Genomic DNA, 47,408 nt, shown 5'->3' on the forward strand with positions numbered 1-47,408 from the left:
CCGACGAGCGCACCGCGGCCTGGCTGGAAACCGACACGACCACCCCCTGCCTGTGCATGACCCGGCGCACCTGGTCGGACGATCACTTGATCAGCTATGCCCGCCTGATACATCCCGGCGACCGCTACAAGCTACGCTCCTCGCTGCACAAGCATATCCAGTGATATCGGCTCATTGGCGACACCCTCACATGCATGAAAAAAAGGAATGATGTCGATACCAAACGTCGTTTGAGGAACGTCAACTATCCTGGTGATACTGCTTTCTTTCTTCCGATCCCGCTCCAACAACAACGAGAGGAGAAAGAATGGTCGACTCCATCATGCTGCGCATGGGTGTAGCGCCTTCCCTCTACCGCGACGGCAACTACAAAGTCGTCACTCCCATCGATGGCAGCGTGATCGGCAGAGTCACGCTCGAGAATGCCGACGCCGTGGAGGCACGGATAACCAAGGCCCGCCAAGCCTTCGAGCAGTGGCGTCGGGTGCCGGCACCGCGACGTGGCGAACTGGTGCGTCTGTTTGGCGAACAGCTACGCCAGCACAAGGAGGACCTGGGCGCTCTCGTCTCCTGGGAAAGCGGCAAGATCCTCCAGGAAGGCTTGGGCGAAGTGCAGGAGATGATCGACATCTGCGATCTGGCCGTCGGCCAGTCGCGCCAACTCTATGGCCTGACCATCGCCTCGGAACGCCCTGGCCACCACATGCGCGAATCCAGGCATCCGTTGGGGCCGATCGGGCTGATCACCGCCTTCAACTTCCCAGTCGCACCCTGGGCCTGGAACGCCGCGCTGGCACTGGTCTGCGGCAACAGCCTGCTGTGGAAGCCTTCCGAGAAGACTCCCCTCACCGCGCTGGCCTGCCAGGCACTGCTGGACCATGCCAGCGAGGCCTTCGGCGACGAAGCTCCGGCCGACCTGAGTCAGGTGATCATCGGCGCGCGGGAAGCGGGTGAACGCCTGGTCGACGACCCACGCATCCCGCTGATCAGCGCCACCGGCAGCACCCGTATGGGGCGTGAGGTCGCCCCTCGCGTAGCAGCACGTTTCGGACGCAGCATTCTCGAACTGGGCGGTAACAATGGCATGATCCTGACTCCCAGCGCCGACCTGGACATGGCCGTTCGCGCCATTCTGTTCTCGGCGGTGGGTACGGCCGGCCAGCGCTGCACTACCCTGCGTCGCTTGATCGTGCACGAATCCATCAAGGACGAGGTATTGTCGCGCCTTGAAAAAGCTTATCAGGGCATCCGTATTGGCAACCCGCTGGAAGGCTCGCTGGTAGGTCCGTTGATCGACCGAGCTGCCTTTGATGCCATGCAAGGCGCGCTCGAGCAAGCCCGCCAACAAGGGGCCAAGGTTCGCGGTGGCGAACGCCAACTCGCCGATCGCTATCCGGATGCCCACTATGTCTCGCCGGCCATCGTCGAGGTCGATGCGCAGAACGACCTGGTCAGGAGCGAGACCTTCGCGCCGATCCTCTATGTACTACCCTATCGCGATCTCGACGAGGCCATCTCCATTCACAATGACGTCCCGCAGGGGCTCTCGTCGTGCATCTTCACCACCGACGTGCGCGAGGCGGAAACCTTCGTGTCCAGCGTCGGCAGCGACTGCGGCATCGCCAACGTCAACATCGGACCCAGCGGTGCCGAGATTGGCGGCGCTTTCGGTGGCGAAAAGGACACCGGGGGTGGTCGCGAGTCCGGCTCCGATGTCTGGAAAAGCTACATGCGCCGCCAGACCAACACCGTCAACTACTCGAGCGAATTGCCACTGGCTCAGGGCATCAAGTTCGACTGAACGGCGCCCAAGGCCAAGGTGCGGGAGACGGTGTGATGGAGTCACGTTGCTTATGGGAATGCACTTCCGCTGAAGCCCACGCCACCTATCCAGCGTTGGAAACGGCGCTGGATAGCGAGGTGTGTGTCATCGGCGCCGGCATCACCGGGCTTTCCACAGCCCTTCACCTCGCCGAACGGAGCGTTGGCGTGACGGTTCTGGAAGCCGGCGAGATTCCCAGCGGCGGCTCCGGGCGTAACGTCGGCCTGGTCAATGCCGGGATGTGGATTCCGCCCGACGACATTCGGGAAGCCTTGGGGCCGGAAGTAGGCGAACGCGCCAATGCCATGCTCGGCAACGCGCCGAACGAGGTCTTCGCCCTGATCGAGCGGCATGCCATCGCTTGCGATGCCACGCGCACGGGCACCCTGCATCTGGCCCCCAATCATCGGGGTAGCGCAGAATTGGCCCGGCGCCACGAGCAATTCCAGCGTCGTGGTGCCCCCGTCGAATTGCTCGAGGGCGATGCCTGCCAGGCTCTGATCGGCACTCGGCGCATCCACGGTGCATTGTTCGACAAGCGTGCCGGGACCCTGAACCCCACCGCCTATACCCGAGGCCTGGCCCGGATCGCGGCCCAGGCGGGCGCCAGACTACATACCCATAGCCCAGTGCTGCGCGTGGAGCGAGTCGGCGATGCCTGGCGCGTCGTCACCCCAAGTGGCAACATCAAGGCACCGCACGTGGTGATCGCCACCAATGCCTACACCCGGGATGCCTGGAACCAGGTGCGGCGCCACTTCTTCGGCGGTTATTTCTACCAGGTGGCATCCGGTCCTCTGGCGGGTGACGCCGCAGACCGTATTCTCCCCGAGCGACAAGGTGCCTGGGATACCCGTAGCGTACTCAGCAGCATCCGTCGCGATGCCCAGGGGCGGCTGATTCTTGGCAGCCTGGGGCGGGGAGAAACCAAACCCGCCACCTTCTCAAGTGCTGGGCAAACCGCATCCAGCGCCACTACTTCCCCGAACTGGGCAAGCTCGACTGGGAACGAACCTGGACCGGTAGGATAGGCTTCACGCCAGATCATACCCCGCGGCTCTTCGAGCCAGCACCGGGGATGCTGGCCGTATCGGGCTACAATGGGCGCGGCATCACTACCGGCACCGTGATCGGCAAGGGGTTCGCCCATTATCTCGTCAGCGGTGACGACAGCCTGCTGCCCCTTCCCCTCCAAAGGGCTCGCCCGGTACGCGCCAGGTCGCTGTGGAGTGCCGCCTACGAGAGCGGGTTCATGCTCTATCACGCCGGCCAGTGCCTCAGAGTGCTGACATAGCGACCAGATACCCCGCCGGCACCGCCAGTATCAGGCTCAGCGCCAGGCGGATGAACCAGATCACCACGATCCGCCCCACCGAGAGCGGGATACTGGTGGAAAGGATGCAGGGAATCGAGGCGGAGAAGAACAGCACCGAGGATACCGACACCACGCCGGCGGCAAAGCGTGCCACGAAGCCGGCATCACCCATTAGCAGCGCCGGCAGGAACATCTCGGCCAGGCCGGCGGCCGAAGCCTGCGCCAGCACGGCGGCCTCCTCGAGCCCCCAGATCGCCACGAACGGGTAGAACAGCCAACCCAACCACTCGAACAGCGGTGTGTACTTGGCGGCAAGCAACCCCAGCAGCCCCACCGACATGATCGATGGCAGGATGCTGATCGCCATCACCAGCCCCTCGCGCACGTTGATTGCCACGCTCTTCGGCAGGCTCGGTGCCTTGGCGGCGACGTCCAGCCCAGTGTTCCAGGCGGTGGAAAGCCGCTTGCCGGAAGAGGCCTCGGGCTCACCGTCGGTCTTTTCGTCATTCATCCTGGACAGCGGCGGCACGCGCACGGTGATCGCCGTGACCAGGAAGGTGATGGCCAGCGTCAGCCAGAAATAGGCGTTCCAGACACTCATCAAGTCCAGTGTCTTGGCGACGATGATCATGAAGGTCGCCGAAACCGTGGAGAAGCCAGTGGCAATGATCGCCGCCTCGCGGGCCGAGTACTGTCCGGCCTGGTAGACACGGTTGGTGATCAGCAAACCAATCGAATAGCTGCCGACGAAGGAAGCCACGGCGTCGATCGCCGAACGTCCTGGGGTACGCCATACCGGGCGCATCACCGGCTGCAGCAGCACACCGACCAGCTCGAGCAAGCCATAACTGATCAACAGTGCCAGGAATACGGCGCCGATAGGTACGATCAGCCCCACCGGAATCACCAGCTTGTCGAACAGAAAGGGCAGCATGTCCGGTTCGTGCAGGAAGTTCGGCCCCCAGCCCGTCAACGCCATCAGCGCCGCTGCCACTCCGGCCAATTTGAGCACGGTGAAGATGCGTTCGGTGAGACTGCGCCGCCAGTAGCCCTTGACCAGCGGATAGAGCGCACCTGCGACGATCAGCGCCAGAGCGTAGAAGCCACTGAGATCCCCCAGCAGGGTGCGTGCACCGGTGACCATATGATCGAGCGGAATCGTGGTGCGACCGGCGATCGTCAATGGCACGAAGAAGATCAGAATGCCCAGTGCACTGGGTACGAACAGCTTGAGAACGGTGGTCGGTGACGGACGTCGCGCGATACCCGAGATCTGTTCTTGGCTCGCCATGGGAAAGTTCCTCCCTTGTGGTTGTCGTGTGGGGCCTGGATATGTATATACAATACAAGCCTCAGCGGCGCCAGCCAAGGACGGACCCTCACGCCTAGACTTTGGTCTAACGAGCATGCGATGAAGCCCACGGCACCCCTTGAAAAACAGGCTAATCATTTCTTTTATTTCAGCATGTTGTGAGGATATCGAACCACCACTGATCGGTTTTTACCAAAAGGCGAAAGCATGCGGAGAAAGGGTGGGGGTTGACGTCACGATAGGCTTGCTCTAAATGTATATACAAATACATTCAGGTGGGAGGCCACATGTCAGGCAATCAGTCGACCAAGCGACTATGGCGCGACGTCCGCGTCTTCGATGGGCACGACACCCTGCCCGAGCCCATGGCGGTGATCGTCGAAGGCGAGCGGATCGCCCGGCTCGTGCCGATGCGCAAGTTCGACGCCTCCCGTGCCACAGACTGCGAGGAGATGGCTCGTGGCGGGGTGATGACCCCAGGCCTGGTGGACTGCCATACCCACCTGGTATTCGGCGGCTCGCGCGCCGACGAGTTCGAAAGTCGCCTCGAAGGAGTGAGCTACGAGGAGATCGCCCGCCAAGGAGGCGGCATCCTCAGCACCGTACGCGCCACCCGCGAGGCCAGCGAAGAGGCTTTGTTCGACGCCGCTCTCTCGCGCTTGCAAGCCTTGATGAACGACGGCGTGACCACGGTGGAAATCAAATCGGGTTATGGCCTCACCGTCGAAGACGAACTCAAGATGCTGCGCGTGGCGCGGCGACTGGGCGACGCACTGCCGGTGCGGGTGGTCACCACCCTGCTCGGCGCCCATGCTCTGCCCCCCGAATTCAAGAACGACAGCGACGGCTACATCGACCTGGTGTGCCACGAGATGATTCCGGCGGCGGCCGCACAGGGCCTGGCCGATGCGGTGGATGTCTTCTGCGAAAAGATCGCCTTCTCGGTGGCCCAATGCGAGCGGGTCTTCGAGGCCGCCGAAGCCCATGGCCTGCCCATCAAGGCCCATGTCGAGCAGCTTTCCAATCTCGGCGGCACCGCCATGGCGGCACGGCACGGGGCGCTCTCCGCCGATCACATCGAGTACCTGGACGAGGCTGGTGTGGCCGCCCTTCACGAAGCGGGCAGCGTAGCAGTGTTGCTGCCCGGGGCTTTCCATACCCTGGGCGAGACCAAGCAACCCCCCATCGCCACACTTCGCGAAGCCGGGGTGCCCATGGCGCTGGCCACCGACGCAAACCCGGGTAGTTCACCACTATTCATGCCCACGCTGATGCTCAATCTGGGCTGCGTGTTGTTCAGACTCACACCACGCGAAGCGCTGGCCGGCATGACAGCGCATGGTGCCCGCGCACTCGGACGCCCCGAGTTGGGTCGAATTCAGGAGGGCGCCCCCGCCGACCTCTGCCTCTGGAACATCGACACAGCAGCGGAACTGGCCTATGCCGTCCAGCCCGGCCGCCTGCGTCAGCGGATCTTCAATGGACGGCTCGAGGGAGGGATCAGCCATGAACATTGAGGTCATCGATATGTCGCCTTGGGCCGGTCGCGAGGATCCCGAGCCGGATAGCCTGCGCTGGCACCAGTGCATCCGTCCACTTGCCGATGACAGCCCCACCGGAGTGGCATTGATCGGCTTTGCATCGGACGCCGGCGTGGCACGCAACCAGGGACGTATCGGCGCCGCCGCGGCGCCTCGGGCCTTGCGCAAGACATTGGCGAATCTTGCCTGGCACCGCCAGGCCCCTGCCTACGATGCCGGAGATGTGCACTGCCACGGCAATGCGCTGGAGAGCGCCCAGGAGCATCTAGGCAAGCGCCTCGAACGGCTGCTCGATGCCGGCCACCAGCCCATCGTCCTGGGCGGAGGCCATGAAGTGGCCTATGGCAGTTGGCTGGGCCTGGCTCGGCACCTGGAGAAACAGCAACGGGAGCCGGACGGCCTTGCACCGAGGATCGGCATCGTCAACTTCGATGCGCATTTCGACCTGCGCGATCCGCGTCGGGGCTCTTCGTCCGGCACCCCCTTCGCACAGATCGCCCAGCAGTGCGATGAACGTGGCTGGCCATTCCACTACGCCTGCCTGGGAGTGAGTCGTGCGTCCAACACCCGCGCGCTATTCGAGCGGGCCGCCGAGCTGGACGTGCTGGTACGCGAGGACCACGAGATAAACAGAACGACGCTTGACGCCATCGTGCTGGATCTGGAGCGCTTCATCGTCCACTGCGATCACCTCTACCTGACCATCGACCTGGACGTACTGCCGGCCTGCGAGGCCCCCGGCGTCAGCGCTCCGGCAGCCCACGGTGTCTCCCTGACCCTGATCGAGCCATTGATCAAGGTGATTCGCGACAGCGGCAAGCTGCGCGTGGCCGACATCGCCGAACTCAACCCGAATTTCGATATCGACGGCCGTACCGCCAAGGCAGCGGCTCGATTGATCCACCACCTGACCCTGAATGCCTGAAAGGCGAAAGACTCGAGAGGAACGACACGATGACCAGCCACCAAACGCTCTCTAGCGACCCGCGTCACGACCCGAGCCGCAAGATTGCTGCCCCCACCGGAAGCGAGCTTTCCTGCAAGAGCTGGCTGACGGAAGCACCGCTGCGCATGCTGATGAACAACCTGCACCCGGACGTGGCAGAGCGCCCCGAGGACCTGGTGGTGTATGGCGGCATCGGTCGCGCCGCCCGCGACTGGCAGTGCTTCGACAAGATCGTCGAGACTCTTCGTCGTTTGGAAGACAACCAGTCGCTGCTGATCCAGTCCGGCAAGCCGGTGGGCGTGTTCGAGACCCACAAGGACGCCCCGCGCGTGCTGATCGCCAACTCCAACCTGGTACCGGCCTGGGCCAACTGGGAGCACTTCAACGAGCTGGATAGGAAAGGTCTGATGATGTATGGCCAGATGACCGCTGGCTCATGGATATACATCGGTTCCCAAGGCATCGTCCAGGGCACCTACGAGACCTTTGTCGAGGCCGGGCGCCAGCACTACGACGGCAAGCTCACCGGCCGCTGGATCCTCACCGCCGGTCTCGGAGGCATGGGTGGCGCCCAGCCACTGGCGGCAAGCCTGGCCGGCGCGTGTTCGCTGAACATCGAATGCCAGCAGTCGCGCATCGACTTCCGCCTGCGCACCCGCTACCTGGATGAACAGGCCACGGACCTGGACGATGCTTTGGCGCGTATCGAGCGTTACACCAGCGAGGGCAAGGCGGTTTCCATCGGCCTGTGCGCCAATGCCGCCGATGTCCTGCCCGAACTGGTCAAGCGTGGCATCAAGCCGGACATGGTCACCGACCAGACAAGCGCCCACGACCCGTTGCACGGCTACCTGCCCTCGGGGTGGACCTGGGACGAGTACGTCGAGCGTGGCAACCGCGAGCCGGAGACGGTAGTCAAGGCTGCCAAACGCTCCATGGCCGTGCACGTACAGGCCATGCTCGACTTTCAGAAGATGGGCGTACCAACCTTCGACTACGGCAACAACATTCGCCAGATGGCCAAGGAAGAGGGCGTCGAGAATGCCTTCGACTTCCCCGGCTTCGTGCCGGCCTATATCCGCCCGCTGTTCTGCCAAGGCATCGGCCCATTCCGTTGGGCGGCGCTGTCCGGTGATCCGGAAGACATCTACAAGACCGACCAGAAGGTCAAGGAGCTGATCCCTGACGATCCGCACCTGCGCCACTGGCTTGACATGGCCCGCGAACGCATTAGCTTCCAGGGGCTGCCGGCGCGGATCTGCTGGGTAGGCCTCAAGGACCGCGCCCGCCTCGGCCAGGCCTTCAACGAGATGGTCGCCAATGGCGAACTCAAGGCACCGGTCGTGATCGGCCGTGATCACCTCGACTCCGGCTCGGTGGCCAGCCCCAACCGCGAGACCGAGGGCATGCTCGACGGCAGCGACGCTGTATCCGATTGGCCACTGCTCAACGCCCTGCTCAACACCGCCGGTGGTGCCACCTGGGTGTCACTGCACCATGGCGGCGGCGTGGGCATGGGCTACTCCCAGCACGCCGGGGTGGTGATCGTCGCCGACGGCACGGATGACGCCCATGCCCGTCTGGGCCGGGTGCTACGCAACGACCCCGGTACGGGGGTGATGCGTCACGCCGATGCCGGTTACGAGATCGCCAAGCGCTGTGCGCAAGAGAACGGGCTAGACCTGCCAATGCTCAACGAGGAAAACGACTGATGGAAGCGATGACGATCAACCCCGGCAAGATGACCCTGGCGCAGTGGCGCCGGGTGTATCAGGCGCCGTGCCAGGTCGAACTGCCGACCAGTGCCGATGAGGCAATCCAGAGTGGCGTCGATTGCGTCAACCGGGTGGTGGCGGAAGACCGCACCGTCTACGGCATCAACACCGGCTTCGGCTTGTTGGCCCAGACCCGCATCGACAAGGATCACCTCGAGGACCTGCAGCGCTCGCTGGTGCTGTCGCATGCCACCGGTGTCGGCGAGGCCATGAGTGATGCCTTGGTACGGCTGATCATGGTGCTCAAGGTCAATAGCCTGGCACGTGGCTTCTCGGGCATTCGCCGCGACGTCCTTGACGCCCTGATCGCACTGGTCAATGCCGAGGTCTATCCCCACATTCCGCTCAAGGGCTCGGTGGGGGCCTCCGGTGACCTGGCACCGCTGGCGCATATGAGCGTGGTGCTGCTCGGCGAAGGCAAGGCCCGACACAAGGGCGAATGGCTGCCGGCCCGTCAGGCGCTGGAGATCGCCGGCCTCGAGCCACTCGCTCTGGCGCCCAAGGAGGGCCTGGCACTGCTCAATGGTACCCAGGTCTCCACTGCCTATGCCCTGCGTGGGCTGTTCGAGGCCGAAGACCTTTATGCCGCCGCCACCGTGTGCGGTGCACTGACCGTGGAAGCCACTCTCAGCTCGCGTGCGCCATTCGATGCGCGCATCCACGCCATACGCGGCCAACAGGGACAGATCGACGCAGCCTCAGCCTATCGTCATCTGTTGGGGGAGCGCAGCGAAATCAGCGATTCCCATGCCAATTGCGGCAAGGTCCAGGACCCCTACTCACTGCGCTGTCAGCCCCAAGTGATGGGCGCCTGTCTGACTCAACTTCGCCAGGCCGCCGAGGTACTGGCAGTAGAGGCCAACGCCGTATCGGACAACCCGCTGGTGTTCGCCGCGGAAGGCGACATCATTTCCGGCGGCAACTTCCACGCCGAGCCTGTGGCCATGGCCGCCGACAACCTTGCCCTGGCCATCGCCGAGATCGGCTCGCTCACCGAGCGTCGCGTCTCGTTGATGATGGACAAGCACATGTCGCAACTGCCGCCCTTCCTGGTCGAGAACGGTGGGGTCAATTCCGGCTTCATGATCGCCCAGGTCACGGCGGCGGCGCTGGCCAGCGAGAATAAGGCCCTGGCCCACCCACACAGCGTCGACAGCCTGCCAACCTCGGCCAACCAGGAGGATCACGTCTCCATGGCACCGGCCGCCGGCAAGCGACTGTGGGAGATGGCCGACAACGTGCGCGGCATCCTGGCCATCGAGTGGCTGGCCGCCTGCCAGGGGCTCGACTTCCGCACCGGACTCCACACCACCGAGGTGCTCGAGCGGGCACGGCGAACGCTGCGTGAGCGCGTGCCCTACTACGACAAGGATCGCTTCTTCGCCCCGGATATCGAGGCCGCCACCGAGCTATTGCTCGATCGCACCCTGAGTGACCTGGTGCCCGCCACGCTGCTGCCCAGTCACTGAGTTCCGGCCCGCGCCTTGCTTGCGCGGGAGCGCTCATATCGAACGCGCCGTCATGCGGCGGCGCGTTCGTCGTTCACGTTCATACCCCTAACGACAAAATCAAGGACAATCATGAATGCTGTCGTCCTGGCCATCCTGGTGATGGTTACCCTGAGTCTCGCCCGCGTTTCCGTGGTCTTCGCCCTGATCGTCGCCAGCCTGGTTGGCGGGCTTTATGCGGGCATGCCGCTCGACGCTATCCTAAACGCCTTCAATGAAGGCCTTGGCAACGGTGCCACAGTGGCGCTTTCCTACGCGGTACTCGGTGCCTTTGCCGTGGCCCTCTCCCGCTCCGGCATTACCGAGCTGATGGCCAACCGGGCGATCCGCCGCTTCCACTTGGACGAATCGGGCGGCAGCCGCCGCATGGTTACCTATACTCTGCTGGCGGCCCTGCTCGCCGCTGCGGTGAGCTCCCAGAACCTGATTCCGGTGCATATCGCCTTCATCCCGGTACTGGTGCCGCCGCTGCTGAAGCTGATGAACCACCTCGAGCTCGATCGCCGTGCCGTGGCCTGCGTGATCACCTTCGGTATCACCGCCCCTTATATGCTGCTGCCAGTGGGCTTCGGCTCGATCTTTCTCCATGACATCCTGCTCGCCAACCTGAATGAAGCGGGTACCTCACTGGGGCTCAACGTCACCCCCGCGATGGTCCCCATGGCCATGATCGTACCGATTGGCGGCATGGCGTTGGGGCTGCTGACCGCCCTGCTGTTCAGCTATCGCCGCCGGCGCACGTACCAGGACCTCGACCTGGCCCATGGCGATGAGAGTCAAGCCCAGGCCGCCCGTCACCTGGCCCCCTGGCAGTTGGGTGTGCTGGCAGTGGCCCTGGGCGGCACGGTGGCCACCCAACTCGTCAGCGGCTCCATGGTGCTTGGCGGGATCTTCGGCTTCGCCCTGCTGTCGGTGAGCGGCGTGTTCCGCTGGCATGAACAGGACGGCATCTTCACCGAAGGCATGCGCATGATGGCGCTGGTGGGCTTCATCATGATCTCGGCGGCCGGCTTCGCCAGCGTGATGCAAGCCAGCGGTGAGGTGGAAATGCTGGTGGAGAGCTCCACCGCCCTGATCGGTGACAACAAGGGGCTGGCCGCCCTGATCATGCTACTGGTGGGCCTGTTCATCACCATGGGCATCGGCTCGTCATTCTCGACCATTCCGATCATCGCTTCGCTCTACGTGCCCCTGGCGCTGAACTTCGGTTTCTCGCCGATGGCCACCGTGGCCCTGGTGGGCACCGCCGCAGCCTTGGGAGATGCCGGCTCACCAGCCTCGGATTCGACACTCGGCCCCACCGCCGGACTCAATGCCGACGGCCAGCACGACCATATCTGGGACAGCGTGGTGCCCACCTTCCTGCACTACAATATCCCGTTGGTCGTCTTTGGCTGGATCGCTGCCATGACGCTTTGAGGGGTGCCGGGGGCAAGGCGTAGCGAGGGTCATTTGCCAAGGATGGCAAATGTAGCGCCCAAGGAAGGGTTTACAGCGCCCTCGCGAAAGCTTGCCGCCGGAAAGCCTCAGCGCCCACAGCAACTCTTGAACTTGCGTTGGCTTCCGCACGGACAGGGGTCATTACGGCCGGGCTTCAGGCGGGTGACGGATGGAGTCCCATCGAGGTAGTACCAGCGCCCATCCTCCCGGACGAAGCGGGAGTTCTCTTCCAATACCTGCCAGCGGCGAGCGTCACGGAACGTCGCCCGAAAGTGGACACGATCGCTGTCGCCTTGGGTTTCATGACCGAGAATTTCCAGTCTTACCCACTTGGTGGTGTCATGCGGTTCGATGCTGGCTGGCCGCGTGTCCGGGTGCCAGCTAGCCAGCAGGTAGTCACGCCGATCCAGCGCGAAGGCACTGAAGCGGGAGCGCATCAGTGCCTCCGGCGTCGGGGCCGGCCGGCCCTCGTGGCAGGGGCCGCAGCAGTCGACCAATGGCCGGCCACTGCCGCAGGGACAGGCGTCTCGTGTCGGGGTCATGGTGCTCCGAGGTCAAGCAGTGGAAAACCACCATTATACCCGAGCTGAGGCACGCTGACCGTGGGAGCAAACGTGTCGATCATGGGCCAAATCGCCATGCGTTCACGCCTCGATCGCCGTGACCTCGATCGTGATATTGCCGGACGGTCGAGGCCATACCACCGTATCGCCCACGCTGGCCCCCATCAGTGCCCTGGCCAGGGGAGACGCCCAACTCAACGGTCGAGTGGTATGCTCGGGCTGCTCCTCGGCCGAAGCCAACGCCTCATCTTCACCCACGATGCGGTAACAATGTGCATTGCCCTGCTCGTCCTCGAAATGCACCCGTGTACCGAAGGCCACCCGCTCTGGCGTGCCCGTCTGGGGCGGCACCACGATCGCCGATGCCAGGCGGGTGGTGAAGTAGCGAATGTCGCGCTCCACCAGAGCAAGATCACTCTCGCCCTCCAGCGCTTCGCTGCTCTTCAGCGTCTCGCGACGTCGCCGAAGTTCCTCCAACTGCCGATGCATCGCCTCATGGCCGCGCTGGGTCATATAGTTCGGCTGATCGCTGATGGCACGTTCCGGCGGCGCCTCGGGGCGCTCATCGTCATCTTGGGTAAAGGCTCGACTCATCTCGACCTCCGCATGTGAAGGCTTGCTCCCGTGCTTCCGGAGCGAATGCATGACCTTCACTATATGACACCCTTAACCACTATTCCTTGCCCTGGATCACCGCAGCGCAGCATGGGGAACGTGATCCTGGCCAGTGGCATGGCGATCTTTTTGCTCGTGGAACTGGAAAAGCGGGTATGGCGCCATGCGGAAGCTCGTCGCATCAGTATCATTAATAATTGTAATTATGGATCGTAATTCATTTTCAAAACAAATAGATACTACACTCTGATAAGCTCACGACATTTCGACGCGACCCGCACAGCTCCCCAGACTCGGCGGTAAACCACTTTAGCTTCCACGCCGAAGAGAGCCCATACAAGCAACAAGGAGACGTCGATTGGAACTGATCCTGTTTGCCTTGGATAACCTCGATCTATTGCTGACCCGTACGATCGAGCATATTTCCCTGGTCGGGGTGGCGGTCGGAATAGCAACCTTGACCGGCGTCCCCATCGGCATCGCCATCACCAAGAGCGAACGCCTGGCGCGCGCAGTCCTCTATCTGGCCTCGATCATCGTCACCATTCCCTCGATCGCGCTGTTCGGGATCATGATCCCGGTCCTGTCGCTCATCGGCCAGGGCATCGGCTATCTGCCGGCAGTCATCGCCGTATTGCTCTATTCGCAACTGCCGATCATTCGCAACACCTACACCGCCATCAACAATGTCGACCCGGCCCTGCGCGAAGCCGCACGAGGGATCGGCATGAGCCACAACCAACGCCTGCGCATGGTCGAGATCCCTCTGGCGGTGCCAGTGATCATGGCCGGGGTTCGTACCGCTGTGGTGCTCAACATCGGGGTAATGGCGATCGCCGCCTATATCGGCGCTGGTGGGCTCGGCACCTTCATCAGTCGCGGTATCTCCCAATCCGACCCACGCCAGCTCATCGTCGGCGCGGTCGCGGTCAGCTTGTTGGCAATCGTCGTCGACTATTCGCTGCTGGCGCTGCAGAAGCGCCTGACTCCCAAGGGCATGGAGCGCGACACCTCCATCGCCTGACGACCGTCACGCGCTGTCCTGTGCTTACCCGACAAGGATAACCGCATGATTCAACTCGATAGCCTGACCAAGGTCTTCGATACCCCCAAGGGCGCCGTGGTCGCCGCCGACCATATCGACATGGAAGTTCCTGCCGGCGAGATTTGCGTCCTGCTCGGCCCCTCGGGATGCGGCAAGACCACTACGCTGAAGATGATCAACCGGATCATCCGCCCGACCTCGGGAAAGGTGTACATCAATGGTGAGGACACCACCGGCATGGACACCCAGGACCTGCGCCGCGGAATCGGCTACGTGATACAGCAGATCGGTCTGTTTCCGAACATGACCATCGAGGAAAACATCACCGTGGTGCCCAGGCTGCTGGGCTGGGACAAGGCGCGCTACAAGGAACGCGCCCGCGAGATGATGGCGATGATCGCAATGGAGCCCGATGCCTTCCTCAAGCGCTATCCCAACGAGCTTTCCGGTGGCCAGCAACAGCGCATCGGGGTGGCACGCGCCTTGGCCGCCGACCCACCGGTGATGCTGATGGACGAACCCTTCGGCGCCATCGACCCGATCAACCGCGCGGTGATCCAGGATGAGTTCCTCAAGATGCAACAAGAGCTCAAGAAGACCATCATGTTCGTCAGCCACGACATCGACGAAGCCATCAAGATGGGCGATCGCATTGCCATATTCCGCGAGGGCAAGCTGGTCCAGTCTTCGACCCCTGACGATCTGCTGGCCGCCCCCAGGAATGCCTTCGTCGAATCCTTTCTCGGCGAAGACCGCGCGCTCAAGCGGCTCAACCTGGTCAAGGTGCGCGACGTGGTATCCGACGACATCGGCTGCGTGCGTCCCGACGATACGCTGGAAGCGGCGCTGGCTCGGATCGACGACTTCGGCTATCAGAGTTCGATCCTGATGGTCAACGATAGACGCCAGCCGGTCGGCATCATTACCCGCTCGGTTGCCCGCACCACCAAGGGTTACTGTCGCGACCACTTCCTGGGCATACCGGCCTCGGTCAATCTGGATGACGACCTGCGCAAGGTGGCATCGCTGATGTTTGCCCACGACACCACCTGGTTGCCTTGTGTGGACGACGACGGGCGGGTGTGCGGCCAGATCACCCAGCGCTCCATGACGCGCCACCTGGGCTCGCGTTATCGCGCTCTCGAGGGTGACGTGTCGCCGAATGCCACGGCCCTGACCGACACCACGCCCAAGGAGTGAGCCGATGCCCATTCAGACCATGAAAGGGGCCTTACGCGTACTGCTGGTGGCAGCGGTCTTCTTTGCCGGTGTCTGGAGCCATGCCAGCGGGGTGATCGATGAATTCCTGTTCTATCTGCCCGATGTGCAGTACCTGATGGGCCAGCACCTGTGGTTGACCGCCGTCTCGGGAGGCTTGGCCATCGCCGCTGCCATTCCGCTGGGCATCGTGCTGTCGCGGCCCAGCATGGCTCGCATCGCCGAAAGCGCCATGCAGGTGCTGAACGTTGGCACCACCATTCCGACCCTGGCGGTACTCGCGCTGTCGATGAGTTTCCTGGGCATCGGTACGGTACCGGCGATATTCGGTCTGTTCGTCGCCACCCTGCTGCCGATCGCGCGCAATACCTACGCCGGGCTCAAGGGCGTTTCTCCGGCGCTGATGGAAGCCGCCGCCGGCATCGGCATGTCACCCACCCAGCGGTTGTTCAAGGTGGAGCTTCCCAATGCCCTGTACGTGATATTCGCCGGCATCCGCACCGCACTGACCATCAATGTGGGAACGGTACCGCTGGCCTTCCTGATCGGCGCCGGTGGGCTAGGCGAGCTGATCTTCACCGGCATCGCTCTCTACGACACAGTGATGATGCTGGCCGGAGCCATTCCCACCGCCCTGCTGGCGATCATCGTCGATGCCCTGATCGCCACCACCGCCTTCCTTGTCGTGCCGCGTGGGGTCAATCCTTCACGTGCCTGACATGCCAACTCTACAAGCAAGGAGACGACAATCATGAAACGCTTGATGACAACTCTCACCGGCCTGGTCTTGGCCAGTTCCCTGGCCAGCGCCCAGGCCCAGGACATCGTGGTCGGTGGCAAGGACTTCACCGAACAGCAAATCCTGACCAGTATGACTACCCAGTACCTCGAGGGCCTGGGCTACGAGGTGGATAGTCGCTCCGGCATGGGCTCCGCCGTACTGCGCCAGGCCCAGGAGAACGGTCAGATCGATTTGTATTGGGAATACACCGGCACTTCGCTGATCAATTACAACAACATTACCGAAAGTCTCGGCCCCGAGGAGACCTACGAGCGCGTCAAGGAACTCGACGCCGAGAAGGGGCTGGTATGGCTGGCCCCCTCAGCGGCCAACAACACCTATGCCTTGGCCATGCGCGAGGAGGACGCCGAGGAGCGCGGCATCAGGACCCTCTCCGACCTGGCCCAAGCCATCAATGACGACGAGCCCCTGACCTTCGCCATAAACGCTGAGTTCTACGCCCGCGAAGACGGCTGGCGACCGTTGCAGGAGGCCTACGACTTCCGCGTCGGTCGCGCCGACATCAGCCGCATGGATTCCGGTCTGGTCTACCAGGCACTGCGCGACGGTCAGGTGGAAGTCGGCCTGGTGTTCGCGACCGACGGGCGTATACCCGCCTTCGACTTCCACGTCCTGGAGGATGACCAGAACTTCTTCCCGGCCTATGCCCTGACTCCTGTGGTCCGCCAAGACGTACTCGAGGAGTTCCCGGAGCTGGAAGAGCAGATGAATGCACTTTCTACCCTGCTTGACGACGAAACCATGGCCGAGCTCAACGCGCGGGTCGATGTCGAGCGCGAGACCATCGAGAATGTCGCCCGGAGCTTTCTCGAAGAGCATGAGCTGCTGTAACACGCCGGCGACTCCTGGCACACTCGTTCCATCATCCAGAAAGCCGCCCGCGGGCGGCTTTCCCGTCACCGTCAGGCGAGGATGCGACACATGCACTATCAGGACACCCTGCGCGTGGGGGCGGCACAGATCAACACGACCCTGGCCGACGTCGATGCCAATCTCGAACGCCATCTCGAAGTCATCTCCGAGGCTCACGACCAAGACCTGGAATTGCTGGTATTCCCCGAACTGTCGCTGACCGGCTATGGTCTGGGCAACCGTGTGATGCAGGTGGCCATGCCCCTGGAAGACCCGCGGCTCGCCAGCCTGACCAAGGCCTGTCACGAGATGCAGACGGTGGTGGGTTTCGTCGAGGAAGCCAGCCCGGGCGAATACTACAACGCCCTGGCGATTCTGCATGATGGCGAGATCCGTGCCGTGCACCGCAAGCTCAACCTGCCGACCTACGGTGGTCTGGAAGAAGGTAAATGGTTCACCCACGGAAACCGGCTCACTCACACCTGGATTCGCCCCGGATGGTCGGCTACGCAACTGATCTGCGCCGACCTATGGAACCCGGCATTGGTGCATGCCGCCCTACTCGCGCGCCCCACGGTGCTTTGCGCACCGATCAACTCTGCCTCTGGCATCGTCAGCGAAGAGTTCTCCAATGAACAGAACTGGGCACTCAATGTACGCTTCTATGCCATGACCTACGGCACCCCAGTGATCATGGCCAACCGCTTCGGCCCCGAGGGCGACAACCATTTCTGGGGCGGTTCGCGAATCCTTGGCCCACGCGGCGAATCTTTGGCTCAGGCCGGAGAAAGCGATCAGGAAATCCTGATCACAGCCGAACTCTCGCGCACGGCCATCGCCAAGGCGCGCTTCGAATTGCCTACCCACCGCGATGCCGATACGCCGTTGATACGCGCATTGATGGCCGGCTACAGGTGAGGCTATAGCGCTTCCTCGAGCTGCGATAGCCACCCTCAATCGAAAAAGGGCATGAAAATCATCGCGCTCTCGCTCTATACTGATTTAGCATCGTGTGGAACTTGAAAAGGACGAAGGATCGTCTCGTCATTCCCGGAAGCCAAATCCCACAAGTAAGGAACCGCTACCATGAAGAAACTGACACGAGTTCTCAGCCCGCTGTTGATCGCCTTCCTGGTACTGGGCAGCCTGCCGGTCGCCGCTGCACCACAGCCTGCCTCGCCACTGGTATCGACGCAGGACGCCCTCCAGTCCGATCAAGTAAATGCCGATCGTGAACGCATCAACGAAATCCTCGCCCGCCAGGACGTCCAGGAACAGCTCTTGGTACAGGGCGTCGATCCGGCCGATGTCGAAGCCCGTGTCGCGGCCCTGTCCGACGAGGAAGTGCGGCAGATGGCCGAGCACCTCGATGACCTGCCCGCCGGTGCCGGCGGTGGCAGCGTTGTCGGGGCATTGGTGCTCATCTTCGTGATTCTGCTGGTCACCGATATCCTCGGTCTGACCAATGTCTTCCCGTTCACGCGCTGATGCCGTCAGCCATGACTAGTCAAACGACAACTACGTCGCCAGCGAACGCCCGCCTTGCGGGCGTTCTGCTGTTGGTACTGCTGATTGGACTGATGACGGGCTGCGCTACCGGCCCCCGTCTGGCCAGCCCCAGCGACATGGGCATCGCCGAACGCGGCCATATCGATGACGTGCCCTTCCACGCCCAGCGCCTCTACCAGTGCGGCCCTGCATCACTGGCCATGGTGCTCAACGCGAGTGGTGTGGACGTCGGCGTCGATACCCTGATTCCCCAAGTCTACCTACCTGGTCGCGAAGGCAGCATCCAGCCGGAAATACAGGCCAGCGTACGCCGCTACGGCCGGATCGGTTTCGTGCTCGATGGCAATTTCGAGTCCCTGCTGAGCGAACTCGATGCCGGCCACCCGGTGATGGTGATGCAGAACCTCTCGTTGCCAGTCTGGCCCATGTGGCATTACGCGGTGGCCATCGGTTACGACCTGAACGAGGAGTTGCTGACCCTGCATAGTGGCGAGGAAGCCAACCGCCTTGAATCGTTCCGCCGCTTCGATGCCACTTGGGCGCGCAGTGACCGCTGGGCCTTGGTCGTCCTCCCTCCCGGTGAATTCCCGGTGAGTGTGGGACCACGCCGCGCCATGCAGGCCATTGCCGCCTTCGAACAAGCCAACGACGCTCAAGCGGCCCTACCCGCTTGGCAGGCCATGACCAAGCGCTGGCCGGAGGACGCCATGGGTTGGTTCGCCCTTGGTAATGCCCGACATGCAGACGGCGACGCCAATGGCGCTACGACGGCCTTCCGCGAGGCGACTGAACGGCGCCCGGACCTGGCGGTCGCATGGCTCAATCTGGGCCTGACCTTGGAAGGCTTGGGCAAGATCGACGAAGCCCGACAGGCCCTGCGACGGGCCGCCGAGCTGCCCGGGCGCTGGCAGGATGAGGCGCGTGGCGCACTGGCACGCCTGAATGGCTGAGACCGCCACAAAAATGGTGCCTTGATCTAAGCTGTCACTACACTCATCGAAGCCACTTTCCAGGACACGACATGCGAATTGCCATCTATGGGGCCGGCGGTGTGGGCGGCTATTTCGGCGGTCGCCTGGCCGAAGCCGGAGAAGACGTGACCTTCATCGCCCGTGGCGATCATCTGAATGCCATCAAGCACAAGGGACTGCATGTGCACAGCATTGCCGGCGACTTCACCATCCCTTCCGCCAAGGTCTCCAACGACCCGGCGAGCGTGGGTCCCGTGGACTGCGTAATCGTCGCGGTCAAGGCCTGGCAGGTGATGGATGCCGCCGAGGAGATGCGCCCGATGATCGGCCATGACACCTTCGTGGTGCCACTGGAGAATGGCGTCGAGGCGGTGGATCAATTGGCCGACGTGCTTGGGCAAGAGCACGTGATCGGCGGGCTGTGCGGCATCCTGGCCTGGCGGGAAGGCCCGGGGGTGATCCGCCACGCCGGCCTCGACCCGTTCGTGCGGATCGGCGAACTCGACAACCGTACCAGCGAACGCACCCAGCGCCTGAAAGACGCTTTTGCACGCGCTACCGGCGTCCAGGCCGACATCGCCGATGACATTCAGGTGGCGATCTGGAGCAAGTTCCTGTTCATCTGTGCCATGAGTGGCATCGGCAGTATCACGCGAGCCCCGATCGGCATTACCCGAACCCTGCCGGAAACTCGTCACACCATCGAACAGATACTGGTGGAGATCTATCGCGTCGGCTTGGCCAAGGGCGTGGCCCTACCCAATGACGCCGTGGCGCGAGCCTCGAAGTTCATCGATGCAATGCCGGAGAAGAGCACCGCGTCCATGCAACGCGACATACTGGAAGGACGGCCTTCGGAACTCGAATCCCAGAACGGCGCGGTAGTGAGACTGGGCATCGAATACGGCGTGGCCACGCCGGTCAACGCCGTGATCCACGCCGCCCTGTTGCCCCAGGAGCTGCGCGCCCGGGGCGTGGAAGATTTTTAGCTTTGCCTGAAAACTGCCTGCGCTCGACCATACGGCGTTAAAAATCAGCTCAAAGTACTCATTTACTACCCATGTAAACTCCGTCTTTTCGCTGATTTTTGCCTTGTCTGGTCTTCGCTCGGCGACTTTTCAAACAAAGCTTTAGGCTTCTCAGTCGCGCTGGTAAGTACCCACCAGCCGGTTCATGCCCAGCAGATGGGGCTCCGCCTTGCTCAGGAATTCTCCCAGGCTGAGGCCGGCCGGCAGATCGAGTTCGCTGTCCAGGGCCAGTACCCAGAAGTAGTACTGGTGCAAACCGTGACCCGGGGGTGGCATGGGGCCGCCGTAGCCCTGCTTGCCGAAGTCGTTGACCCCAGCGGTGCCTTCGCTGGCGCCCTCCTCCAAGCGCGTAGTGGACGCCGGCAGGTTGTACAGCACCCAGTGCACGAAGCCGTAGGTGCCATTCTGCACCAGTGGCGCATCGGGATCATGACAAATCACCGCGAAGGCCTTGGTATCCTGCGGCGCATCGCGCCAGGACAACGCCGGAGAGACATCGTCTCCCTCACCGGTATGCTTGGTAGGAATCCTGCCCTGCGACTCGAAAGCGGAACTTTCCAACTGCATGGTCGATAGTGCGAATGCCATCGCGATTTTCCTCCTTTGCGTTCGGTACGTCATTACATTCGAAGAGAGACGCCAACCTGTCAACGAGAGCTGTTAATCTGAAACGAGAACCCGACCCTAGACGGAGCCACTACCGACATGAATGCTTCCGATGATCTCGTGGCAGGACAGCGATGGAATGCCCAGGGCGGGGGGACGGAGGATTATGTCAGACTCAGATTCAAGGCACTGACCCAGGAAAGCAACAACGACGAGACAACCGAAAGATAATAAGAATGCATAAAAAGGAGTGGCACATTGGCAGGGACAACACAACACGACGGTCGTCTGGTGCTGGACCCACAGCACCTCAAAAGACTGCGCAAACACCTCGGGCTGAGCCAGGAAGCATTGGCACAGCGCTGTTTCGAGCAACGACTATGCGTCTCCATCGCGTCGATCAAGCGCGCCGAAAGCGGCAAGCCAGTGTTGTATCGTACCGCTCGTCACCTTGCCACCGTTTACGAGGTCGAGGTCGAGGCGCTGGAGTCGCGGGCATCGCCGCCGCCCGTCGCATCACCGCTGGCGACGGAAGCGCCAGCGGATGACGACGAGAGCCGCAATGTCATCCGCCTGGTCGTCAGAGCGACGGGGCTCACCAAGCACCTGACGCAAGCGATCGGCGAGCGCATCGAGCAGTTTGGCGGCACTCTGCACGACGGTACCGAATCCGCGCAGTTGGAAGCCATCTTCGGGCTGCCTCGCGCCTACCGTAGCGACGCCCTGCGTTGCCTGCAGTGTGCCATCGCCATTTCTCGCCTGCTGGCGGAAGCTCGTCTCGCCGACGGCGACATTCACTTCGCCGCCCAGCAGTGGCCAGCCGCTGCCGATCAGGCGCCGCCATCCGAACCCTGTCTTCCGGCGCTTCCCGGTGTAGGGGCGCCAGCCGTTTGGGGGGAACGCGGGCTCGCCGTGCAACTCGCCGAACGTTTCGCCTTCGACAAGCAGGCGCACCCGGATTTCGTGCGCTACCTACATCCCTTGCAAGCCGGCCAGGCCTCGCGCTTCGACCTCATCGGCCGTCACCTCGAGGTCAGCCAGTTCAAGGCCGTATTGGAGACCACCCGCGCCTACCAGACGGGGCACATCCTCTACGTGCGCGGTGTCGCCGGGATCGGCAAGACGCGGTTGGTCACCGAGTTCATCGATATGGTCCAGCAGCAGGACGCCGACCTGCATGTCGCCACGGTGCTGGACTTCGGCACCCGCATTGATGACAACCCCTTGGCCCAGCTGTTGCGTTCGCTGTTGAAACTGCCTGAAGACCCGGTTGCGGCCGAGCGTCAGTTGCGGGAGAGACTCCGCTGGTTGCGGCTTCCTGGCGACCACGCCATGGTCTTTCGCCCACTGCTCGGCCTGCCCCAGCCTCCCGAGCACGAGCGGGTCTATGCGGCGATGACCCATGACACGCGCGTGGCACGGCAGCGTACGGCCTTGCGGGAACTGATTCTCAGGGAAGCGATCGAGTGCCCGCAGGTACTGCTGGTCGAGGATCTGCACTGGGCCGATGACGCCCTGTTCCAGACCCTGGCCACGCTGATGCAGGACGTTCGCGAGGCGCCAGTGATCTGGATGCTGACCTCGCGCATCGAGCAGGACCCGCTGGAGGGCAAGCTGCGCCCGTGGCTCGCCGACTTGCCGTTGACGTTGATCGAGCTGGCGCCACTCCGCCAGCACGAGGCTCAGACCCTGGCCACGCAGTTCGGCGAATTCGATACGACCTATGTGACCCAGTGCGTGAATCGCGCCCAAGGCAATCCCCTGTTCCTGACACAATTGCTGCTTTTCCAGCAAGGCAGCTCATTGCCGGCCAGCCTCAAGCACCTGGTACAGACCAAGCTCGACCAGCTCGCCACTCCGGATCGCCAGGCGATGCGCGCGGCAGCCGCCATCGGCCAGCGTTTCACGCTCGAGGCACTGCACGCCCTGCTGCCCTTCCCGGACTACCGCCCCGTGCTACCCCAGCGCCACTACCTGGTACGCGCCCTGGACGACGACACCTATCTGTTCGTGCATGACTTGATCATGCAGGGCATCTACGAGTCCATGCCCAGGGCGCAGCGCGACCGCCTGCACCTGCGCCTGGCTCAATACTACGTCGGGCGAGATACCGCCCTGCGTGCCCAGCATCTACACAAGGCACGCGCACTGGCTGCCCCCGGTGCCTTCGTGGAAGCCATCGAGTCGCAGTTGAAGCAGCACCGCCATGCCTCGGCACTGGCTCTGCTGCAGCAATGTCAGGAAATCGATTACGCACCGCGCGACGATTATCGCCTCGAGATGTTGCATGCCCAGATCTGCGTCGCCATGGGGCTGACCCAGGAAGCCCGTACGCATTACCAAGCGGCCCAGCGCCTGGCCAGCGACGACTCATCGCGAATCGATGCCAGTATCGGCTTGGCACGCACCCTCAACGTGCTCGATGAACTGGACGAGGAAGAGCGCCTGCTCGATCGGATCCTGCCCGAGGCCAGTAAGCTACAGGCCCATGCCGCACTCGCCGAGATCCACTACCTCAAGGGCAACATCTACTTTCCGCGTGGCGATTTCGCGCGCTGTCGGAAATACCAGGAGCGGGCGCTGGAGGAAGCTCGTGCCAGCGGCCTGAAAACCACCGAGATACAGGCCCTGAGCGGGCTGGGAGATGCCCACTACGCCCAAGGCCACATGCTGAGTGCGCACCAGGTCTTCGAGCGCTGTGTATCGCTCTGCCGGCAACACGGACATGCGGACCTGGAAGCCTCCAACTTGTTCATGCTCGGCACGGTGCGCATCTACACCAACGAGACACAAGCCGCCTTGGAGGACACCTTGACGGCCACCGAACTGGGAGAGCGGGTCGGAAACCGCCGCGCCGAAATCGTCGCCCGCTTGACGGCAGGCTGGATCCTGCTGTCCCAGTCACGCCCCGAGGCAGCCATGGAACAGGTCGATACCGGTCTGGATCTGGCCAGGGGCATGGGCGCCAATCGTTTCGAGGCATTCCTGCTGGAGAGCCAAGCGCGCCTCAAGCTGCTCGAAGGTCAGATCGATGTGGCCCGCAACCTCATCCGCAATGCCTGGCGACTGGTCGAGCGCCATGACCTGCAGCACTTCATCGGCCCCTGGGTGCTGGGTACCCTGGCTCTGCTCGAAGAGCACGACAGCGAACGTCAGGCCGCTCTCGAGACAGGCTGGGCATTGCTCGAAAACGGCTGCGTGGGACATAACGCCTACCGCTTCCTGGTCACCGCCGCCGAAACCTGCCTGGTGCATGGCCAGGGGCGGGAAGCTCAGCAATACGCTCAACGCTTTCGCGACTTCGTAGCCTCCGAGCCGTGTGCCTGGGCCCAGCACCATATCGAGCTGATTGAGCGCCATGCCACCTGGCTGTCCACCTCCTCCGAGGAGGACCATCGGCGCCTGCTGCGCCACTGGTGGGCAGGCGCCGACCAAGGGCTGGCATTGGTCATGCCGCGACTGGCCACGGAGCACTATGGCAGCAGTACATGAAATAGGTCCGCCACGTCATCACTTGAGCGGCGGCTCTTCCCGCCCAAGAATCCAGTTGCTAAGCCGCTCGGCCTGCTCCATGCACTGTTCCTGTAGGCCGGCACCCCGTGTCCAGCCGCCAGCGAACAGCAGCGGCCAGGACGCCTGGCCCTGACGATACGCATGCGCGACCTCGGCATTGTAACGGTCGATGTCGCGCTGCGCCTGGATGCAGCGGGCATCGAGTACATTGTGCTTGAAGTAGGTCCAGGCCTTGCGATGCAAATCCTCGTCGATGTCCGGCAGTTCGCTCTTGTAGCCTGACTCGTGGAGCCCTTCGTGCATCTGCACCCGGGTCGACTCTGGCAATCGGTCAAGCATCTCCTTGGGAAGCCGGGTGGGATCGAGCACCTTATCGAGCATCTCCTGACGGGGAATGCAGTTCAGATCGTTGACCAGCGAAACGAAATACTGGGGCAGTCCGGCACTGTCGTAGACCGGGTTGGCCGGATCATTCTGGTGAAGATTGGCTACGTAATCGATGCGGTAGGGGAAGAAGGTATCGCCGGGATCGCGAATCTCGATGTTATAGGTGCGCCAGACGTTCTTGTTGGGCGGCAAGCGCCCCGAGGCAGTGTGGCAAACAGCATAGCTGCGGGTATAGCGAACCGCGCCCAGGATGGCGTCCAGACGCTCCCGTATCGACATCAGTTCGTCGCTTAACGTCACGATCCGGCGTGCGTCGTCGGCATGCGTGGCGACGATGACCAGGTCGAAGGATTCCGACCAGCCGTATTCATCGCTCAGCACCGCCTTGCCGGGTTCGATCCTCACCCGGATATCGGCATGGCGACGAATCGTTACCGGCGGCTTGGTGTCATCGGGCTCGACCAGATAGGCCGCCAAAGCCTCGAGCCAACGCTGCGCGCCATATTCGAAGTAGCGACGCCGGGGTTCGCCGCCTCCCTCCTGCACACGGTAGTACTGGAACGGGGCTTCCAGGGGCATCTCGGCGGGCCCCCGATCATCGGCGAAGTACATGGCTGCAATGCGTGGGTAGTAGATCAACGTCCTCACCGACTCCACCCGTGCAGGCAGACTGGCATCCGCCCAGTTGATGGAGATGCCCAGTTCACGGGCCGCCGCTTCCAGCATCTCGCGGGGCCTGGCCACGCAGTCGTCGAAATAGGCTCCCACCGTGTAGCTCGGCGTGATGCTATCGAGCAAGTTCAGGGCCGTGCGATGCACGACCTGGATCAAAGGTGCCAGGAGACCATCATCGGCAGCGTCCAGGCTGAAGGTCGGATCCGACACCCCCTGCTGGAGGTAGGTATCGTCGGTCAGCGCAAGACGGCCATCGCGAGTGAAATAGCTCTCGGTATCCTGCAAAGGCTTCATGTGATCGAGATAACCTATCTCGCGCATGATCGCCTCGAGCTTCTTGTAGGTCGTCAAATTGACGTCGTTGACCCCCAGGTCCGCCCAGCGCAGATAGTGGCTGTCGGGCCCCTGTTCAGTGCGCCGGATGCCCAGGTCGACCACCACGGTCTCGGCGTTCCCGCCCAGCGACGCCTTGCGCTCGAAGATCGTGATGTCGAGTTGGCGAGAGGGCTCCGCACCATGACGGCGTAGGTAGTAGGCCAGCGACAGCCCCGATACGCCCCCTCCCACGATGGCAACCTTCAATGCTGGGTAGGTCATAATACTTCTCCCTGATGAAAGTCCTTATTTCGTACAGGAAGGGTTTGTCATCCGCTACAGCCTGGCAAGCCGATGGCGACAGGTGATACCAAGATGATCCCACCACGTTCGCGTTTCCCCTCTATGCCGCTCGAGATCTACCGATCGACGGTACCCAAAGTCCCCTCTCGGATCCCGTTTTGATACCGCTAGATCACCAACGAGGATGATCCTTTTCTGATGCTGAAGAATGGGTTTTCTGATGCTGAAGTATGAATACCGCTCGGTATTCCGACGGTAACCCCTCACCGCTTCCTTGGAAGCGAACGCGCAAGGAGACATATGCCATGTCCACGCAATACGAGATCAGCATTTCCATGAACAGCGACACCGTCGACAAGCTCAAGAACGGTGGTTTTGCCCTCTACGGCTTCAAGGCCGTCAAGACTGCCAGCCAGGGTGGGGCTCCCCTGGTGTGGTTCCAATCCACCTCGTTTCTCGACCAGACCGAGATCACCTGGGAAGAGCAGTACCAGGCCTATATCTCGACCGACGAGATCATCGCCAATGGCAGGATCCAGGCCAGTGCAAGCGCCGATATCGACCTGGAACAAACGATGAACGTCAGCCAGAACGGTACCGTTGACGTCTACCAGGAAGGCACGCCGCATGCCATCTCGATCCTCAACCGAGGCAAGAATCCCTGGACCTGCGGTATCTCGCAGCAGACCGGCGGCAGCACCAAGCCGATGTGTGCCTTCCCGCTGTACGGCAACAATCTCGACGTGATCGCGCCGATCGAGAGAGTGCTGCTGATGTTCGCCAGCAACACCGTCAATACCGGTACGGTCATCTACAAGGCCTACAGCTCCGGCGTGCTGGTCGACCTTACCTCGTCGCAATCACGCTCGGTGAAGTTCGATATCAACGATGGTTGGGACTGGGGCGGTCAATCCTGGGCCAAGTCGGTACAGGCCCAGGAGTCACTGGTGCCATTGCTCATCACGTCATGAGGAGGGAGACATCATGTCGGAAGTCAGAATCCCCTCGGACGGGCAGCATGTCTTTCCCGCCGGGCAACTGGACGAAAACCTGGAACTCGAAAATCGTCATAACGTGGCCGGATCGGTGTTGTACCAGATCGCTACGCGACCGGTGGTCACCATCAACATGACACCCAACGAGGAGTACCGGGTACAGGGCATCAACGGTCAGCAACTGACCGTGACCAATCACCTGCCCAACAGTCTCTACTGTCGGTGGGGCTAAACAGAACGGCAGTCATCGTCAAAACCGCCGGGCGCTCCGAGTGAGCGCCTGGCTCATTCCCGGAAAAACCACCATGAGCGCGACATTTCTGGAAATCGCCCTGTCGAATGACACCTTGGAACAGCTCAAATCGAGCGGCTATTCGCTTTACGTTTTCCTGCCTGTCATGAGTTCCAACAAGAGCGGTGTCCCCTTGGTATGGGAATGCCGACAGAACTATCTCGCCAACACGACAATCACCATTCCGGAGGCCAACGTCGGTTACATTTCCACCGACGACATCGCCAAGAACCGTTCGATCTCCATCGGTAGCCAAGCTTCCGTCTCCTGCGGTCAAATGCTCACCGTCAGCGCCACGGGTACGCTTTCCGAGTCTGCGAGTCAGCTACCGGGAATCTATTTCACCAACGACTCTTCAACGAGCTACCGATGTGGTCTTGCCCGTCAGGCGTCTGAGGACCTGGTCCCCTACTGCGCATTCAACCTCTCTGCGAAGCTGACGGTCTCGTGCGCCCTAGTCGATGCCGCCTTCGTTTTCTTTGCCACCTCGACCTACGACCCCGGCACTTATCTCGAGGCATCGTTGGGCCAAGGCATCTATCTTGAAACCCAACCAGGGGGTACGACCACCGCCACCTTCGACCTGGGCAATGGCTGGAGCGCCATGACAGACGGTCGGTCCTCGACTATCGTGCCGCAAGGGGCCAATCTGGTAGAGACCCTGATCCAGCGCCCCTCGCACAACCAGCCCTGCCGGCTGGCTTCACCACACCCTCTCGAGCGCAATTAGTCAAGAGGAACGAGAGCAAGGAGGTTGACGGAATGGCCAGCCAGACGGTGACAGTATTCGGCGGCACCGGCTTCCTGGGCAGCGCGATCGTGCGGGAACTGGCGAATGCGGGAAAACGGGTGAGAGTCGCCACGCGCCACCCCCAACTCCCCGCCAATGTGGTATCCAGCGATGCCATCGAACTGGTAACCGCCGATATCCGCGATGACGACAGCATCGCCAACGCCCTTGACGGCACCACCGGTGCGGTCAATGCCGTAGGGCTTTACACCGAACCGAGCCACTCCGAGACCTTCGATATCGTTCACGCGCAGGGAGCCGCACGGGTCGCGCGCCAGGCCCGCAAGGCCGGCCTCCAGTACTTGGTACACATTTCAGGCATCGGTGCGGATGCCAATTCCGCCTCAAGTTACATTCGCGCTCGCGCGCATGGCGAACAAGGTGTACGCGAGGCTTTCCCGTCAGCCGTCATCTTGCGCCCCAGCGTATTGTTCGGCCCCCACGATGCCTTTCTCGGCGCATTGGTCATGCTCTCCCGCTTCCCGGTCGTTCCTCTGTTCGGTCGCGGCGATACGCGCCTGCAACCGGTCCATGTGGACGATGTGGCGCGCGCCGTGTCACGGATATTGGATGGCGTCGCCCCTGATGTGCGACTCCTCGAACTGGGTGGAGCTGGTAGCTATCGCTATCGCGAGATCGTCGAGATGGTGCTGAAGCGGTTGGGGTGTCGCCGTCCACTGATATCGATCCCCTTCCCTGCCTGGCTGGCACTTGCCAGGCTGGTAGCCTGGTTGCCCTCTCCTCCCCTGACACACAACCAAGTCATGCTCATGCGGGAGGACAAGGTCGTTGGCCCGAATGTCGGTAGCTTTGCCGACCTCGGCATTGCCCCACGTTCTTTGGAGGAGATGCTGCCAGCGTGTCTGCCTTTCCGCTGAAGCCGGCGGCCTTTTATAGTTTGTCGACGATCTCGGGAGATGGCTCGTGCGTCTCGGCACTTCTGGAGAGGCCGCCATCTCGTCCTCGCCAGATCCAGCGCATCAGACGATCGCCACGCTCCAGGCGCTTGCCGAGGAAGTGACGCGTGTCCTGTTGGTTGGGGGTCTCGTCACGCGACCAGATCCGTAAGGTGTCGAGGAACAGGGCGGTCAGTCCAATCTCTTCCATCCGGGCGCGCCGGGTGCCATAGGGGGCCTCGAGCCTGGCGGCTTGACGCAGCCACTGAATGGTGCGTGAGAGATCGAAAATCATCGGCCCCCAAGTATGCAAGTGCGGCAGATGGGCCTTGGTGCGCAACATCTGCACGGTCACCCGGCGATGAGGGGCCAGGGCATCGAACCAGGCCAGCATGCAGTACTCGATGCGTTCCTTGGCAGGCCAGGTGTCGAACCCATCGGGTTTATTGGCGAGCATTGCGCGCCAACCGCGCAGGAACCAGGCATTGGCTATAGCGTCAAGGTCGCGGTAATGATCGAGAATGCTGCTGGCGGAGATGTCGAGTCGGGCGGCCACTTCGGTCATTTCGACGGCTTCCCAGCCACATTCCTCGGCCCTTTGCAGCGCGGCCTCGAGAATGCGATCGGCCAAAGGTTCGAAGTGACCGGCAGCATCGCTGCGATGCACAGGCGTCATGGCCATGGTCTTCCCTCCGAATAACGCAAATCCTGATTGGCTTGTTACTACCTTAGGCGTTGTATGTGCTGCCGACGAGACCTCTCGTCCTCGATTCCGCGCTACGCTCCTAGTAGAGGCGGCTATGCTATAACCAGACGAGGAATAGGGAGGGCAGTGCGATGGAACGCTTGGGAGGGATGATGGGAAGATGCCTGGTAGCGCTGCTGGAAGGACTGCTTGTCACCACGTTGCTGCTGCCATTCCCGGCAGTGGGGGACGAGCCGGTGGTTATCGGCACGGCAAGCACGACCGGTGTCTACCATATCACTGGCCGGGCCATTTGCCGGTTGTTGGAAGCGCCTTGCGAAGCCCGCCCATCGGCCGGCTCGGCCGCTAATTTGGAAGCCGTTCGCAATGGTTCGGTACCCATCGCCCTCGCCCAGTCGGACCTGCAGTACTACGCCGTCGAAGGGATCGAGGGCTTTGCCGAAGCCGGGCAGGACACGTCATTGCGTGCATTGTTCTCGGTACACAGCGAACCCTTTACCTTGGTCGTGCGCCGGGATTCGAACATCCAGAGTCTCGATGACTTGCCAGGCCATTCAGTCAATATCGGCAACCCGGGCTCGGGGCAGCGTGGCACCATGCAGAAGGTGATGGATGCCAAGGGCTGGACACCGGGCGACTTCTCGCCGGCCAATCAATTGCCCGCCGACCAGCAGTCGCTGGAATTGTGCCATGGCCGTATCGAGGCCATGGTCTACACGGTAGGGCATCCCAACCCATCGATAGAACAGGCCATTCGGCTGTGCGACGCCGCCCTTATCGATGTCAAGGGTCCCGAGATCGACGCGCTGGTAAACGAAGCCCCTTACTACAGCTATGCCACGATCCCCGAGGGGCTGTACCGGGACGACTTTCCCGGTGTGGAAACCTTCGGTGTCAGAGCCACCCTGGTCGCCTCGGAAAATACCGATCCCGATATGGTCTATCGTGTAGTCGCCGCCGTTTTCGACAACTTCGAGGACTTCAGGGCCTTCCATCCCGCGTTCTCGGTATTGACCCCGGAGCAGATGATCCACGAAGGACTTTCGGCTCCGCTGCACGAGGGCGCACTGCGTTACTACATGGAACGCGGCTGGGCCGAAGAAGAGTCCGATGAGGAGGAAGAAACGGAGCAGCAAGAAGAGGCGCAACAAGAAGAGTAGTAAGGGTAGCGAAGCAACTCGCTACCCGCTCGTATCGGATCAGGCCTTCTTGACGAATTCGGACTTGAGCTTCATGGCCACCGGCACCACTTCGCCGCCAGGCTTTGCACTTGTCTCCCATGGCTGGTAGGTTGGTTTCATCGATAGGTGAATAAGGAAAATTCGATATGGATCCAGCCGTCAACAGTGCGGTCAGCGCATCGCTGGTCATGCAGCAGGCGCAGACCCTCCAGCAAGCCCAGATGCAGATCTTCAGGGAAGCACTCGACACCCAGCAGACCCAGGTCAATGCACTGATGGAATCGGCAACCGCCGAACCTCAGCTATCCCGCGACGGCAGCGTAGGCACGCAGATCAATACCTACGCCTGATCGAACCCTCCCGGCCCGGCTCCATGCCGGGCCGTTTGCTTTCGACCCTCAACAGAGCCTCGCCGAACGGGTATCGTGAAAGCTCCTTGATGCCAGTATCGTTGACGCAAAAGGGACTGGGGCCGATCGACCGGCTCATCCCACTGTTTCTCCTGCTTCACGACAGTTCGGCCAGCACCTGGCCCAGTGCGTCAGCAAGTAGTGGCGCCATGGTAATGGCATTACTGGGATGAGCGATGCAATCGGTACTCCATACCTCACCGATCCCGGCGCTCTTGATTACGTCCATGGCCTCACCGGCAAATAGCGCATGGGTGATGGCGACATCCACTGAGCTGGCACCGATGGTAAGAAGCTGTTCGGCGGCCCGGGCGAGAGTGTGGCCGGAGCTTGCCACGTCATCCATCAGCACTACCTGGCGGCCGGAAACATCGCTCCCGGGCAATTCGATTTCCACGTGAGTATCACCGTGGCGTACCTTGCGACACACTCCGTAGTCGAGACCAGTGATGGCTGCGGCACTTTCCACCCACTGCGCGGATTCAGCATCCGGCCCGACCAACAGGGCATCGGGGCGCTTCCTGGCGATCAATTCAGCTAACCGCGAAGCACCGGAGAGTGCAACGGCATGTTCGATGGGAATCGCTTCTTGCAGACGTTCGATACGATGCAGATGGGGGTCCACGGTAATCACGGCATCGAATAGCTCAGCGAGGAACCCTCCGACGATCGACTGGCTAACGATCTCACCGGCATGGAAAGCGATGTCCTGGCGCATATAGGCCAGATACGGCGCTACCAGTACCAACCGCTTTACACCCTGCTGTCGGGCATGACGGGCAATCAGCAGCAGTTCCACCAGTTTGTCGTTGGGCCGGTCGAGGCTGCGATAGATCACCAGTGTCGATGGGGAAGGTGTTGACTCGTGGAACGGCAGCGTAAGGCGCAGTTCCTGGTCAGGGAAACGGTGACGCTCGACCTGCGCGGTGGCGAGTGCGGCCACCTCGGCCATGCGCTGAGCGGGGGCAGTCTCATCGTCGAAATGAAGCAGAACGGTAGTCATCTTTCTCACCACGGCCATCCATGCAGCGTGAGCCGACACCGCTGCCGGCTCCGTGTCACCGAAGTGACGGGAGACTCCATCCTAGCAGCGTCCCGGAAAGGCGTCATTTGATGGAACGCAAGGCCACGCTCGCTTGGTGAGAGCTCACGAGAGCCTAGAGTTCACGCCCCAGCAAGGTTTCGTCGAACGGGTAGCGCGAGAGTTTCTCGATGCCGGTGTCGGTCACCAACACTTCCTCTTCCAGCTTGACGCCATCAGCGGCGCCGACTTCGCCGATATAACTCTCCACCGAGACCACCATGCCCGGTTCAAGGATGCCGTCCTTGGAGAAGCGGTCGAAGTCCATATGGTGGGCGATCAGTGGCGTCTCGCCGTGCATGCCCACGCCATGGATGATCGAGGGATAGCGGCGGTCGAGGAAGCGCTCGGGGATCTTCCAGGCCTTCTCGGCAATCTCGCGGTAGCTCATGCCAGGGGCGAGAATCGCCATGTTGTGATGCACCTGTTCATAGGCCATCTGGTAAAGGCTCTGCTGGTAGCCACTGGGTTTGCCGGGGCCAACATGGAAGGTGCGCGAGAAATCGGAATAGTAACCGTGACAGCCGATGGTGTCGGTATCGAGCGCCACCAGTTCGCCAGGACGGATCACCCGGTCGCTGGCCTCGTGGAACCAGGGGTTGGTGCGCGGCCCGGAGGATAGCAGGCGGGTCTCGATGAACTCGCCCCCCAGCCGGATCACTTCGCCATAGAGGATGGCAAACAGCTCGTTCTCGCTGACACCGGGCTTGATCGCGGCTTCCACCTCAGCCACTGCGGCTTCGCTGGCGGCCATCGACTGGGCCAGGCAGGCGATCTCCTCTGGAGTCTTGATGCGGCGGCAATGCAGGGTGTCCTGCATGCAATCGAATACTTCCAGCCCTTGGGCTTCCAGGGCCCGGGCCAGGTTGAGCGCACAACGGTCGAGCCCCACCTTCTTGCTGCCCTTGCCATGGGCCTTCACCAACTCGGCGATCTCCATGCCAAAGGGATCGCTCGACATGTTGTCGCGCTGGTTGACCGCCGACCACACCACCTTGGAGGTGCGCGCCTCGTCGATGGTCTCCAGCCAGGTGGAGACGTGGGCGCTACCGGGGTACTCGAACAGAATCACCGGCCCTTCCAGCGGCACGTAGATATAGCGCGTGGAGTTGCGCAGGAAATAGCCGAACATGTTGCGCGAACCAGTGGCATAGCGCTGGTTGTAAGGGTCGAACAATACCACCGCGGCATAGCCCTGCTCGGCCATCATCGCGCGTAGCCGGGCCAAACGCCCGGCACGCAGCTGCTTGGGGTCGAAGGCGGTGGGAATGCTGTCGCCATTGGCCATTGGCGCTGAAGGCACCACCGGGATCTTGTCAGGCTCGGTGTCGGAGAGAGTGTCGAAATCTACGATGCTCATGGGAATCCTTCAGTCCTGGAGATTGTCGCTGCGCTGCAGTCCTTCCTTCAGCAATTGCTCATGGATGGGTGCCATGCGACCGAAGATGCGCAGAGCACGTTCGGGCCGACCGATGAAGCCCGGCTCCTTGGCGTAGGCGAAGATCACGGTGTGGCGTTCCCTGTCGCCCTCCACCGGGGTCACACGGTGCAACGAATAGCGCCCGAAGAAGATCTGCAGATCGCCAGGCTGCAGCTCCAACGACTTGACCCGCGAGCGCTCACCGTCGATGACACGCTCGACCTCGGGGTAATTCTCGCCCTCGGGACTACGGATGCCAGGCACGTATTCGAAGCGGCCTCCCCCGTGGGAGCGACGAGTCATCATGGTGACGATGAACTCGTTGGTATCGTAATGCCAGGGGTGCTGACAGCCTTCGCGTAGCACGTTGATCACTAGTCCGGCTAGCGGGTCGGCATATTCATGAATCTCTTCCATGCCCACCACACGGGCGATGAAACGCTGGAACTCGGCATTCTCATAGACCTGACGAATGATGGTGTCACTGCCGATGCGGTCGCCAGCGACGAAGCCGTTGGTACGATCGGCGAAGCGATTCTTGGGGTGTGATACCGGCAGGCTGGGATCGGCGTCGCTGTTGTAGGGATTGGTCTCGGTCTGGTTGTAATGAGCTTCTGGAGAGAGTCGTTCGGTCTCTCGCTCCAGGCGAGCCAGGGCATGGTCGGGGACGAATCGCTTAAGCACCACGCAACCGTCTGCAGCGAGTTGTCGGCGACATTCCTCGATCAGCTGCCAGCCGGTGTCGCCATCCAAGTCATGCAAGGGGTAGCGTTCCAGGTCGACGAGCCCCTGCAGTGAGGCGGCATCGTCCTGCTGACTCATGACATGCATTGTCTTCGCTCCTACCTAGTCGACAACGTATGGTCAGCGTAGTGAGCGAAGTTCGATAATAGAAATGAATGGTCAAGATACAATGAATTTCAGAAGTTCATTAATCTCCCCCCATGTACAGCGACATGAGGTGTCGATCATCCTGGATATCGGCGGAGGTGCCGGCGAACTTCCGGTATCCCCCGGCCAGAATATAAAGCCTGTCGGCAACGGGCAGCGCCTCGCGGATGTTCTGTTCGATCATGACCACCCCGATGCCGCGCTCGCGCAGCCCTTTCACTCGGGTCATGGTTTCGCCGACCAAAGCCGGTGACAGGCCGGCGGAAGGCTCGTCCAGCAGCACGAAGGCAGGTTCCGGCACCAGCGCCCGGGCGATGGCGACCATCATCTGCTCGCCGCCCGACAGCGACCCGGCCGCGACATGGCGTCGGCGCTGCAGGCTTGGGTAATCGTCGATCAGGGTTTCGATGCGCTCCTCCACCCAGGCCGTGTCACGCAGGGAATAGCCACCCATGCGCAGGTTCTCCATGACCGTGAAACGCGGGAAAACGCCACCTCCCTGAGGCATCATGACGATACCCTGGCGCACCACCTCATGGACTGCCAGGCCGGTGAGTTCGGTATCTCCCAGGTGCAACTGCCCACTCCAGGCAGGCAGCAGACCGGCGATGGCCTTGATCACCGTGGACTTGCCACTGCCGTTGGGACCAAAGACACAGGTGACCTCCTCCGAGCGCGCCGACATCGACACGCCATGGACGATTTCCTGCTTGCCGTAACCGGTCACCAGATCCGTGACGCGTAGTTCCACACTCATCTCTGCCGTCCCAGATAGGCCCGCTGCACCTCGACGTTGTCGGCGATCTCGTCGAAGCTCCCCTTCGCGACGACTTGCCCCGCATCCATCACGATGATGCGGTCACAGATCTCGCGGACCATCTCCATGTCATGCTCGATCACCAGGAAGGTGGCGCCGGCCTCGCGCACCCGACGAATCGCCTCCAGCATGATGCGCCGGATATTCGGATGCACCCCGGCGGTAGCTTCGTCTAGCAGAATGACGCTCGGGTCGCGCATGCATACCCGTCCGAATTCCAGCAATTTCTGCTGCCCCCCGGACAACTCCGAAGCCAGGTTATCGGCCACATGGCTGATCTCCAGCATCTCCAAGACCTCGCCGGCGCGGCGAGGCGCCCCTTTCCAGTCGCCCTCGACAGCGGCCGCCAGCAGGTTGTCACGCACGCTGATGTTGTCGAACAGCGAAGGAATCTGGAAGGTCCGGGCGAGTCCAGCACGTGCGATACGCCATGCCGACCGGCCGGTCACCTCTTTACCGACGAGCCAGACCCTTCCCTCATCCATGGGCAGCATGCCGGAGATCAGATTGAACAGCGTCGACTTGCCACTGCCATTGGGTCCGATGACGCCCACCACCTCGCACGACTCCACCTCGAGGTCGACGCCGGCCACGGCGGTGACACCCCCGAAGTGCTTGACCAGCCCCTCGAGAACCAGCGGCGAGTGTCTTACCGTCTGACTATCGGCGCCAGCATACATGACGATTCCTCTTCACAGTTTGCGCAGCAAGCGACCCAACAACCCGTGGCCGCGACGCCCTCCCGGCAATAGGCTGATCAGCCCGTTGGGCAGGAACAGCACGATCAAGGCGATGATCAGCCCGAGGATCGGCAGGTAGATGGCGGTATCACCGAGCTCGGACCATATATAGCGATTAATCAGCCACAGCACGGTGGCACCGAGCGCCGGCCCCCAGACCGTGCCAAGCCCACCCAGCAGGACCATGACCACCATTTGGTCGGTGATTTCCGGCCCCATCACCGAACGGGGATCGATGAAGGTGACCCAATAAGCGTAGATGCTGCCGAACAGAGAGGTGATCCCGGCGGACAGCGCGAAGGCTTGCACCTTGACACGGGTGGTGTGGATTCCCATTGCCTCGGCTGCGGGCTCATGGTCCCGCAGCGCCTTGAGTCGATAACCGAAGCGAGTCCGTTCCAGCAGGTACCAGGTACCGAGATAGACGCCCAGCGCAACGATCAGCATGGTGTAGTAGAAGAAGAACTCATTGAGATAAGCCGGCAGGGAGAGACCAGCGGTACCTCCAGTAATGTCGAGTACGATTGCCATCTGCATCAGCATTTCGGCGAATGCCCAGGTGGCGATAGCGAAGTAAGCGCCACGCAATCGCATGGTCGGCCCCCCGATGGCTGCGGCGACGCCGACGGCGACGAGAATGCCCAAGGGAAGCGTCGCCAGGAAGGGTATCCCCAGGTCTCGCTGCATGAGGATACCGGTCACATAGGCGCCAATACCGAAGAAAGCAGAGTGGCCGAAGCTGATATAGCCGGCGTAGCCGCCCACGATGTTCCAGGCGCAGGCCAGCCCCGCCCACATCAGCACGCCGGTGACGATACGCAGGGAATAGGGATCGATGTATGCCGGTAATACTGCCAATACAACCATCCCCGCGAACAAGGCAAGGAGGCTGGCGAGTTGGGGGCGGCTGAGCTTAGATACCACGCTGGAGAATCCCCTTTGGTGAGATGAGCAGGACCAGATAGAGGGTCGCGAAGACCACCAGCAACGAATAGCGGGTACCCACGTAGGTCCCTACCAAGGATTCCACCAGCCCCAGGACCAGGCCGGCCACGAGCACGCCTCCCACCGACCCCAGGCCGGCGAGTACCGCCACGAAGAAAGCGAACAGCGTGTAGCGCACCCCGACCTCGGGGTTCACCGAATAGATGGTGGCCAACAGCACCCCGGCCGATGCCGTGATGCCCGTATAAATGCCATAGACATAGGCCGAGACACGCTTGACATCGACCCCCATCAGCCCGGCATGGTCTCGGTTCTGGGCGACCGCCCGCACCGCCATCCCGAAGCGTGTACGATACAGCAGCACGAACAGCCCCAGCCCCAGCAGCAGCGCCATGCCGAAGGCCGACAGTCGTAGCAACGGGACAGTGACCGGCCCGATCGACAGCGAGGCGCCGGATAGCACCGAGTCGACACTGCGACTGTCGAAGGACCACAGCCACAGCGCGCCACCGCGCATCATGATGAAGATGCCAAAGGTGAAGGCCAGTGCCATGAGGTCGGGACGCGCATAGCGGCTGGTGCGCACATGATAGATCAAAGGACCCAGGGCACAGCCGACCCCGGCAAAGAGCACGAAAACGAAGAACACACTGATGAAGGGATCGACGCCCAGCAAGCGACTCGCCCAGTAGGCGGCATAACCGCCCAACATGACCCAGCCGCCCACGGCGAAGTCGATGACGTGGAGCACACCGAAGGTCAGTTGAAACCCCACCGTCAGGCAGATGAGGATGCCGCCGATCAGAATGCCATTCAGCAGCGCCTGGAGCAGTACGTCCATCTATCGCCCTCCCCGGTATGGCCAGCCCGCCGCCCGACGGAATTCGCCGGGTGACGGGGCCGGGTCCGTCATCGATCAGGAGAAGGCGGGCAACGGATAAACCAGTTCCGTCTGCGCCGCGTCGCTCGGGGCAACGGGTACGACGCGTCCCTCGGTGATCTGGATGACCACCGGTACGGGCTGGATATTGTTGTGGTAGTGATTGCCTTCCCGCTCGAAAGCGACCGGACCGTAGAAGGTCTCGATATCCGTCTCCTCCAGCGCCTCCACCAATTCCAGACGCGCCTGCCGATCCCAGACCGGCGGCTTGCCGAGTCGCCGAGCGGCATCCTGCAGCACCAGGCCACTGGCCGAACAGGCCGCCTCGGTGTAATCGGGATGGCTACCCCAACGCGCGAGGGACAGCTCATCATAGTCACTGGCAGTGCCAAAGAGGTCATCGCGGTAAGGCAGGTTCGGTGTCCACACGGAGATACCAAGCACGCCATTGGCATCCGCACCCAGTTGATCGGCGAAGGCCGCCGCGGTGACGCCGTAGTGCATGAGGATCGCCTTGGGCCGGAAGTCCAGCGACTTGGCGGTATTGATGAAGTTGATCAACACCTCCTCATGACCTCCCACCGCCACGAGGTCGGGATTGTCGGCCTTGAGATTGGAGACGACCGGGGTCAGATCGGCATTGGCCGGAAACAGCTCGAAACGCGTCAGCTCGAGGCCGGTATCGTTCACGCCGTTGCGAAAGCCTTCGGCGGTCTCCTTGGAGAAAGGTTCATCGACACCGACCACGCCTACCGACGCAGCCCCAGTGGCCTCGGCAATGACGCCGATGGAGCTTCCCGCGGTGTGATCCACGGCAGGAATCATGCCGAAATTGAAACGCGGTTTTTCCAGCCACACGTTGGGCGATTCCGCTGACCCCGAGATCATCGGTACACCGTATTTGGCACAGATAGGCTGCACGGCCAGCGTCACCCCGGACGTGTAGGGGCCGAACAAAATGCTGACCTCGTCGCGAATGATCAAGCGCTCGGCGGCATCGGCCCCCGAGGCGGGACGGGACTGGGCATCACCGTAGAACATCTCCACCCGGTAGCGATCGCCATTGATCTCCACTCCGCCCAGCTTGTTGATTTCTTCCGCCCACAAGTCATAGCCACGCCGGGTTAGATTGCCGCCGAAGCGGTTCTCCCCAGACAGTGAGGTCACCACGCCGCAACGGATGACGGGCTCCTGGGCGCGGACATGAATGGCCGGTGCCCCCAGGGTCAAGGCTCCCAACCCATAGGCCGAGCCCTTGAGAAAATTCCTGCGTGAGATCTTGTTAGTCATGCCAACCTCCCCGGAAGGTCCTGGATTTTCTTTGTTTTGGTGCACGGGAGATGTCGGAACGCTTGTTCTGAACAACATAGCAGAGATTGGCTTCGTCATTCGCCAGCGTCGCGCCTTGCAAGGAGTCAACCGATGAATCGTTCGATAACCCAGAATCTTGAGCAGCCTTCGCCTGACACGTTGAACGGTGGACAGGGCAGTCAACCCAGCTTGACAATGGAATCGAATGGTTGAAGCAAAATCCATTTCAGGAGCTCATGAATCATGGACACTGATCTGTTGCGCGCTTTCGTGACTGTGGCCGAATGCGAGGGGTTCAGCGCCGCGGGTAAGGTACTGCATCGTACCCAGTCGGCGATCAGCCTGCAGATCAAGCGGCTGGAGGACCAGATGGGCGAGACGCTGTTCGAACGCACCAGCCGCAGCGTGGTACTGACCGCAGCGGGGGGTCGCCTACTGCCCTATGCCCGCCATATCCTCAAGTTGCAGGGTGAGGCCAAGCGCGTCATGGGTGCCGACCGCCAGGGCGAACTGATCCGCCTGGGAACCTCGGAAGAGCAAGCCAGCACCTATCTGCCGGAGTTGTTGCCGAACTTCGCCGAGCGCTTCCCCCGGGTACAGCTGGAAGTGGTCTGCAACATTAGTACCGCCTTGGTCCACGACTTTCAGGAAGGCCTGCTCGACGCCGTGCTGGCGATCCGCCACATGCCGACTCAATCGGGCCAGCTCCTGGGTCGTGAGCCGCTGGTATGGGTAATCGCCGCCGATAAATCGCCACTCGACTGGGATCCCCTGCCTCTGGCACTGAATCCCGAAGGCTGCATTTTCCGTGCCCATGCCTTCGCCGCCTTGGGACGAGTGGATCGTGGTTGGGATGTACGCTATTCCAGCCAATCCCCCACCGGGATCAACCTGCCGGTACAAGCCGGCCTGGCACTGACGGTGAAGACGCCACGTAGCGTGCCGGAAGGATGTCGCATCGTTGGCGAAGACGAGAGAATGCCGCCACTTGGCCATGTGGAAATCGAGATGCATCGCACTCCTGGGCATTCCAGCGAAGCCTTCACGGCTTTCTGCGATGCCTTGGAAGCCATCGTCACCGGCACCAATTCGCTGCAGTCCGTGGAGTATGTCACCGGCGAATCCTTGCGCTAGGCTGGAGATACCTCACCCACGGGAGTCGTTCGTTTCATGGCCTACGATATCCAGCTCAAACGAGTCTATAGCCCCGCCGAAGACACCGATGGGGCCAGGGTTCTGGTCGACCGTCTATGGCCGCGCGGCAAGCGCCGCGAGTCGTTGGCGTTGACCGACTGGTATCGCGATGCCTCCCCTTCCAATACCCTGCGCCGAGACTGGCACCAGGGCAATATCAGCCGTGCGGTATTCGCCCGTCGCTATCGCTGGGAGATAGCCGATAGTGAAGACTGCCTGGTTCCGCTGATGCGCCTGGCCCGCCAAGGGCGCCTGACGCTATTGTCCGCCACTCGCGACCTGGACGAGTCCCATCTGCCGATCCTGCGCAAGGCAATTCTCGAGGCACTGGCCGAAGAGGACCGCCAGGCAGACGGTCGAGAGGCCAATTCACCGCCTTGTTACGCCGAGCGTTTCAAGAACGTCGACAAATAACCGAAAAGCATATAAGAAGCGCTATATATAATTTTTGTTTCTGTTCTGTACCCCTTAGCCTGTACGCCATGCCGGTAGCGCGAATCGCGCGTCTCGGCCGTGCTCATCGCGCACATTGTGTTGAATTCGTCGTGAGAGGATACCTGGATGGCTCAAGGTTCCCTGCTCGACACTAACAGTCCGCTGAGTGCCGAACAGGCCAAGCGGCTCAACGAGGCATTGGAAGGACTCGACGCTCACCAATTGACTTGGCTGAGCGGTTATCTTGCTGGTCTGACAGCACAGCGGGGGGATGTGGCGGTATCGCCGACCCAACCCGAGGCAACAGTCGCCGCTGCGGAAATCGTCGTGCTCTATGGCAGCCAGACCGGCAACGCCGAAGGCGTCGCAGAACTGGCATGCGATCGGATCAAGGCCAGAGGCTTCCATGCTCGCTTGCTCGACATGGCGGAAGCCGGCAAGAAGACGTTCAAGGATCCGCTCAACCTGATGGTGGTGGTCAGCACCCAGGGCGACGGCGATCCGCCCGACACCGCGGAAAGCTTCCATGAACTGATGCATGGTCGCAAAGCACCCAAGTTGAATGACCAGACACGCTTCGCGGTGCTGGGCCTTGGCGACTCCAGTTATGACCACTTCTGCCAGACCGGCAAGGACTTCGATGCGCGCTTCGAAGCGCTGGGCGCCCAGCGTATCCATGATCGCGTCGACTGTGACGTCGACTACGAAGAGGATGCCGAACGGTGGATCGAGTCGGTGCTCGACCGCTATTCCGAGTTCTGCGACACGGTAAGCCCCGTCAGCGACAGCCTGGCGCCGGTGGCGAATGCCACCCCTCAGACAAGCTATTCGAAGAAGCATCCCTTCCATGCCGAAGTGCTCGACTCGATCGTGCTCAATGGGCGGGGCTCCGACAAGGAAACCCGTCATATCGAGCTATCGCTGGAAGACTCGGGGCTGAGCTTCGAGCCGGGAGATGCCATTGGCGTCGTGCCGCAGAACGACCCCGCCTATGTCGACGAACTACTCGACATATTGCGCCTGGATGCCGATGCCGATCTGGGCGAGGGTCGGCGTCTGCGTGATGCCTTGCTTACCGAGTTCGAGGTCACCACCCTGACCCGGCCGTTTCTCGAACATTGGACCGAGGTTTCGGACGCAGCCGAACTGCGCCGGTTGATGGACCAGGATTCGCGCGGCGAACTGCGCGATTGGGTCGAAGGACGTCATATCATCGACGTACTCGAACACTTTCCGGTCAAGGAGATAGACGCCCACACATTCACCCAGGCCTTGCGCAAGCTGCCGCCTCGCCTCTACTCCATCGCTTCGAGCTACCAGGCGACACCCGACGAGGTGCACCTGACGGTCGGCGTCGTGCGCTACGAGTCCCACGGTCGTTCACGCGGCGGCGTGGCGACGACCTATCTCGCCGATCGCGTGCATCCAGGCGATACCGTGCCGATCTACGTTGACCGCAACAAGAACTTCAAGCTGCCGCACGACGACAACACGCCGGTCGTTATGGTCGGGCCGGGAACCGGTGTCGCGCCGTTCCGTGCCTTCCTGCAGGAACGCGAAGAGCGTGGCGCTACAGGCCGCAACTGGTTGTTCTTTGGCGACCGCCGTTTCCGCAGCGATTTTCTCTACCAGGCTGAAATGCTGCAGTGGCGCAAGCAGGGGCTGCTGACCCACTTGGACGTGGCGTTCTCTCGCGATCAACAAGAGAAGGTCTACGTTCAGGAACGTATGCGCGAGCACGCCACCGAATTGTATGCCTGGCTGCAAGAAGGGGCGCATTTCTACGTTTGCGGCGATGGCGAACGCATGGCAGCGGATGTGCATCGTGCCCTGCTCGATGTGATTCGTACGCAAGGCAGGTTCGACGAAGAAGGCGCCAAGGAGTATCTGCGCGAACTGCAGCAGGCCAAACGTTATCAGCGCGACGTGTATTAAGCCGGAGGTATCAGCATGGGCGATATCATCCAGAAGCTTCGCGACATTTCGTTCGACGAGTTGCATCCCAACGAACGCCTGAAGGCTGAGAGCGATTATCTGCGCGGCACTCTGGAACAGGGCATAGCCGACCGCGCCAGCGGTGGTGTCGGTGAGGCCGATACCCAGTTGACCAAGTTCCACGGCTTCTATCAGCAGGACGACCGCGACCTGCGCAGCGAGCGACGCCACCAGAAGCTCGAACCACTGTATTCGTTCATGGTCCGCTTGCGCATGCCGGGCGGCCTGATGTCATCGCGCCAGTGGTTGACCCTGGACGATATCGCCACCCGCTACGCCAATGGCACGCTGCGCATCACCACTCGACAGACCTTCCAGTACCACGGGGTGCTCAAGGAAAACCTGCGCGCGCATCTCAAGGTCATCAACGAGGCCATGCTGGATACCATCGCCGCCTGCGGCGACGTCAACCGCAACGTCATCTGCACCGCCAACCCGCACCGTTCGAAGGTCCATCGGCAGGTCTACGAACTGGCGCACGAGATCAGTGCTCACCTGATGCCCCGCTCACGCGCCTATCACGAGATCTTTCTCGGCGAGGAGCGCGTCGCCGGTGGCGAGGAAGAGCAGGAACCGCTCTATACCAGGCATTACCTGCCACGCAAGTTCAAGATCGCGCTGGCCATTCCGCCCGAGAACGACGTCGATGCGTTCGCCCACGATATCGGCTTCATCGCCGATAGCGAAGGGGGCGAATTGCGCGGTTTCAGCGTGTGCATCGGCGGCGGCATGGGCATGACCCACGGCGAACCGGCCACCTTTCCGCGGCTGAGCGATGTGGTCGGTTTCTGCACACCGGATCAGGTCGTCGAGGTCGCCGAGGCCATCATGCTGGTGCAGCGCGACCACGGCGACCGCCACGACCGCAAGCATGCGCGCACCAAATACACGATCGAGGATCACGGTGTCGAATGGTTCCGCGAAGAGGTCGAACGGCGCCTGGGATATGCCCTCGGCGAGCCACGCGAATTCCATTTCGACAGCAACGGCGATCGTTACGGCTGGTACCAAGGCGACGACAACACCTGGCATTATGGTCTGTTCGTCGAGAACGGTCGCATTGCCGATTTCGACAACGGTATGAAACTGCTCTCCGGCATGCGCGGGATCGCCAGGATCCACGAAGGCGACATCGCCCTGACCACCAACCAGAACCTGATCATCGCCAACGTCGCCGACGACAAGCGCGACGAAATCGGGGCACTGATCGACAAATACCACATGGTGAAGGATGTCTCGGCACTGCGCCGTGGGTCGATGGCCTGTGTCGCCTTCCCCACCTGCGGGCTGGCCATGGCGGAAAGCGAACGCTATCTGCCGTCGCTGATCGACAAGCTGGAACAGTCGATGCGCAAGGCGGGCCTGGCCGACGATGCCATCGTGGTACGCATGACCGGCTGCCCCAACGGCTGCGCCCGCCCCTACGTGGCCGAGATCGGCTTTGTCGGCAAGGCGCTGGGACGCTACAACCTCTACCTTGGCGGCAGTTTCACCGGAGAACGGCTCAACAAGCTGTATCGCGAGAACATCGACGAGGCCACGATCATGAAAGAGCTCACCCCACTGCTCAAGCGCTATGCCAAGGAGCGTGACGAGGGTGAACACTTCGGTGACTTCGTGATTCGCAAGGGAGTGATCAAGGAGACTACGGCGGGGCGCAATTTCCATGAGTAGTGCTTAGTACGACTGTGTCACAAACATCGTCGTTTGCTGCAGAAGACCATTAAAATGCCTTGATATAATGTCCAGCGCAGCGTGGGATGGAGTCACTCACTTGGCGCTGGACTCGTTGCACTACCCCGCGGACGATAGCACTCGGGTAAGGCAGGCGCCGGGAACCGTTGGATTTTTTGATCCCGATGTCGCAACCGTTCGGCGACCAGGAAGCCATAAGCTGCAATGCAGAGACTGGCATGATGGTGAAAGCCACGCCAGTTGCGTCCTTCATGGTGATCCAATCCAAATTCCTGCTTGAGCTCCTGGTAGTCACGCTCGATGCGCCAGCGGGCCTTGGCCGTGGTTACCAACGTCGCTAGAGACGCGCTGTTTGGCTGGCTGCTTAACCAATACTTGGCGGGCTTATTGGCCCTTTGGGTCATTCGATCAGTAGCTATTCCGGATCACGGCACTGCATCCCCCATGCCACTCGCATGCCAACGGGGCAAAATGGGACGTTAACGACTTGTGCGTAGCTTTCCCGCCACGTCACTTCCTCCCGGTAGCGGATCGCGTCCAACGCGTGGGCCAACGCGCCGAAACCGGGTGATGGTCTGTTGTCTGTTGCCAGCGGGTGAACGGCTGCCCCTTCTTGCGAATGCTGGTATCGTCGATGATCCAGAAAGGACACCATGCTGGATGGCACTCGAGGTGAATGCAGGCTACTTTGCCGCGGTATTGAAATTGAGACTTCTGAGGAGAAGCCGGCCTCATTTCCTTAATAATTCACAGTTTCCTCACGCACTTCAAGCTCATAAGGGCTCCCTGGTCGTGGATTGTATACAGGTGATACCAAGATGTAATAAAGCGAGTCGGGAGTGCTGTCAAAGGCGAGACTGACAGGGGTATCACCGGACTGAAGGTCTCGAGTCATGCGACGCTCAGCAGAATCGTAAACGGTAACTCTTGCAAAGTAGCCACCCGGTGCACGTTTGCGCAGAATCACTCTTATGCGGTGTGGTTCTTGATTGGAACTCATGAACTTGAAATAATCCCGGTCCTGCCCCGAGATTGCCGACCCTTGGACCCTGGTTCCTATTTCAATTAGATTAGCCTCGGTAATTTGATCATTGGGCTCCTCCTCTTCAAGGACAGGAAATGCAACAGGCGAATCGCCAAGCGCTCCCTGTCCAGTGTGGCCTCCAGGAGTCTGGCCAAGTATTACTACTGGACTCTCGATATCTTTTATCGGAATGACTAATGGGACAACAAACACGATACATCCGGCCAGAAAGACCACCAGGGCAGGTGTCGAGATTTCAAACTCCTGCCCGAGCAGTTTGATCTTGTTTTGTGCCTGCTCCGTGCGTAAAAACAACAAAACCAAACCCGTGCTGGCCACGACCGCGCCGAAAACCATCACGATAGTCTGGAGTGTAATTATCACCATCCAAACCTGCCTTCCACACAAGCCGGTGCAAAAGCAAAAAATGAAAAAATCAACAGGTTAAGCCTCATCTCCTCCCCCGCCTTATAGCCAAACCTAAGTTCTCCTACGCCTTCCATTCGAATGCTTGACGGTCATCAGATAGCACACACGACTTTCTGAATGAGCGTGCCCGCAGTAATTTCCGGAACGCCTTGCCAAGGTCGATACCAGCCAGTCGCAAGTCCCCCATTCATGATTCCAGCGTCGGATTCCTTCGTTGGGGCGGCATTTACCGGTCAGCTATCCGCCCCGATTTCATTTACTCGGTCCCTTCGGATCAACTCTTCCGTTCTGGGACCACGCAACCGCCCGACAAAAGCGCATGAGGGGCGGCCTCATTGGCAGTTGCGGAATGAAAATATCGTCACATCGCGACATCACAACCGCACCCAAGCACATCTAGTAACATTCAGCCTAGTAAAGGTTGCTTCGACTTGCCGGGCGAATCCCGAGGAAGCACTTAGCGCTGAGATATCATGTGCTTCGCAGATTGAGCTTCGATCGCTATCACGAGTTGTTTTCCCCGGCGCGTCCCGCTAACCCTGAGATGTCTCCAGGTCAGGCACGGCGTCGAGCCCTCGAACTGCAACGCGAGGCATCCGCTGACATCGCCATGGCGGATAATTTCTCGACGGCCAAGGAGCGGATGTGTCGGTTGCTAAAGGTCCTGAGTAACGGCGAAGCACTCGCTCTCGGCTCGAATCCCGCCTGGGATGAGGAGAGCATTGCGATCCAGGGACCGATGGAAGAGGTCGAGCGGCACAAGCTGCCGCCTATCCGCTGCGGTCGTAGATGGACGATATGCTCGCGCGTCTCGTGCAGGTAGGTATTGCCGAAGCTCATCGGCTGGAACGAGAGCTCGATGATAAGTAGGTGCGGGATCGTCGGGATAATGACCAAACTTGTTATTGGGTACAGTTAGGCCTAAATAGACCAAACTCAGAGGATCTTGCACGATTAATTCATGTCCCTTCACACCAAAGGCCAGTTGAATCTGATCCATCCGCTGCCTAGTACTACTGGACGACGCCACACCATCTTAACAAGCTGATTTAGGAGACAGTAAGTGACTTTACATAAGTTTTCCTGCATACTTTGCCAACATTTCCAATCAGGGATGACAAGGGTGGCCCAGCGTTTTGTTGCTCCTCTCACCGACGAGGAATTGGAAGTCCTGACAGCAGCCTATCACCATGGCGAGAAGCGCGCCTTGCGTCGTCGTG

Annotated in this window: 43 protein-coding genes and 1 pseudogene (1 of these 44 cut by a window edge); 28 read left to right on the plus strand and 16 right to left on the minus strand. The window is 61.4% G+C overall.

The window, feature by feature from the left end; genetic code table 11:
* From hutC to IE093_RS22650, 4 genes are all read left to right on the plus strand, one after another.
* Positions 1-164, plus strand: partial view of a histidine utilization repressor gene (gene hutC, locus IE093_RS10540; RefSeq protein ID WP_189468910.1) — the 3' end only. Its footprint begins 553 nt before the window's first position; only the last 164 of its 717 coding nucleotides appear in the window; the start codon falls outside the window, past its left edge; it ends in the stop codon at positions 162-164.
* A gap of 143 nt (positions 165-307) precedes the next feature.
* Positions 308-1,801 carry an L-piperidine-6-carboxylate dehydrogenase gene (amaB, locus tag IE093_RS10545; protein WP_189468912.1) on the plus strand — a complete coding sequence of 498 codons (1,494 nt, stop codon included), beginning with the start codon at positions 308-310 and terminating at the stop codon, positions 1,799-1,801.
* A gap of 35 nt (positions 1,802-1,836) precedes the next feature.
* Positions 1,837-2,853: an NAD(P)/FAD-dependent oxidoreductase gene (locus IE093_RS10550; RefSeq protein ID WP_268247396.1), complete on the plus strand. Its 1,017-nt coding sequence runs from the start codon at positions 1,837-1,839 to the stop codon at positions 2,851-2,853.
* Positions 2,850-3,116 carry a hypothetical protein gene (locus IE093_RS22650; protein ID WP_268247397.1) on the plus strand — a complete coding sequence of 89 codons (267 nt, stop codon included), beginning with the start codon at positions 2,850-2,852 and terminating at the stop codon, positions 3,114-3,116. The genes IE093_RS10550 and IE093_RS22650 overlap by 4 nt, the downstream gene beginning before the upstream one ends.
* Here IE093_RS22650 and IE093_RS10555 read toward each other — a convergent pair.
* Positions 3,100-4,428 carry a YjiH family protein gene (locus tag IE093_RS10555; RefSeq protein ID WP_189468914.1) on the minus strand — a complete coding sequence of 443 codons (1,329 nt, stop codon included), beginning with the start codon at positions 4,426-4,428 and terminating at the stop codon, positions 3,100-3,102. The two genes, IE093_RS22650 and IE093_RS10555, sit on opposite strands and share 17 nt — an antisense overlap.
* 308 nt (positions 4,429-4,736) lie before the next feature.
* Here IE093_RS10555 and hutI point away from each other — a divergent pair, with 308 nt between their 5' ends.
* The 5 genes from hutI to IE093_RS10580 all read left to right on the plus strand — a co-directional run bounded on the left by hutI (position 4,737) and on the right by IE093_RS10580 (position 11,638).
* Positions 4,737-5,966: an imidazolonepropionase gene (gene hutI / locus IE093_RS10560; protein ID WP_189468916.1), complete on the plus strand. Its 1,230-nt coding sequence runs from the start codon at positions 4,737-4,739 to the stop codon at positions 5,964-5,966.
* Positions 5,956-6,915: a formimidoylglutamase gene (gene hutG / locus IE093_RS10565; protein WP_189468918.1), complete on the plus strand. Its 960-nt coding sequence runs from the start codon at positions 5,956-5,958 to the stop codon at positions 6,913-6,915. The genes hutI and hutG overlap by 11 nt, the downstream gene beginning before the upstream one ends.
* Before the next feature lie 29 nt (positions 6,916-6,944).
* Positions 6,945-8,648: a urocanate hydratase gene (hutU, locus tag IE093_RS10570; protein WP_189468920.1), complete on the plus strand. Its 1,704-nt coding sequence runs from the start codon at positions 6,945-6,947 to the stop codon at positions 8,646-8,648.
* On the plus strand, positions 8,648-10,180 hold the full coding sequence (hutH, locus tag IE093_RS10575; protein ID WP_189468922.1) for a histidine ammonia-lyase: 1,533 nt from the start codon (positions 8,648-8,650) through the stop codon (positions 10,178-10,180). Before hutU ends, hutH begins: the two co-directional genes overlap by 1 nt.
* A 111-nt stretch (positions 10,181-10,291) precedes the next feature.
* Complete coding sequence (locus IE093_RS10580) at positions 10,292-11,638, plus strand: Na+/H+ antiporter family protein (RefSeq protein WP_189468924.1); 1,347 nt, start codon at positions 10,292-10,294, stop codon at positions 11,636-11,638.
* Between the two features lie 107 nt (positions 11,639-11,745).
* On the opposite strand, the gene IE093_RS10585 is transcribed toward IE093_RS10580, so the two are convergent.
* Together IE093_RS10585 and IE093_RS10590 are read right to left on the minus strand one after the other, a co-directional pair.
* The gene (locus IE093_RS10585) at positions 11,746-12,201 is read right to left on the minus strand and encodes a YchJ family protein (protein ID WP_189468926.1); all 456 of its coding nucleotides are present in this window, start codon (positions 12,199-12,201) and stop codon (positions 11,746-11,748) included.
* Between the two features lie 102 nt (positions 12,202-12,303).
* Positions 12,304-12,816: a GreA/GreB family elongation factor gene (locus IE093_RS10590; RefSeq protein ID WP_189468928.1), complete on the minus strand. Its 513-nt coding sequence runs from the start codon at positions 12,814-12,816 to the stop codon at positions 12,304-12,306.
* A 379-nt stretch (positions 12,817-13,195) separates the two neighbouring features.
* Between IE093_RS10590 and IE093_RS10595 the strand changes: the two genes are divergently transcribed.
* The 8 genes from IE093_RS10595 (at position 13,196) to IE093_RS10630 (ending at position 20,223) form a co-directional block, all read left to right on the plus strand.
* Positions 13,196-13,861 carry an ABC transporter permease gene (locus tag IE093_RS10595; RefSeq protein ID WP_189468930.1) on the plus strand — a complete coding sequence of 222 codons (666 nt, stop codon included), beginning with the start codon at positions 13,196-13,198 and terminating at the stop codon, positions 13,859-13,861.
* A gap of 45 nt (positions 13,862-13,906) precedes the next feature.
* Positions 13,907-15,082 (plus strand): ABC transporter ATP-binding protein, encoded by a 1,176-nt coding sequence (locus IE093_RS10600; RefSeq protein ID WP_189468932.1) that lies wholly within the window; start codon positions 13,907-13,909, stop codon positions 15,080-15,082.
* A 4-nt stretch (positions 15,083-15,086) separates the two neighbouring features.
* Positions 15,087-15,818: an ABC transporter permease gene (locus IE093_RS10605; protein WP_189468934.1), complete on the plus strand. Its 732-nt coding sequence runs from the start codon at positions 15,087-15,089 to the stop codon at positions 15,816-15,818.
* Between the two features lie 33 nt (positions 15,819-15,851).
* Positions 15,852-16,733, plus strand: coding sequence for a glycine betaine ABC transporter substrate-binding protein (locus IE093_RS10610; protein ID WP_189468936.1), 882 nt, complete (start codon positions 15,852-15,854; stop codon positions 16,731-16,733).
* 90 nt (positions 16,734-16,823) lie between these two features.
* Positions 16,824-17,672, plus strand: coding sequence for a nitrilase-related carbon-nitrogen hydrolase (locus IE093_RS10615; protein ID WP_189468938.1), 849 nt, complete (start codon positions 16,824-16,826; stop codon positions 17,670-17,672).
* A 168-nt stretch (positions 17,673-17,840) separates the two neighbouring features.
* The gene (locus IE093_RS10620) at positions 17,841-18,242 is read left to right on the plus strand and encodes a PA2779 family protein (protein WP_189468940.1); all 402 of its coding nucleotides are present in this window, start codon (positions 17,841-17,843) and stop codon (positions 18,240-18,242) included.
* Positions 18,243-18,313: 71 nt separating this feature from the next.
* Positions 18,314-19,213 (plus strand): PA2778 family cysteine peptidase, encoded by a 900-nt coding sequence (locus IE093_RS10625; protein ID WP_229803478.1) that lies wholly within the window; start codon positions 18,314-18,316, stop codon positions 19,211-19,213.
* Positions 19,214-19,284: 71 nt separating this feature from the next.
* Positions 19,285-20,223, plus strand: coding sequence for a 2-dehydropantoate 2-reductase (locus tag IE093_RS10630; RefSeq protein ID WP_189468944.1), 939 nt, complete (start codon positions 19,285-19,287; stop codon positions 20,221-20,223).
* Between the two features lie 150 nt (positions 20,224-20,373).
* Here the strand turns inward: IE093_RS10630 and IE093_RS10635 are convergent, their stop codons facing one another.
* The gene (locus IE093_RS10635; RefSeq protein WP_189468946.1) at positions 20,374-20,850 is read right to left on the minus strand and encodes a YbhB/YbcL family Raf kinase inhibitor-like protein; all 477 of its coding nucleotides are present in this window, start codon (positions 20,848-20,850) and stop codon (positions 20,374-20,376) included.
* A gap of 276 nt (positions 20,851-21,126) precedes the next feature.
* Between IE093_RS10635 and IE093_RS10640 the strand changes: the two genes are divergently transcribed.
* Positions 21,127-24,360, plus strand: a complete 3,234-nt coding sequence (locus tag IE093_RS10640; RefSeq protein WP_189468948.1) for an ATP-binding protein — start codon at positions 21,127-21,129, stop codon at positions 24,358-24,360.
* 18 nt (positions 24,361-24,378) lie between these two features.
* Here IE093_RS10640 and IE093_RS10645 read toward each other — a convergent pair whose 3' ends face one another.
* Positions 24,379-26,040: an FAD-dependent oxidoreductase gene (locus IE093_RS10645; protein WP_189468950.1), complete on the minus strand. Its 1,662-nt coding sequence runs from the start codon at positions 26,038-26,040 to the stop codon at positions 24,379-24,381.
* Between the two features lie 326 nt (positions 26,041-26,366).
* Between IE093_RS10645 and IE093_RS10650 the strand changes: the two genes are divergently transcribed.
* The 4 genes from IE093_RS10650 to IE093_RS10665 all read left to right on the plus strand — a co-directional run bounded on the left by IE093_RS10650 (position 26,367) and on the right by IE093_RS10665 (position 29,016).
* A complete protein-coding gene (locus IE093_RS10650; protein WP_189468952.1) occupies positions 26,367-27,032 on the plus strand; it encodes a hypothetical protein in 666 nt (221 codons plus the stop codon).
* A gap of 13 nt (positions 27,033-27,045) precedes the next feature.
* Positions 27,046-27,288, plus strand: a complete 243-nt coding sequence (locus tag IE093_RS10655) for a hypothetical protein (RefSeq protein WP_189468954.1) — start codon at positions 27,046-27,048, stop codon at positions 27,286-27,288.
* A gap of 73 nt (positions 27,289-27,361) precedes the next feature.
* Entirely contained in the window at positions 27,362-28,078 is a 717-nt protein-coding gene (locus tag IE093_RS10660) for a hypothetical protein (protein WP_189468956.1), read from the plus strand.
* 32 nt (positions 28,079-28,110) lie between these two features.
* Positions 28,111-29,016, plus strand: a complete 906-nt coding sequence (locus tag IE093_RS10665; RefSeq protein WP_189468958.1) for a complex I NDUFA9 subunit family protein — start codon at positions 28,111-28,113, stop codon at positions 29,014-29,016.
* Between the two features lie 13 nt (positions 29,017-29,029).
* Here the strand turns inward: IE093_RS10665 and IE093_RS10670 are convergent, their stop codons facing one another.
* Entirely contained in the window at positions 29,030-29,716 is a 687-nt protein-coding gene (locus tag IE093_RS10670; RefSeq protein WP_189468960.1) for a TetR/AcrR family transcriptional regulator, read from the minus strand.
* 155 nt (positions 29,717-29,871) lie between these two features.
* Between IE093_RS10670 and IE093_RS10675 the strand changes: the two genes are divergently transcribed.
* Complete coding sequence (locus IE093_RS10675; RefSeq protein ID WP_229803480.1) at positions 29,872-30,900, plus strand: TAXI family TRAP transporter solute-binding subunit; 1,029 nt, start codon at positions 29,872-29,874, stop codon at positions 30,898-30,900.
* Between the two features lie 167 nt (positions 30,901-31,067).
* Positions 31,068-31,271: a putative motility protein gene (locus tag IE093_RS10680; protein WP_189468962.1), complete on the plus strand. Its 204-nt coding sequence runs from the start codon at positions 31,068-31,070 to the stop codon at positions 31,269-31,271.
* Positions 31,272-31,428: 157 nt separating this feature from the next.
* Here IE093_RS10680 and IE093_RS10685 read toward each other — a convergent pair whose 3' ends face one another.
* From IE093_RS10685 to IE093_RS10720, 8 genes are all read right to left on the minus strand, one after another.
* Complete coding sequence (locus IE093_RS10685) at positions 31,429-32,334, minus strand: ribose-phosphate diphosphokinase (RefSeq protein WP_189468964.1); 906 nt, start codon at positions 32,332-32,334, stop codon at positions 31,429-31,431.
* Positions 32,335-32,488: 154 nt separating this feature from the next.
* Positions 32,489-33,772, minus strand: a complete 1,284-nt coding sequence (locus tag IE093_RS10690; RefSeq protein ID WP_189468966.1) for a M24 family metallopeptidase — start codon at positions 33,770-33,772, stop codon at positions 32,489-32,491.
* A 9-nt stretch (positions 33,773-33,781) separates the two neighbouring features.
* The gene (locus tag IE093_RS10695) at positions 33,782-34,663 is read right to left on the minus strand and encodes a HalD/BesD family halogenase (protein ID WP_189468968.1); all 882 of its coding nucleotides are present in this window, start codon (positions 34,661-34,663) and stop codon (positions 33,782-33,784) included.
* A gap of 100 nt (positions 34,664-34,763) precedes the next feature.
* Positions 34,764-35,480, minus strand: a complete 717-nt coding sequence (locus IE093_RS10700) for an ABC transporter ATP-binding protein (protein WP_189468970.1) — start codon at positions 35,478-35,480, stop codon at positions 34,764-34,766.
* Positions 35,477-36,220 carry an ABC transporter ATP-binding protein gene (locus IE093_RS10705; protein ID WP_189468972.1) on the minus strand — a complete coding sequence of 248 codons (744 nt, stop codon included), beginning with the start codon at positions 36,218-36,220 and terminating at the stop codon, positions 35,477-35,479. Before IE093_RS10705 ends, IE093_RS10700 begins: the two co-directional genes overlap by 4 nt.
* Positions 36,221-36,232: 12 nt before the next feature.
* Positions 36,233-37,204 (minus strand): branched-chain amino acid ABC transporter permease, encoded by a 972-nt coding sequence (locus tag IE093_RS10710; RefSeq protein ID WP_229803482.1) that lies wholly within the window; start codon positions 37,202-37,204, stop codon positions 36,233-36,235.
* Positions 37,194-38,066: a branched-chain amino acid ABC transporter permease gene (locus IE093_RS10715; protein WP_189468974.1), complete on the minus strand. Its 873-nt coding sequence runs from the start codon at positions 38,064-38,066 to the stop codon at positions 37,194-37,196. Before IE093_RS10715 ends, IE093_RS10710 begins: the two co-directional genes overlap by 11 nt.
* A 75-nt stretch (positions 38,067-38,141) precedes the next feature.
* On the minus strand, positions 38,142-39,395 hold the full coding sequence (locus tag IE093_RS10720) for an ABC transporter substrate-binding protein (protein ID WP_189468975.1): 1,254 nt from the start codon (positions 39,393-39,395) through the stop codon (positions 38,142-38,144).
* A 264-nt stretch (positions 39,396-39,659) separates the two neighbouring features.
* Between IE093_RS10720 and IE093_RS10725 the strand changes: the two genes are divergently transcribed.
* The 4 genes from IE093_RS10725 to cysI all read left to right on the plus strand — a co-directional run bounded on the left by IE093_RS10725 (position 39,660) and on the right by cysI (position 44,714).
* On the plus strand, positions 39,660-40,550 hold the full coding sequence (locus IE093_RS10725; RefSeq protein WP_189468977.1) for a LysR family transcriptional regulator: 891 nt from the start codon (positions 39,660-39,662) through the stop codon (positions 40,548-40,550).
* A gap of 36 nt (positions 40,551-40,586) precedes the next feature.
* Entirely contained in the window at positions 40,587-41,024 is a 438-nt protein-coding gene (locus tag IE093_RS10730; RefSeq protein ID WP_189468979.1) for a DUF488 domain-containing protein, read from the plus strand.
* A 147-nt stretch (positions 41,025-41,171) separates the two neighbouring features.
* A complete protein-coding gene (locus IE093_RS10735; protein ID WP_189468981.1) occupies positions 41,172-42,980 on the plus strand; it encodes an assimilatory sulfite reductase (NADPH) flavoprotein subunit in 1,809 nt (602 codons plus the stop codon).
* A 15-nt stretch (positions 42,981-42,995) separates the two neighbouring features.
* A complete protein-coding gene (cysI, locus tag IE093_RS10740) occupies positions 42,996-44,714 on the plus strand; it encodes an assimilatory sulfite reductase (NADPH) hemoprotein subunit (RefSeq protein ID WP_189468984.1) in 1,719 nt (572 codons plus the stop codon).
* 92 nt (positions 44,715-44,806) lie between these two features.
* Here the strand turns inward: cysI and IE093_RS10745 are convergent.
* Together IE093_RS10745 and IE093_RS10750 are read right to left on the minus strand one after the other, a co-directional pair.
* A pseudogene (locus IE093_RS10745) lies at positions 44,807-45,121 on the minus strand (transposase); the annotation flags it as partial.
* Between the two features lie 353 nt (positions 45,122-45,474).
* On the minus strand, positions 45,475-46,146 hold the full coding sequence (locus tag IE093_RS10750) for a hypothetical protein (protein ID WP_189468988.1): 672 nt from the start codon (positions 46,144-46,146) through the stop codon (positions 45,475-45,477).
* Positions 46,147-47,408: the final 1,262 nt, after the last annotated feature.

Source organism: Litchfieldella qijiaojingensis (assembly GCF_014651875.1).
GTDB lineage: Bacteria > Pseudomonadota > Gammaproteobacteria > Pseudomonadales > Halomonadaceae > Litchfieldella > Litchfieldella qijiaojingensis.

Coding starts and splice junctions, on each gene's coding strand:
- amaB (WP_189468912.1), top strand. CDS start 308: ATGGTCGACTCCATCATGCTGCGCATGGGTGTAGCGCCTTCCCTCTAC.
- IE093_RS10550 (WP_268247396.1), top strand. CDS start 1,837: ATGGAGTCACGTTGCTTATGGGAATGCACTTCCGCTGAAGCCCACGCC.
- IE093_RS10555 (WP_189468914.1), bottom strand. CDS start 4,428: ATGGCGAGCCAAGAACAGATCTCGGGTATCGCGCGACGTCCGTCACCG.
- hutI (WP_189468916.1), top strand. CDS start 4,737: ATGTCAGGCAATCAGTCGACCAAGCGACTATGGCGCGACGTCCGCGTC.
- hutG (WP_189468918.1), top strand. CDS start 5,956: ATGAACATTGAGGTCATCGATATGTCGCCTTGGGCCGGTCGCGAGGAT.
- hutU (WP_189468920.1), top strand. CDS start 6,945: ATGACCAGCCACCAAACGCTCTCTAGCGACCCGCGTCACGACCCGAGC.
- hutH (WP_189468922.1), top strand. CDS start 8,648: ATGGAAGCGATGACGATCAACCCCGGCAAGATGACCCTGGCGCAGTGG.
- IE093_RS10580 (WP_189468924.1), top strand. CDS start 10,292: ATGAATGCTGTCGTCCTGGCCATCCTGGTGATGGTTACCCTGAGTCTC.
- IE093_RS10585 (WP_189468926.1), bottom strand. CDS start 12,201: ATGACCCCGACACGAGACGCCTGTCCCTGCGGCAGTGGCCGGCCATTG.
- IE093_RS10590 (WP_189468928.1), bottom strand. CDS start 12,816: ATGAGTCGAGCCTTTACCCAAGATGACGATGAGCGCCCCGAGGCGCCG.
- IE093_RS10600 (WP_189468932.1), top strand. CDS start 13,907: ATGATTCAACTCGATAGCCTGACCAAGGTCTTCGATACCCCCAAGGGC.
- IE093_RS10605 (WP_189468934.1), top strand. CDS start 15,087: ATGCCCATTCAGACCATGAAAGGGGCCTTACGCGTACTGCTGGTGGCA.
- IE093_RS10610 (WP_189468936.1), top strand. CDS start 15,852: ATGAAACGCTTGATGACAACTCTCACCGGCCTGGTCTTGGCCAGTTCC.
- IE093_RS10615 (WP_189468938.1), top strand. CDS start 16,824: ATGCACTATCAGGACACCCTGCGCGTGGGGGCGGCACAGATCAACACG.
- IE093_RS10620 (WP_189468940.1), top strand. CDS start 17,841: ATGAAGAAACTGACACGAGTTCTCAGCCCGCTGTTGATCGCCTTCCTG.
- IE093_RS10630 (WP_189468944.1), top strand. CDS start 19,285: ATGCGAATTGCCATCTATGGGGCCGGCGGTGTGGGCGGCTATTTCGGC.
- IE093_RS10635 (WP_189468946.1), bottom strand. CDS start 20,850: ATGGCATTCGCACTATCGACCATGCAGTTGGAAAGTTCCGCTTTCGAG.
- IE093_RS10645 (WP_189468950.1), bottom strand. CDS start 26,040: ATGACCTACCCAGCATTGAAGGTTGCCATCGTGGGAGGGGGCGTATCG.
- IE093_RS10650 (WP_189468952.1), top strand. CDS start 26,367: ATGTCCACGCAATACGAGATCAGCATTTCCATGAACAGCGACACCGTC.
- IE093_RS10655 (WP_189468954.1), top strand. CDS start 27,046: ATGTCGGAAGTCAGAATCCCCTCGGACGGGCAGCATGTCTTTCCCGCC.
- IE093_RS10660 (WP_189468956.1), top strand. CDS start 27,362: ATGAGCGCGACATTTCTGGAAATCGCCCTGTCGAATGACACCTTGGAA.
- IE093_RS10665 (WP_189468958.1), top strand. CDS start 28,111: ATGGCCAGCCAGACGGTGACAGTATTCGGCGGCACCGGCTTCCTGGGC.
- IE093_RS10670 (WP_189468960.1), bottom strand. CDS start 29,716: ATGGCCATGACGCCTGTGCATCGCAGCGATGCTGCCGGTCACTTCGAA.
- IE093_RS10675 (WP_229803480.1), top strand. CDS start 29,872: ATGGAACGCTTGGGAGGGATGATGGGAAGATGCCTGGTAGCGCTGCTG.
- IE093_RS10680 (WP_189468962.1), top strand. CDS start 31,068: ATGGATCCAGCCGTCAACAGTGCGGTCAGCGCATCGCTGGTCATGCAG.
- IE093_RS10685 (WP_189468964.1), bottom strand. CDS start 32,334: ATGACTACCGTTCTGCTTCATTTCGACGATGAGACTGCCCCCGCTCAG.
- IE093_RS10690 (WP_189468966.1), bottom strand. CDS start 33,772: ATGAGCATCGTAGATTTCGACACTCTCTCCGACACCGAGCCTGACAAG.
- IE093_RS10695 (WP_189468968.1), bottom strand. CDS start 34,663: ATGCATGTCATGAGTCAGCAGGACGATGCCGCCTCACTGCAGGGGCTC.
- IE093_RS10700 (WP_189468970.1), bottom strand. CDS start 35,480: ATGAGTGTGGAACTACGCGTCACGGATCTGGTGACCGGTTACGGCAAG.
- IE093_RS10705 (WP_189468972.1), bottom strand. CDS start 36,220: ATGTATGCTGGCGCCGATAGTCAGACGGTAAGACACTCGCCGCTGGTT.
- IE093_RS10715 (WP_189468974.1), bottom strand. CDS start 38,066: ATGGACGTACTGCTCCAGGCGCTGCTGAATGGCATTCTGATCGGCGGC.
- IE093_RS10720 (WP_189468975.1), bottom strand. CDS start 39,395: ATGACTAACAAGATCTCACGCAGGAATTTTCTCAAGGGCTCGGCCTAT.
- IE093_RS10725 (WP_189468977.1), top strand. CDS start 39,660: ATGGACACTGATCTGTTGCGCGCTTTCGTGACTGTGGCCGAATGCGAG.
- IE093_RS10730 (WP_189468979.1), top strand. CDS start 40,587: ATGGCCTACGATATCCAGCTCAAACGAGTCTATAGCCCCGCCGAAGAC.
- IE093_RS10735 (WP_189468981.1), top strand. CDS start 41,172: ATGGCTCAAGGTTCCCTGCTCGACACTAACAGTCCGCTGAGTGCCGAA.
- cysI (WP_189468984.1), top strand. CDS start 42,996: ATGGGCGATATCATCCAGAAGCTTCGCGACATTTCGTTCGACGAGTTG.
- IE093_RS10750 (WP_189468988.1), bottom strand. CDS start 46,146: ATGGTGATAATTACACTCCAGACTATCGTGATGGTTTTCGGCGCGGTC.